We start from the raw sequence: 57140 nt of genomic DNA on the forward strand, positions 1-57140 counted from the left end.
AAAAGGTTTCTGCGCAGTGCCTCGTCCAAGGACTCCGCATCGCCCCCATCCAGCGCCGCTTGATAACTCAATGCACGTCCGTAGAAAGCCTCGCCCATCTTGCGGACGCGCTTGCCAACGCTCATATCGCCCACGCCCATTTCACGAAGATTGTGGTCCATATCGGCGAACATGTAATCAAACAGGGCTTGCGCGAAGTCGGCATCACGGCTGTCAGCGCCACTGTTCCGGGGCCCGCGCACATCTTCGGCTTTCTGTTCAGGTTCTGCCCGCCACTGCAACCGGTCGAGAAGCAGAAACACGTGCAGCACCACCAATTCGAACCGCCCGTCGATCGTATCCGGCACACCGGCCGTATCGTAAAAGCCGGGCTGCCTGGCGGCGTCGACGAGAGAGACGTATGCCTCCGCGGCCGGCCGTTTATCCATCGCCCGTGATGGCTGTCCGAGCAGCCGCTCAAGAATCACCGATCTGTCCCCTTCGTCGCAAAAGACACCGAGCGGCGAGCCCGCTTGGACGTCGCTCCATCTCGACCCTCTACAAATGGCCGTACATGGTGTAAACGTCAATCCGTGCCACCGCGCTCGTGCCCGCGCGCCCGCTGCATCGGTGCTGTCCATCATGTAGGGCGTCACGGCGGAGGGGCACGACGGAATCATTGCAGTCCAGGGATTTGCTCGATGGCGCTCAGAAGTTTTGTTAAGTTCCCTGCCGTGGCAGCCACGGCGCTCGTATTGCTCTCCTGCAGCCCGATCGTCGAAACGCGCGGTAACATGATCGACGACCGCCGCCTCAACCAGATCAATGTGGGGCAGACGACGCGCGACGATGCTGCATTCATCCTCGGCACGCCATCGGCCACAGCCCCATTTCAGGAGGATGAGGCCTGGTTCTATATCGGTCAGGTAGCGGAAACGCGGGCCTTCTTCGAGCCGCAGATCGTTGAACGGCAGGTGGTAGCGCTCACTTTCGACCAGCAGGGATTCGTTTCAGCGGTCGAGCGGCTCAACCTTGAGGATGGTGAGAACGTCGATCTCGTCAATCGGGAGACTCCGACGCGTGGTCGGGAAATGTCGATAATGGAACAGCTCTTGGGCAATCTGGGACAGCGCCTCGGCCAGAGTATGGACTAGGGATTTGCGGGGCAGCCCCGGCAGACCCGATTGGCAGAAACGCACCCAGGCAATAACCAACACCCGCGAACGGACAAGACCCGGAGCCGTGGCCCCGGGTCTTGTCCGTTCGAACTATATGCCGGATGCGTCAGACGTTTCTGAGCGGCCGCTCGGCGATCATTTGAACAAGAACGTCGCGGACGGCGTTCTCACCCATCACGGAAGCACTTACGGCCATGAGGCGCCGCTTCACATGATCGAGGTTGACGACACCGTTGCGCACGCCCCTTCCTTCGTGGAGGTCCCCATACATGTCGGCAAGGAACGCATCGTTCAATCGCGGCGCCTGATCTATCAGACTGTCGCCCACTTCGTTGCTGTCAACCTGAAGCATAATCTGCAACGTCACCAACCGCGTTACCTGACCGTTGGCGATGACAGGTATTCTTATCGGCTCAAATTCGACGAATATCGGATCCGGAGCGGCAGCCTCTGTCTCCGGCAGCATCGCTGCCAGTGCATCGCCGTGCTTCATGAATGCCCATCCGCCGACACCGACGGCGCCGACAAGGGCCAGCACCAGAACGGCTGCCATCAGCTTCTTCATTTACATCCCTTCCTGGAACGAATCATCGGTATTTCTTGCTTCACTCTAGCAAGTCAGCGATCAACAAATCCTTAAACCATGGATTTTACGGGCTTTTTTACTGACTTTCATGCTCTCGTCCGCTGCATCAACGTCGGAACGATCAAGTCTAGAAATGGGTCCAGCTGCCCTGGCTTTCGATTTCGCGGCCGCTTGCGTCAAGAAGACGAACGGCGTTACCGGAAACGACGGTTCCAATCTTCGTGATCGGGGTAGCCGCATTTCCGAGCAGGCGGTCGACCGCCACCTCATCGCGCGCCGTAAACAGGAGTTCGTAATCATCGCCGCCCGATGCCAGTTCCGCCATCGCGACACCGCCCATTTCAATGGCCTTTGCCGCATGCGAGGAAATGGGGATCGAAGAAAGAAAAATATCGATACCGACACCCGAACTGCGGGCGATATGGGCGGCGTCACCCACCAGACCATCGGAAACGTCGAGGCAAGCGCCGGGCGGAGTGACTTCAACCAAGCGCTTTCCAATGTCTAGACGCGGAGTCGGAAGTTCGAATCGGGCAGACAACTGAGCCCGGACATCATCCGGACATTTGTCCATCTCACCCTTCATGACTCTGAGGCCAAGATATGCATCGCCGAGCGTGCCGGTGACAAAGACGCTATCGCCGACCGTAGCACTGGAGCGCCGGAGCCCGTCAGCATCGGCCGGCAGCAAGCCGAAAGCCGTGATCGTCACCACGGCCGGCCCCGACGTCGAAACCGAGTCGCCGCCAGCCAGACCGATTCCGAAGTGATCCTGGTCGACCGACAGGCCCTGGGCAAACTGTTCGAGCCACCCGCTACCGGTTTCGGATCCGAGAGCGGTGTTGAGCGTATAGACCCAGGGTTCCGCCCCCATTGCGGCGAGATCCGAAAGATTGACCCGCAGCAGCTTGCGGGCGACGGTGGACGGCGATTGCACGGGCAGCCAATGCACCCCTTCGACCATTGTATCGGTCGTTACGACCAGCTTCTTTCCCGGTGGCGGAGACAGTACGGCCGCATCATCGTCTAACCCCAGGGCCCCTTCGACCCTGGCGGCCAACGGCTTCAAGAAACGATCTATGCGCGCGAATTCACCGACGGGCGCGCTGGCCTCGCCGCCTTCCGGATCATGAATGGACATGGATTAACCGCCTGGACATTGCGCTATCCGCCGCAAGAGTCCCGTCGGGACCGAAGTTGCGCCTAGATCGCTCGGTCGTTGAAGCTGTCGGGCGCATCGGATGAGGTTTCCTCCTGCTCGCCAGACGGGGCCTCGCCGACATCAGAACTGCCGGCCGGATTGGCGTGGGACTGTTGATTGTCGGGCGAAAATTCGGTTGCGAGATCAGCGCTGTTATCAAGCGGCGGTGGCAAGTCCGCCGCTGCATCGGCTTTTGCGCCCTCACCCGGCCGAATGGATCGGGACAAACGGTCGAGCACGGCATTGACCATTGCCGGCTCCTTCCCGCCGAAGAACGCCTGCGCCACATGTACATATTCAGTGATGATGATGCCGGGCGAAACCAGCGGGTTTTCAAGCAGTTCCCAGGTGCCGCTCTTGAGGATGACCTTGAGCAGAAGTTCAACGCGGTCCAGCGACCATGAATTGCTCATGGCATCGGCAACCATCGGCTCCAACTCACCCGATCGCTGGGCCGTTCCGCGAACGATGTCGGCGAAGAGCTGCGGGTCCGGCGATACGTATTCATCGCCATCGATCTGGGCGCCAAAGCGAAAGTGAACGAATTCTCCGATCACACGCTCAACATCCGAGTTGATCAGCATGACTTGGTAGAGTGCCTGGACCGCCGACAATCTGGCGGCCGAACGCCGGGCTTTGGCTGATGGCCGATGTTTAGACATGAATATTCGCTTGTCCAAAAAAGTTGCCGTCCAGAGACCGGCAATTGCGGGGTGTTCTACGGCCGGGTCATAAACCGAAATGCCGACGCAACGCAATCATATCAAGGCAAGCCCGAGCCACGGCTCCACCCTTGTTCTTTTGATCGACCGAGGCTCGTGTCCAGGCCTGCGCATGGTCTTCGCAGGTGAGTATGCCATTTGCGACAGCCAGTTTTTCCCGGACCGCGAGATCCTGAAGTCCGCGTGCGCTCTCGCCGCAGACATAATCATAGTGCGTGGTTTCACCGCGAATGACGCACCCAAGGGCGACAAACCCATCGAAGCCGGGCAGCAAGCGGCCCTGCCTGGCAGCATCGTGAGCGAAAGCGATTGCCGCCGGTATTTCCAGTGCGCCTGGAACGGCTATACGTTCATATGTGGCGCCGGAATGGTCGAGAACGGTTGTTGCACCGGCCATCAGGGCGTCGGCAATGTCCGTGTAGAATCGGCCCTCCACGATCAGGATCGTGGTGCTGGTAGCGGTCATGGCAATTCATCCCTGTCGCGATCCGGAAATCCGGTTGATCGGCACCGGCATTGGTGGCCCGGCGCTCGGTCTGCCGCCGTCATGATGGTCTCGGGATTGGCCGTCGCTCGACGATCTCGAGCCCGTATCCTTCAAGCCCGATGACGTTGCGCTGGGAATTGGATAACAACGCCATTGTCCGAACGCCAAGATCCAGGAGTATCTGTGCGCCCACGCCATAGTCACGCAGCTCGCGCCGGGTGTCGGTGCCGGTTTGACCGTCGAGGCGCGCCTTCAGGCGCTCTGTCAAACTGTCAGGACGCGGTTCGCGGATCAGTACGACGACTCCCCGGCCCTCCCGGCCGATAGCCGTCATCGCACGATGCAGGTCTCCCGCGCCGCTTCCGCCCTCGTCACCCAGGACATCATCCAGCACGTTCAGCTGATGCATCCTGACCGGCACCGGATCGGCATTGCCGGCAATGTCGCCTTTGACCAGGGCGATATGCTCGGCATAGGAAACTGTGTTGACGTAGATCACCATGTGCCAGTCGCCGCCGAACCGGCTTTGCAATTCCGTCTCCAGCTTGCGTTCAACCATGCGTTCATGGCGTCGGCGATAGGCGATCAGATCGGCGATCGTCCCGATACGCAGGCCGTGATACTGGGCAAACCGGACGAGATCAGGCAGACGGGCCATGGACCCGTCGTCATTCATGATCTCGCAGATGACGCCGGCCGGCGCCCATCCGCCAATGCGCGCCAGATCGACGGCCGCCTCCGTGTGGCCCGCACGCACCAAAGTTCCGCCATCCCGTGCCATGAGCGGAAATACGTGACCCGGCGTCGTCAGGTCGCCGCGCCCTTTTGTCGGGTCGACGGCAACGGCGACGCTGCGCGCGCGATCCGCAGCCGAAATCCCGGTGGTCACGCCTTCGCGGGCCTCGATGGAGACGGTAAAGGCCGTCGAATGACGCGAGACATTCGATTGCTCCATCAGCGGCAAGCCGAGTTGCTCGATCCGTTCGCGGGTCATCGCCAGGCAGATCAGGCCGCGCCCGTATTTGGCCATGAAGTTGACGGCATCGGCGTCCGCCTTTTCGGCCGGGATGACGAGATCGCCCTCGTTTTCGCGATCCTCATCGTCGACCAGGATGAACATGCGCCCCCGGCTCGCCTCTTCGATGATATCCTCGATCGGAGAGATGAACTCCCGATCGGCGGCACTCAGCGGTGAATCGCTCACGTCGCCCCCGTTTCAGTCAGCCGCGCCACATAGCGGGCAAGCATGTCGGCCTCGAAATTGACGCGGTGTCCGGGCGACAGATCCCCGAAGGTCGTCACCGCGAAGGTGTGCGGGATGATATTGACGCCGAACCGCGTCATCTCGCCGGTATCGTCGACCTCGTTGACTGTCAGGGACACCCCGTCCAGCGCCACCGACCCCTTTGACGCAACGAATCGCCCGAATCGGCCGGGTATATCGAAAGCCAGTCGCCAGCTGTCGCCATCGGCATACTTGTCCGATACCAATGCAACGCAATCGACATGCCCGTAAACCAGATGGCCGCCCAATTCGTCGCCGAGTTTGAGCGATCTTTCCAGGTTCAGCCGCGTATCTTCCTGCCAGTCACCGAGGGTTGTCCGCGCCATGGTTTCCGCCGAAACGTCGACGGCGTACCACCCGCTGCCCTTTTCGACGACGGTAAGGCAGCAACCGTTGTGGGCGATCGAAGCGCCCAGATCGATCGATGCCACGTCGAAGCTCGTCGCAACGTAAAAGCGCTTGCCCCCACGTTCGGCATCAACAGCCCCGATCCGCCCGACATCCGTAATTATTCCTGTGAACATCCCCAAATCCTAGTGTCGTATCTCGAATCGGTCCAGGCTATCCGGGTCCAGCACGCGGTGCTCGATCGGCGTCAGTCCAACCGCATCACTCGCATCCGAGAGAGCAAGCGCCCCGATAGCCGGCACGGCATCGCCACCCAGCAGGGACGGCGCCCGGTACCAATCGACGTGATCCACCAAGTGGCGTCTGATCAGCGCGGCGGCAAGCCGGCCACCGCTTTCGACCAGCAACCGCGTGATGCCACGCGCCGCCAGCATTCGCAGTATTCGGTCGAGATCACCATCCCCGCCATCGAGGCCGACCATAGTCAGGACATCGCGCGCTCGTTCTCCACCATCAGCCGACGCCGCCACGGACCGGATGATCAGCGTGGGGGCCGCATTGTCGACGCGCAGCCGCGCAGTGGCGGGGATTCGCCCGCGACGATCGATCGCAATCCTCAGCGGCGACCGCGCGGCCAACCCCGGCAAACGGCAAGTCAGGGCCGGATCGTCGGCAATAACGGTATCGGCGCCGACCATGATGGCGTCGTGCCGCGCGCGCTCGGCGTGAGCATGCGCCCGCGCCACCGGCCCGGTGATCCAGCGGCTATGACCGTTTGCCGTGGCGGAACGCCCATCGGCGGTCGTCGCCAGTTTCAGAGTCACGAGCGGGCGGCCGTGTTCGATCCGCGACAGAAAGCCGGCAGCGACCGTGCGCGCCTGTTCCTCCAGCACGCCGACCGACAGGTCAATACCGGCACGCTGGATGGTGTTCAGCCCGCCACCGGCCACGCGGGGATCGGGATCGCCGCATCCCACGACCACCCGGCCGACACCGGCCGCGACCAGCGCCTCGGCACAGGGGGGCGTTTTGCCGTGGTGACTGCATGGTTCCAGGGAAACGTAACAGGTTGCGCCGCGGGCAAGGGCGCCGGCCTGCGCAAGCGCGACGGCTTCGGCGTGGGGCCGGCCACCGGGCATGGTCCAGCCGCGCCCAACCACCAGCCCGTCACGGACGATGATGGCACCCACAGCGGGATTGGGTGACGTGACACCCAGCGTCCGGACCGCCAGCGCCAGGGCCGCCGCCATATAGCGTTCGTCAATAATTGCCTGAGCTGCTGCCATCCATTCCCACCCCTGGGTTCCGCCCGCCGAATGGTTGCCGAAAGGCTACGAATCGGTATCGGTCGGCGGCGTCGGCGACAGCGTACCGACGAACTCGTTGAATTCCTCCGGCGCCCGGAAGTCCTTGTAGACCGACGCGTAACGGACATAAGCAACCCCGTCCAGCGTCTTCAGGGCATTCATGACCATTTCGCCGATGGTCTTGGAGGGAATTTCGCTTTCGCCCGAGCTCTCCAGTTGCCGAACCATCGAGTTCACGACCCGCTCAACGGCGGATTCGTCGACGTCACGTTTCCGCAGCGAGATCTGGAGCGATCGAGCCAGCTTGTCGCGGTCGAAGGGCTCCTTCTTGCCATGCGTTTTGACAACTGTCAGATCGCGCAACTGAATTCGTTCGAACGTGGTGAACCGTGCACCGCAGGCCGGGCAAAAGCGGCGTCGCCGGATGGCGGATCCGTCGTCCGTCGGGCGGGAATCCTTTACCTGGGTGTCATCATGTCCACAGAACGGGCAGCGCATGGATCGGATTCCCGGTACAAAGGCGTCGACACCAGCCGAGCCGGCCAATGAAGGCCGACACAGCCGGTGCCGATACAAGCGTCGATCAACCCGGTCAATAGTCCATCAGTAAATCGGGAACCGCTTGCACAGGCTGACGACACGATCACGTACGGCCGATTCGACCGATTTGTTATCGTCAGCATTCTTTGCCACGCCGTCCAGCACTTCCAGGATCATCGATCCGACTTCGCGGAATTCTTCCTGTCCGAAGCCTCTGGTTGTTGCCGCCGGGCTGCCCAATCTTACGCCCGAAGTGACCATGGGCTTTTCCGGGTCGAACGGAATGCCGTTCTTGTTGCAGGTGATGCCGGCATTCTCCAGCGTCGCTTCCGCAACACGGCCCGTGACGCCCTTTGGACGCAGGTCGACAAGCACGACATGGCTGTCGGTGCCGCCGGAGACGATGTCCAGCCCGCCTTCAACAAGTGTCGATGCCAGTGTTCTGGCATTCTCGACGACGTTGCGCGCATAGACCTTGAATTCGGGTGTCAGCGCCTCGCCGAATGCGACCGCCTTTGCGGCAATCACATGCATGAGCGGCCCGCCCTGCAGGCCCGGGAACACCGCGGAGTTGATCTTCTTCCCAAGATCGAGGTCATCGGAAAGAACCATACCGCCACGCGGGCCGCGCAACGTCTTGTGCGTCGTCGTTGTCACCACATGGGCATGCTTGATCGGCGACGGGTAAACACCCGCGGCAACCAGCCCCGCAAAATGGGCCATATCGACCAGGAACCAGGCGCCGACCTTGTCGGCAATTGCCCGGAATCGCGCGAAATCGATTTCCCGCGGATAGGCCGACCCGCCGGCAATGATCAGCTTCGGCTTTTCCTTGACGGCGAGAGCCTCGACTTCGTCATAGTCGATACGCGCGTCTTCTTTGCGAACCCCGTACTGAACGGCGTTGAACCACTTTCCGGATTGGTTCGGCGGCGCGCCGTGTGTCAGATGCCCGCCAGCGGCAAGCGAAAGACCCAGAATGGTCTCGCCGGGTTTCAGCAATGCCATGAACACGGCCTGATTCGCCTGAGCGCCGGAATGTGGCTGCACATTGGCGAATGCACAGTCGAAAAGCTTGCAGGCCCGGTCGATGGCCAGACTTTCGGCGATATCGACGTACTCGCAGCCGCCATAGTACCGGCGGTTCGGGTAGCCTTCGGCATATTTGTTTGTCAGGACCGTGCCCTGAGCCTCAAGGACTGCGCGCGACACGATGTTCTCGCTGGCGATCAGTTCGATCTGTTCTTGCTGGCGTTTCAGCTCTTTCTGGACCGATCCGAAAATCTCCGGATCCGCTTCGGAGAGGTGGCGGCTGAAGAAACCGTTATCCGCACGGGTATCAATGGCAGGTGAAGTGGTCATGGGGCATCCCCATTCGTTTTGTTCAAATGAAAATCGCGACGGCGCTCCGCTGGCCGACCAAAGCCGGATCGGGCACGCCGACCGGGATCAGAGTTTGTCGAGTCTGCGCTGGTGGCGTCCGCCTTCGAACCCGGTATCCAGGAACGCCTCAAGGCATTCACGGGCGACAGCGGGCCCGATCACCCGAGCACCCAGCGCCAAGACATTGGCGTCATTGTGCTGACGGGACAGGCGGGCCGTTGTCACATCGTGGCAAAGAGCCGCACGGCAACCGGACAACCGATTGGCTGCAATGGATATCCCGATGCCCGTGCCGCACACGGCAACGCCGAAAGCGGCATCGCCTGAGGTGACCGCCTGCGCTACGGCCCGGCCGAAATCCGGGTAGTCGACGCTGTCGGCGTCGTTACCGGTGCCGAGATCAATGACAGTGTGCCCTTGCTCGGTCAGGAGCGTCACCAATTCGGATTTGAGACCGAATCCGGCATGGTCGGACGCGATTGCAACCTTATGTTGCGTCGGCATATGGCTTTGGCTCTTTCCAGCTTTATTGGCGGACGGCAGGACCGTCCGATCGTGAGCATGAAACTACGCGCTTGGTAGCGGCATGACAAGTGCGCCCCGCCAAGCGGCCCCAGTACCGTATCAGGCGCAGGGTCACGACCGGGATCTTCGAAGCTGTTCAGGGACTTGTAGCCTGATGTAAAACCGACGCTACGATAGCCGCCCCATTGAGCTGATGATTTCATACCTCATGAATCTACTCCCCCTAGAGGCCGTCCCACGCCGACCGGCGTGTCGGGCGGCCCCGTTTCATGACGAACGCCAACCTGGCAGTCGCAGCCGCTTCGAGCTGGGCCTGCGTGCAGGTCGCCGGACATTGAACGATGACCTCGGTCAGAGAGTCCGGATCGACCGCGGCCACCCGAATGATTGATCCGATGCGGGTAAACTCGAACAATATTTCTCTTGCCACCTCGTGAAATCCTTTCCGGCATCAGGTCGCCAATTGTAGCGGCGCAGAACCTGCAGATAGTGCCAAACTCTCAGACAATTGCTCTGCAAAAGCAGCCGCACTGCGTGCGTGTTTGCGCATCCATCCATAACAGGCGACGATGCTTTCCTACCCATACTGGCGTTAACGGACCCTTTCCGACATTCCACGACAGTCACGGCATTCACGAGGCAGCCCATGATCGGAATCATCACCCTGTTGCTGAGTTTTCAACTGATCGGCGAAGTGGTCGTCGTTGCCCTCGGTCTGGCATTGCCGGGCCCGGTCATGGGCATGGCGCTGCTATTCCTCGGCCTCTGCCTCTGGGGGGCGGCGGATCGCGTGCTGCCGCATTCGCTCGACGAAACGGTCGGCGTTCTGCTGGGAAACCTGTCCCTGCTCTTCGTGCCAGCGGGTGTCGGCGTCGTTCTCCACCTGTCTCTGGTTCGCGAGGAATGGCTGCCTATCGTTGCGGCGCTGCTGGGCTCCACGATCCTGACGGTGGGGCTGAGCGCGCTGGCGATGTCATGGTTGCTGCAGCTCAGCGGCAACGGGACAGAATCCGGCGAAGGATCTGGCGATGCAGAATCAGGAGGTGGCGCATGACCGCCGAGCAGCCCGACGATCTGTTCGCGCTGTGGATTTACCTTTCAGCGTCGCCGCTGCTGGGACTGACGGCAACGCTGGGTGCATACCTTGTCGGACAGCAAATTTATCTGCGCTTTGCCATGAACCCGTTGGCCAATCCGGTCTTGATCGCGGTCTGCCTGTTGGTCGGTCTGCTGATGGTATCAGACGTGGCATACGAGGATTATTTCGAGGGCGCCCAGTTCATTCATTTCCTGCTGGGTCCGGCGACCGTGGCACTGGCAATTCCCCTCTATCGCAATCTCGCCCTCATCCGAAGATCGGCGACACCTCTGGCCGTCGCGATTGTCGGCGGTTCCCTGACGGCTTCGTTGAGCGCCGTTGCGATCGCCTGGCTGCTCGGCGCAACGCGCGAGACGGTTCTGTCGCTCGCACCGAAATCGGTGACGACGCCCATTGCCATGGGCATATCGGAAAGCATAGGTGGCCTGCCGTCTCTGACGGCCGTCATCGTAATTCTGACTGGAATATCCGGGGCGATGCTGGCGACGAGCATACTGAATATGCTGCGCATTCGAGATTGGCGAGCCCGCGGCGTTGCCATCGGACTCGCGGCGCATGGCATCGGAACGGCCCGTGCCATTGGTGTCAACGACGTCGCAGGAGCCTTCGCCAGCCTCGCCATGGGGCTCAATGGACTGGCGACGGCGATCCTTCTGCCGCTGGTATTCAGGCTGCTGATGTGACGCCGGGGTAGCCCAGCCGGCCCGACCAGAATCGCTCCAGCTTCAGCAGCGACTGATTCAATTCGTTGAGCGCTTCCGTGTTCAGGTCGACATTCGACAGTTCCGCACTCTGGCGTTCGAACATCTCGCTTATCTTCTCCCTGAGCAGGAGGCCTTTTTCAGACAGTCTGACGCGAAGCGAGCGGCGATCATGGATCGATCGCTCCTGAACGAGATACCCGTTCTCGACCATCTTCTTGACGTTATAGGAAACGTTCGAGCCGAGATAATAGCCACGGGCAGTCAATTCGCCGACGGTCAGTTCGTCCTGCCCGATGTTGTAAAGAATCAGGCTTTGCACGTTATTGATGTCATGGATACTGCCACGGTCCAGCTCAGCCTTGATAAGTTCAAGGAAGTGACGGTGCAGCCGTTCGATCAGCAGGATGCTCTGATAGTACGGATGTTTCACCAAAATTCTCCTAAGATCCGGCAGACCACTGCGCGTTTTCGTGTGGTTTCAAACCACTTCGTTGATAATGACACCCTGATACCCGTTCGGAGCTCATGAACGGGCCAGGCCATCGACACATCGTTAACCGATCCGTAGCGCGTACAGTTCCACAGCGGCGCTGCAATCCGGCGAATCGAATGCCCGGTCGCAATAGCTCAATACACCAACAACTGCCAGCACCGTCTCCGAACCGACTACGACCGACGCTGGGCCCCACCGTCACCGTCGTGCCTCCCTCCCACAATGCAATTATCGTGATTGCCCGTCAATCATTTGGAAGATACCGGAAAAATCGGTGTCTCCTTCGCCGCTGTTGCAGAACATCGAATAGAGCATCGCCGCCTGCGCGCCCAGACTGGTCACAGCCCCGGTTCTGGCAGCGGCGTCCTGTGACAGCCGCAAATCCTTGAGCATCATTGCGGCCGTGAATCCTGGCTGATAGTCGCGGTTGGCCGGCGATGCAGGCACCGGGCCCGGCACGGGACAATACGTCGTCAGTGACCAGCACTGGCCCGAGGCGTTCGATGCGACGTCGAACAGCTTCTGCCGGTCGAGGCCAAGCCGATCCGCCAGCGCAAAGGCTTCGACGACCGACAGCATCTGTATGCCCAGCATCATGTTGTTGCACATCTTGGCCGCCTGACCGGTCCCGGGGCCGCCGGTGTGGACGACGTTGCGGCCCATCGCTTCGAGGATGGGGCGGGCCCGATCGACCGATTCCGGCGGGCCGCCGACCATGAAGGTCAGTGTTGCGGCCTGAGCGCCGCCAACGCCGCCGGATACCGGAGCCTCTACCATCGACAGCCCCTTGTCGGCCGCCGCCGCGGCGACGTTCCGTGACGTGTCCACGTCGATTGTGGAGCAATCGATCAGCAGTGCCTCATTCGGGGCATGCGCCAGGATGCCGTCATCGCCGGCCCCGTCCTCACCCAGGTAGACCGTGCGCACATGCTGACCGGCCGGCAGCATGGTGATGACGACCTCTGCATCCACGACGGCATCGGCCAGGCTGTTGCATTCGGTTACGCCGGTTTCCGCCGCCGCTTTGCGAAGCGGTTCGGACAGATCGTAGCCCTTCACTGTGTGACCCGCCTTGACGAGATTGGCAGCCATGGGCCCGCCCATGTTGCCAAGGCCGATAAAGCCAATGCGCGGCATTTCTGTCCTCCCCCAGTTTCCCCGTTTGTTGACGTCCGGCCCATTCGCCCCGTCAGATGCTCAAATCGTTGGCGCCGAGCGGCTTGAAGTGATCCTCGACGATCTCCTTTGTGACATCGGCAAGCCGGGCCGGTGCCCATCGTGGCGACTTGTCCTTGTCGACCAGCAGGGCGCGGATCCCCTCGTAGAAATCGTGGCCGCGCATGCACCCCTGGGAAAGCCGGTATTCGATTCGGACCATTTCGTCATAGTCCATCGCCCGGCCCATACGAAGCTGGGCCAGCGTGACCGCGAGGCTGGTAGGCGACATGCGACCCAACGTCTGCAGGGTCGCGCGCGTCCAGTCCGTGTCGTGAGCGGCCAGGGCATCGAAAATCTCCTGGACGGTATCACCGTCGAAGCAATCGTCGATTGCCGAGCGCCGTTCCGCGATCGGAGCGGGACCGGGATCCTGGCCGAACGTATCGAGCAGCGACACGACGGCCTCTTCGCCGGCATCCGCCGGAAGCGAGCCGAGCGCGGAGCGTAGGGCATCCAGGGATTCCGACGGAACATAATGGGTGCCGTAGCCCAGATACATTGCGTCCGCGGGGCCGCAACGATGACCGGTCAGCGCCAGATAGGTGCCGGTTTCCCCCGGCATCCGAGGCAGGAACCATCCACCGCCGACATCGGGAAACAAGCCGATGCCTGTTTCCGGCATCGCGAACAGCGTCCGTTCGGTGATGACGCGAATGAGGCCGTGGAACGACAGGCCCAGTCCGCCTCCCATGGATATGCCGTCGACGATCGCGATATAGGGTTTCGTGCAGTGATGGATCGCGCGGTTGAGGTTGTATTCTTCCCTGAAAAAATCCGCCGTCATCGTGCCGGGATCGCTCACCGACCCCTCGCCGCCCGCTTTGATGGCGATTCCGGCATCGTAGACTGCCCGGACATCGCCGCCGGCACAGAAGGCGCGATCGCCCTCACCGCTGACGACGATCGCCGCAACCTCCGGATCCTCCTGCTGTTTGCCCAGCCAGGGCCCGAGTTCGCGGATCATGTCGAGGCTCAGGGCATTCAGCGCCTTTGGCCGTGCGAGCACGGCTTCGCCGACGGCGCCGTACCGACCGAAATGGATTTCGCTGCTCATCGTTCCTTTTCCTAAAGATCGTCCAGCATCTTGCGGGCGATGATCAACCGCATGATCTCGTTGGTGCCTTCAAGAATGCGATGAACCCGCAGGTCCCGAAAATACCTTTCGATGGGATATTCGGACACATATCCGTAGCCACCGTGGATCTGCAACGCCTCGTCCGCTATGCGGAATCCGGCATCGCTGGCGAACCTTTTCGCCATGGCGCAGTGGCGGGTCCGGTCGGGGTCTTCCGTGTCAAGGGATCGGGCCGCGCGATGGACCAGCAGGCGGGCCGCATCGAGATCGGTGGCCATGTCGGCCAGTTTGAACTGAAGCGACTGGAACGACGCTATCGGCTGGCCGAACTGACGCCGCTCCAGCGCATATCGGCGCGCCGCATCCAGGCACGCCCGCGCGCCGCCGAGCGAACACGAAGCTATGTTGACCCGGCCGCCATCGAGCGCCTTCATTGCGAAGCGAAATCCGTCCCCATCGATCCCCAGTCGATTGCCCGCCGGGATCCGGCAGCCGTCGAAGATCACCGCCGTCGTCGGCTGACTGTTCCACCCCAGCTTGCGCTCTTTCTTGCCGAACGACAGTCCCGGCGTCCCCTTTTCGACCAGAAATGCCGAGATGCCGCCAGCGCCTTCGCCGCCGGTCCGGGCCATCACGACGTAGACGTCCGATCGCGATCCGCCGGAAATGAAAACCTTGGTGCCATCCAGCACATAGTCCGCGCCATCGGCGCGGGCAGTCGTCCGCAGCGAGGCGGCATCGGACCCGGCCCCCGGTTCGGTCAGACAGTAGCTGGCAAAACGATTCATCGTCAGAAGCGGGCCGAGGAACTCATCGTGCTGTGCCTCGCTTCCGAAACAGTCGATCATCCAGCAGACCATGTTGTGAATGGAGATATAGGCGGCCGTCGACACGCAGCCGGCGGAAAGCTCCTCGAAGATGATCGCCGCGTCGAGCCTGTCCAGCCCCGCGCCGCCGACTTTCTCCCGGCAATAGATACCGGCAAAGCCCAGGGTTGCCGCCTCGCGAAGGCATTCTTCGGGAAAGACCGACCGCCGGTCCCACTCCGCCGCGAAGGGAGCCATGCGATCCCGCGCAAATCCACGGGCCACGGTCTGAAACGCCAGTTGATCGTCGCTCGGCCGGAAATCCATGTCGGCTTTTCCCCCCATTCTGCCGTCCTGCCACGCCACACGCTGCTCCGCCCATCTTGGCGGAACGGGTTAGCCCATTGCGACGGCCCGTTCGCGGCCCTATGGTGGCAGTGTTTCGCCGCCATGGCGACATCAGTAATGGCTGAAAGTACGAAAGGCTTCGACCCCCACTCATGACTCGTTCTGTACCCGGTTCGTCATCCGCCCGTTCCACTGCCCATTCGTCGGTCGGCACCTTTCCGGCGACGCGTCTGCGCCGCAACCGTTCGAATGACTGGACCCGGCGTCTCGTTCGGGAGCACGAAGTCACGGCGTCCTGCCTCGTACTTCCGCTGTTCGTTGTCGAGGGCGAGAACGTGACCCAGCCAATCGATTCAATGCCCGGCGTCTTTCGCTACAGCATCGACCGCTTGACCGAAGTCGTCGACGAAGCGCGTGCGCTCGGGATTCCATCGGTTGCCCTGTTTCCCTCGGTCGACGACGCCCTGCGCACCGACGATGCCCGGGAATCATGGAACCCGGACAACCTCGTCTGTCGGGCGATCAAGCGTCTGAAATCCGCGGTACCCGGCATCGGGGTGATCACGGACGTCGCCCTGGACCCCTATACCACTCATGGCCACGATGGATTTCTTCGGGATGGCCGGATCGTCAATGACGAGACGGTCGAGGCCCTGACGCATCAGGCACTCGCACATGCCGCAGCGGGCGTCGACATCGTCGCGCCGTCGGACATGATGGATGGTCGGGTCGCCGCCATTCGTGACGCCCTGGACCGTGCGGGCCATGACGGTGTCGGCATCGTCTCATACGCGGCCAAATACGCGTCGGGCTTCTATGGGCCGTTTCGCGACGCCGTAGGCTCGGGCAAGCGGCTGTCGGGTGACAAGAACACCTATCAGATGGACCCGGCCAACAGCGACGAAGCGATGCGCGAGATCGAGATGGACCTCAAGGAAGGGGCCGACATGATCATCGTCAAGCCCGGTTTGCCATACCTGGATATCGTAAGGCGGGCCAAGGATACGTTTGGCGTGCCGATGATCGCATATCACGTCAGTGGCGAGTACGCGATGCTTCGCGCCGCCGCCGCCAATGGCTGGCTCGATTACGAGCAGTGCCTGATGGAAACCCTGATGGGGTTCAGGCGGGCCGGATGCGACGCCGTCATCACATATGGTGCGCTGGATGCCGCCCGGCTGATCAAGCGGCAAGGCCGAAAATAGCCCAGGCGAGCACTAGTCAGACGGTCACCATCCAACTATAAAAAAGCCCTATAAGCTACTGATATCGGATAGAAAACCGACAATCTTGCGGTCATGCCAGGACGGTGGGCCACTGCGGTCGTGAAAGCCCACATGCCCGCCGGACGGCAGAATCAGTGGCAACAGCATTTTGTTGCTGGCCCACGGAAATGCCAGATACGGCGCCACCGGGATCCAGGGGTCGTTTTCGGCGTGGATCAGTACGGTCGGGCGCCGGATCATGGGCAGATACTTAACCGCGCTGGCATCCTCGTAATAGGCTTCGGCGGTTTCATATCCCGCTTCCGGCGCGATTACATGGCTGTCGAAGTCCCGCACGGTCCGGACCAGGGCGGTACGGCGGCGGCGGCCGGCGTCCATGAATCCCTCGATAGAGGTCATATCGTTCAGCATTCGACGAAGAAACCAGTGATGGTACAGCCGGTTGCGCGGCGCCATCAGCCGGCGTTGCGTCCCGGCCAGATCGATGGGTGCGGAAATCGAGAAAGCGGCAGCGATGCGATGATCGTCGCCCAGCTCGCCCATAAGCTTGAGTACCATGCTGCCGCCCAGCGAGAAGCCGCACAGTGCGAGACCCCCGGCAGGCGGATCGATCGAGTCGATAACGTCTCTGAGGTCGTCGGTTCGGCCGGCGTGATAAAGGGTCGACGCATAGGCCCTGGAGGGTCCGGCGCCGCGCAGGTTCATCCTGAGCACCGCAAACCCGGATTGCAGCAGGTAGCGGGTCGAGGCGACCATGTAGTGGCTGGTCTCGCACCCGCTCAGCCCATGACACAGAATAACCAGCGGCCGCGACGACATGGCAGGGCGCAGCTTCGTCCAGTCGATACGCGACGCGTCGACAGCCCGTCCGAGGTCATAAGACAGATCGGGGACCGCTACCGTATCGGGCCAACCATACGTGTCTTCGAACTCTTTCATTTCGATTGCCGGCGGTGCGCCGTCGGCCGGCAGCGACAGGCACGCCACGAGCCGGTCACCCGAACCGTCCCGCAACGGAAACACAATGTGTTGATGGCGATAGCCGGGAAGTTTGCGCCTTCCGCCGCCGAATGGCTTCAGCAGTGTATTGCGCACCGTCTGCAGATCGCCGCCGAACCAGGGCATTCGCGGGTTGAAGGCCAGGGGCGGCGCCACGAGACCATGCGCCAGACGCCGGTCCCGATCGAGAAGGCGATCACGAGGCTGCAAGGGATCAAGGGTCTGAGACCTGGATATGGCGCCGGATTCGACCTCAGACTCCGCCGCTGCCGAAGAGCCAGTCATGAATGATGTCAACGTGATCATCGTCCATCAGTGACGGTGCATGGCCACATTCCGGAAACTCCACAACTTTTGCACATGGGCCGCGGGTTTGCATTTCTGCGGCCGTCTCACGATCCAGTATATCGCTTGATGCCCCTCTCAGTACAAGCACCGGACATTTTATCGCATCCCAGAGCGGCCAGATATCGACTTCCTTAAGCGGCTGATCTCGGAACGGTTTGGAAATTCTCGGATCATAGGCCAACGCGAGACGGCCATCGGGCAACTGACGCGCGGAATGTGTCGCCAGATGCCGCCACTGCCAGTCGTTCAGGATACCGAACGGGGCATGCACCCGGCGCATATAGGTTTCGAGCTGCGCAATGCTGTCGAAAACGGGATCTTCGCCCACAAAGGCGGCAACGCGTGCCAGCCCCTCCGTCGGAACGACCGGTCCGATATCGTTGAGGATCAGACGGCGTATCGGAGAATTGGGCCTGGCAGCCAGCATCATGCCGATAATGCCACCCATACTCGTACCGATCCAGTCGATCTGGTCGCGCTCCAGCCGGCCGATCAGAACAGCCATGTCGGTACAATACTGATCGTATTCGTAATCGACACCCTGCGGCAGCCAGTCACTGCGCCCGCGACCGACCACGTCCGGACACACGACGCGCGCGCTCTGGGCCAGATTTTTTGCCAGGACGTCGAAATCGCGCCCGTTGCGGGTCAACCCGTGGACACAGACAACGGTGTCGTCCGCCTTGGACAGCCCGAATTCCGTGTACACGACGTTGTGAAACCCATCCGGGTTTAAACTTTTGAGTGTTCTACGACGCATGGGAAATTCAGTCATCCGGTACGGTGTGAGGAAAGTCGACTAAGCCGTTCAGGCGACGCGGATGTTGGCTCGCTTCTGGATGTCGGGATCTCTGATATCGATCTCGCGCGCATGCGTATCGGCGGCATCGCTGCCGCACAGCCAGACGATCAGATCTGCGGGCGCTGTCACCGGCAGCAGAGAATCGCGCGGCAGGCCGCTGACCGGATTGATACCCGAGGCCCGTATGCTGACCTGCATGTCGGTATCGACGACGCCCGGACGAACGCCGACGCATCGGAGACCTGTACCTTCCGTCTCCATGGCGACGGACCGGGTGACCATGGCCAGACCGGCCTTGCCGGCGCAATATGCGCTCCATCCCTCATAGGGTTTGTCGGCGGCACCGCTGGAAACGTTCAACAGAATGCCGCCGCCGGCCGCGTGGGTACCGGACGCCTCAATCAGATGGGGCAGGCTAGCGTGAACCACGTTGAACGCGCCGACCAGATTGACGGAGATGTTGCGCGCCCACACCGTCGGATCGATATCGGTGATCAGGCCGATCGGCTCGATCACCCCGGCGTTATTGACGACGATATCCAGCGCCCCGAACCGGTCCACCACACCGGCGACCAGCGATGCTACCGAGCCATAGTCGGCGACATCGCATTCGAACGCCTCGGCTTCACCGCCGAAGTCGGCGATCTCAGTGGCGATTTCTCGACAGGCGACGGCGGAACGCGCCGCCACCGCAACGCGGGCCCCTGCCCGTGCGAGTGCATGAGCGGCAGCCGCACCAATACCCCGGCTGCCACCGGCGACCAGCGCGACCCGCCCCGAAAGATCAACGATCTGCGTCATTGTGAACCAGCTTTCCCCGTAGTGTCTTCGGAAGCATTTCCAATGTCGGCTCGAAACCTTCGTCTTCGGTAAACACGGAGGCGAAATCCCCGAATCCATTGAATCCGGTGTGCAGCACGTTGGTGTAAGCACCGGCCTGACCGATTTCCAGCCAATCGCCCTCGATGATATCATCGGGGAGCCAATAGGGGCCAGGGAGATGGTCAACGGAATCGCATGTCGGGCCGAAAAGATCATAACTGATCAGGTCGCCGGTCGCTTCGCCGCCAGGGCGCAGGATCCGGATAGGCAAGTCGATGCCGTCGAGCTTCATGTCCATGAGACTGCCGTAGCTGCCGTCGTTCAGATACAGCTGGTTGTCGCGCCGCAGCATGACGCGAACGACGATAGAGTATCCCTTGGCGACCATGGCGCGGCCCGGTTCGGCCATCAGCCGCGTCGTCGGCGGCAAGGCGATCTCCTGGACGCCCTCGGCGATAGCCGCCATGTATTCTGACAGATCAGGCGGAAAGGTTCCGACATACGCCACCGGAAAACCGCCCCCGATATCCAGAACCGCCAGATCGACACCCGACTGCTGCCAGACATCCGCCGCCCGCCGCATCATATTCAAATATGCTTTCGGGGAAAGGCACTGAGATCCAACGTGGAATGTCAGGCCCGGTTTTGCACCCAGGCGAACGACTTCGCGAAGCAGATCGGCGGCAAGATCATTGGGCGCGCCGAATTTGCCGCCAAGGTCGCATACCGCCTGGGCCCGGACCGCCTCCAGCCGCACCACGAGCGTGGTCTGGCTGAGATCGCCCAGCTCTTCGCGAAGTTTGCGCAGTTCGTCATGGTGGTCGAGGGAGAACGTTCGCATGCCGTAGCGGTGATAGGATTCGCGGATAGCGGTCCTGCTCTTGACCGGGTGCATATAATAGCAGTTCGGGTTCAGGAACTGATCGTGGATCTGTTCGATTTCCGCGATTGATGCGGTATCGAAATGCCTGACGCCGCCCTCGTAAAGGGCCCGCAGGACACGGCGATCATTGTTGCACTTGACCGCGTACATCGCGTTGCCGGGGAACGCCTGGACAAAGCGGCGGGCGGTTTCCCTGATTACGTGTGGCCGTAGACAATGAATCGGCACCTCCGGACGGAGTTCCTCGACCATGGCCTTGGGCGTGGAGAACGTTTGAGTCATTCGTGAGGACCTTCCATCTGACCGCTCCGCCATCGGCGTTCGCTGAATTCTAACTCTCGCGCAATCGCCGAACTCGAGAACAACCGCATTCATGGGCGATCCTTGCCACAAACATACGGCCGGGGCCAGCGTTCCCGGACTCCGCCCGACTTACTTGCGGACCAAACCCGCAAGGCCGATAGACTGCCTCGCTGTCGGGCGTTGTCCGACTGATTCCAGCCGCCGATATCCTTGTCCCATGCGCCGACGGGCGCGAACCGAAGAAGCCGAAGCATAGCTTGATGCTGCGGCACCCTTTCATATTAGGGACGATACAACCTAAAATTGTTTTAAGATACTGCCGTCGCTTGTCTGACCCAGAAGGCCGGGAACCAGTCCGGCCAGGCCGCGGTTGGCCGTTGGGTTGCAAAATCCGGGCGGCAAGCGCACTGTCGGGCACTTACGAACCGCGGTACAAACCGTTGGCGGCGCGAGCAAGAGCGACATTCCCGGGAATTCATTCGGAAAGAAAAAATGAAGTGGGTCTGGCGGGCGGTCATTGCAATGGTCTTGCTTATTCCGGCAGTCGGCGCCGGCCTTTTCTTCTGGCTGCGTACGGGCGTCCCGTCCTATGACGGCACCATCGCTGCCGATGCCTTGACGGCCCCGGTTCAGATCATGCGCGACGGAAATGCAGTCCCGCACATATTCGCATCCAATGAGCATGACGCCTATTTTGCACTGGGTTACGTTCATGCGCAGGATCGACTGTGGCAAATGGACATCCAGCGCCGGATCGGCGCCGGCCGGCTGTCTGAGATCGTCGGCGAGCGGGGGCTGGGATCGGACCGGTACATGCGGACGCTCGGCCTCTACAGGCACGCCGAGGCGGCATTCGACCATCTTTCCCGGGATGTGCAGCTCGCCCTGCTCGCGTATGCCGAGGGCGTCAATACCTGGATCGCCAATCGGCGGCGTTCGCTTCCCCCGGAATACTTGGTGCTGAGGACCCGTCCGGATCGCTGGAGCCCGGCCGACAGTATCGTCTGGGGCAAGATCATGGCGGTCCAGCTATCAGGCAACTATCGCGGTGAATTGCTGCGGACCCGAATCGCGGATGCGCTTGGGCCGGATGTTCTCGATGATCTGTTTCCCCACCGCTTGATCGAACAGGACCCGATCACGATGCCGGACGACGGAGAGTTGGCCTCGCAACTGCCTGATGATCACCCTCGGCACGCGACCGCAGGGGACCAAACGACACCGCGATTGCGACCGGCACGTCAGGATGGTCTCCCCCCTCACCTGACCGAACTGGCAGAGGCGGCTCTGCCTGCGCCGTTCCCCGAACCGTTCTCGGCATCAAACGCGTGGGTTGTATCCGGCGAACTGACGAACACCGGGTCGCCCATTCTGGCCAACGATCCCCATCTCGGGCTCCAATCGCCGATACTCTGGTATCTGGCCCGTCTTGAAACACCGGATTGGTCGATCACCGGGGCGACGGTCCCGGGCGTCCCCTTTCACCTGATCGGACACAACGGCTCGGCGGCGTGGGGCTTTACGACCACGAACAGCGATACCCAGGATGTTTTCCGCGAGCGTCTCGATCCGGAGGATTCGGAACGCTACCTGACGCCCGATGGAACGGCACCGTTCGAAGTTCGCCAGGAAACCATACCGGTCAAGGGCGGCGATTCGGTCACTCTGCGGATCCGATCGACCCGCCATGGTCCGGTCATCTCCGATATCGGTACCGAAACCGCTGCGGCGGCCGCCGAGGGCGAAGTGCTCGCCCTGGCATTTCCGGCGTTGACCGATCAGGATACGAGCGCCGAAGCACTCTATCGGCTGAATCGTGCCCGTAACTGGTCGGACTTCACCGGCGCAATGAGTCAATGGGTCGCCCCCCAGCAGAATGTCGTTTATGCCGACACGCACGGCACCACCGGCCTCTATGTTCCGGGACTCCTGCCGGTCCGCTCCGATACCGACGGGCGGCTTCCGGCCGAAGGGTGGCATGGCGAAGATGATTGGCAGGGCTACGTGCCGTTCGAGGATCTGCCGCATGTTCGCGATCCCGAACGTGGATGGCTTGTCAATGCGAACAACAGAGTGGTCAGGGACGATTACGCGTTCGACCTCGGCCACGACTATGACGCTCCGTACAGGGCCAGGCGCATCGAGGATCTGCTGTCGGGCACGATCGGAGAGCATGACGTCGAGGACAGCGTCGCCATTCAGATGGATACTGTCTCGCTGGCGGCGGAAGCGCTGCTCGACGTACTTCTCGATCTGTCCGGGGAGCGTTCCCGACATGCCGAGGCACTCAGCCTGCTGAGATCCTGGTCGTTCGAAATGGATCGAGAGCGGCCGGAACCGCTGATATTCAACCACTGGCTGCGAGAGATCAACCGGGCGCTATTCTCCGACTCGCTCGGCCCGGCCTTCTCCGACTATTGGGCACAGCGGGCGATGACAGTCCAACGCCTGCTTTCGAGCCGCCCGCGCTGGTGCGATCCAGACGCCCCGGCCGAAACGGACGACCGCGATCTGGCATTGACGCACTGCGCGCCGCTTGCTTTGGAAGCCCTGGACCGCGCACTGGAAAGACTCACGGCGGCTCACGGCGAAAACATGGAACAATGGCGCTGGGGCGACGAACATGTGGCGCCACTCGACAATCAGGTCATGGCGTTTCTTCCGATCGTGCGGTCGATCATCGACCTGTCCGTCGAGACAGATGGCGGCTTTTACACGATCAATCGCGGCGGCTATCGCGTATCCCGCACCGACCAGCCATTCGGCCACGTTCATGGGGCGGGACTTCGGGCGGTGTTCGACCTTCACGATCTCGACAACTCCCGTTTCATCATTGCGACGGGGCAATCGGGCAATCCATTGTCGGACAACTATGGCAACATGGTCCTGCGCTGGCGCGAGGGTGATACGATCACCATCCACGGCGATCCGGCCGACATTGCAGAGTCCGGTCTCGGGACACTGACATTGCGTCGCGGTGCCCTTGACGACGACTGATAATGTCCGCCGCGGCATGCGCTGAAACAGGGAACGCGGAAACCAGATGAGAAACAGTTCATGACCGTTCACCGCGACATGATATTGGCGGCCGGGAATCGGATGGCAGGTCGGCTCGTGGCGACGCCGACAGTCCATTCGCCCGCCCTTTCAAGCCGTTATGGCTGCCGGATCCTGCTGAAGCTCGAAACGCTCCAGGTGACCGGTTCGTTCAAGGCCCGGGGCGCCCTTAACCGGCTCATGACCTTGCCGCGGGATCGCAAGGAATCGGGTGTCATCGCCATGTCGGCCGGCAACCACGCACAGGGCGTGGCCTGCTTTGCCGCAGAACTCGGCATTGCAGCCACTATCGTCATGCCGCGGTTCACGCCGTTCGTAAAGGTGGCGCAGACAGCTGGCTATGGCGCGAGTGTTGTCCTGGAAGGCGATACGGTCGCCGAAAGCTACGAGCATGCCTGCAAGCTGGCCAATCGCGACGGACTGACCTTCATTCACCCTTACGATGACGCGGAGATAATCGCCGGTCAGGGCACGGTCGGATTGGAGATCCTTCGGGATGTCGACGAAAAGATCGATGATGTCGTCATCCCCATCGGCGGCGGCGGGCTGGCATCGGGAATAGCCGTAGCTTTTGGCGGCAGCAGCAATCTATCGGCCGAGAGCGGCACAGCGGCGAGACTGACCGGCGTTCAGACGTCCGCCTTTCCCTCAATGTATAAAGCCTTGTTCGACACACCGGAGCCGGAACGCGAAGGTATCGATCCGGCAATGCCGGCCACACCGCTCGGTGGAACGACACTGGCCGAGGGGATCGCCGTCAAGACGCCGGGCGTCCTGACCAGAGCCATCCTCAAGGCGCATCTGGACGCGATCGCCCTGGTCGATGAACCGCTGCTGGAGCGCGCGGTGCACGACCTCTGTGTGCATCAGAAGCTCGTGACCGAGGGCGCGGGGGCGGCGGGCCTTGCTGCCGTCATGGCGGCGCCCGAGCGCTATGAGGGCCGAACCGTCGTCATCGTGATCTGTGGCGGCAACATCGACCCGCGTATCCTTTCTTCGATATTGATCCGCGGTCTGGTCAAGGAAGGCCGGTTGACCCGCCTGCGAGTCCGGATCGAGGACAGCCCCGGCGCATTGGCCGAAACTTCCCGCCTGATCGGTGAGGCCGGCGCCAATATCGTGGAAGTCTTCCACTATCGATTGGGGCTGGATGTGCCCGTAAAGCGACTGGATGTCGGGTTCCTGATCGAATCACGCGACCGTCCGCATGTCGCGGACATCATGGAGCGTCTGCGGGCTGCAGGGCTGCATGCCTCGGTCGCGGATGATGCGGGATAAGACGGCGCGGTGACGCCACCGTTGGCCGCGATGCGTCGGCCTATTCGGGCAATTCTGCATATTGCCCGCCATGATACAGCAGGGCGGGCTGCCAATTCAGAACGCAGCATCGCTCGACGGCGCCGACAAGGATCTCGTGATCGCCACCGGGATAAACCGCGTCCAGCCGGCATTCCAGCGCGGCAAGCGATTCACTCAGAATCGGCGCTCCGGTCCGCCAAAAGGTGACAGGGATATCGTCCCATTGTTTGCCGCCGCTGGCGAATCGCGTCGACAATTCCTGCTGGCCGAGGGCGAGAATCGAGATCGCAAAGAACCCGCTGCGCCGGAAGGCCGGAAGACTGCGCGCCGTTCGATCGAGACAGAACAGCAACATCGGCGGCGAAAGCGAGACGCTGGTCAGCGAATTTACTGTTACCGCTACCGGCGCGCCGTCGGCCATCGTGGTGGCGACGGCGACCCCCGTGGTGAAACGCCCCATGCACGCTCTGAAAGCCCGCTCATCGGACGGCTGAGCGGTAGCGTTGGCGGCGCCATCGTCGATCGGCGTCGGCGGTTCCTGGCCCGTCATGCACATTCCTTTTGCAACTGGTCGCAATCGACCCTGCAAGAGATGTCCGTTCGTCGTCCTGTTGGCAAGCCCCCGCGCGCGTCATGCCGACGTCGAGCCCGGCGCCCTCCCGGCGGCTATATGCCGCGCCGCGGGCCGACACGCCGGAATATTGCCCGGGCTTAAACCCTTTGTTCAGAAAAACAGGACAAGGTTAACGCTCAGGATCAATCTTGACGACCGTGAGGGCCGGTATCGCTCTCCCTATGCCAGAAGGTTGAGGTCACAGGCCAATGCTTTTCATTGCCGGCTCCATAATCGTCATAATATGCACCCTCGGCGGCTATGCCGCCATGGGCGGTTATCTCAGTGTTCTATGGCAGCCATTCGAAGTAGTCATCATCTGTGGCGCGGCGCTTGGGGGGTATGTCATTGCCAACCAGCCTGCCGTGCTCAAGAAAACACTGGGTGCCGTCAAAGAGGCCAGCAAAGGGCAGAGATTCAGCAAAAAAGACTATGTCGAGCTGCTTAGTCTTCTGTATATGACCTTCAAGCTTTCCAAGACAAAAGGAATGCTGGCGCTTGAGCAGCACATCGAGAACCCCGAGGAGAGCTCGCTTTTTCAGCAATTCCCCGGTGTTGCGAACAACGAGCAGGCGCTCACTTTCTTGCGGGACTATCTCCGACTCATGTCCCTCGGGACTGAAGATCCCCATACGCTGGAGGATCTCATGGACGAGGAGATCGAGACCCATCACAAGGAACAGCATCGGCTGTCCCATGCAATGCAGGCTCTGGCAGACACGCTGCCGGCGCTGGGGATTGTCGCCGCCGTGCTCGGCATCATCAAGACGATGGGGTCGATCACCGAACCGCCAGAAGTGCTGGGTGGCCTTATCGGTGGCGCCCTTGTCGGCACCTTCCTCGGCGTCTGGCTTTCGTACGGCTTTGCGGCCCCCGTGGCCCGCGCGATGGCCGAACGATACGACGAGGAATCCCGTTATTATCAATGCATGAAGGCGGGACTCCTGGCGCATCTCCACGGCTATGCGCCGGCAGTATCCGTGGAATTCGCCCGCAAAGCCCTGTTCCACGATGACCGTCCGGACTTCTACGAGCTGGAAGAGGCCACGAACGCGCTGCCACCCGCCTGATCGAGACCACCTGACCCCGATCTCCTGCCCCCGGTCCCGTTGGGGTCATTAAGGCGCCCCGGCGCGCGAGCAAACAGAACGACGGAGAATTCACGGTGGCATCGACTGATCAGCCGGTCATCATCATCAGAAAGAAGAGACGAAAGGCCGCCGGCGGCGATGGTCACGGCGGTTCGGCGTGGAAGGTCGCCTATGCCGATTTCGTCACCGCCATGATGGCATTCTTTCTGCTGCTCTGGCTGCTGAATGTGACCACGGCCGAACAGAAGCAAGGAATCGCCGACTATTTCGACCCGATGGCGGTGTCACAGGGCCAGAGCGGCTCCGGCGGTGTTCTCGGCGGCCTGACCGTTTCAAGCCCGGGCAATCTGTCGTCACCGAGTTCGCCATTCTCCATGCACGAAAGCCTTCCGGGCCGGCCGGAACCGGCCGACGACAGCAATACCCTGGACAGTGGCGCGACGGATGTCGTGGACGAGGATTCCGGCGACCTTTCGTTTCCCGATCTCGCCGACTACGAAGACGAGGTTCGCCGGCTTGAGGGCCGCGAGCTTACCGAGCAGGAAGTGGCGGATTTCCTGGCCGCCCGTGAACAGGCGCAGTTCGAGCAGGCCGAGCAAATGCTTCGCGACGCCATCGAAGGCGTTCCGGAATTGGCGGAACTGGGTGAAAACCTTATGATCGATCAGACCCCTGAAGGGCTGCGAATTCAGATCGTGGACCAGGACCAGTATTCGATGTTCCCAAGTGGGAGTGCGGATCTGCTGCCCCGTTCGCGCCGACTGATGGAGATGGTCGGTCAGGCCATCCGGGGCCTGCCCAACGATGTTTCAGTCCGCGGCCATACCGACGGCACACCCTTCGCCGATGGATCACAGTACGACAACTGGGAGCTTTCTGCAGACCGCGCGAATGCCAGCCGACGGGCCCTGGTCGATTCGGGAATGGAAAGCCAGCGGGTCGCAAACGTCGTCGGGAAGGCCGACACCGATCACCTGTTTCCCGACGAACCCGAAGGAGCACAGAATCGCCGGATCTCGATCATACTTCTCCGCGAAGCGCCTCTCCTTCAGTCAAGCGTGTCGGCGGAGGAATGATGATTGCGGGTCCATGAGACCAGTTCGTCGGAGGCCGGTTCAGCGAGTGGCCGAGCGATGAACTTCCTGCCAAGGGTTGCCGAAGGTGTCATCACTGTCGTTAAATGATAGTGAAAGATGACATATCTCAGGTCCCTGCCTCAGGAGGCTCAGCAACGTGGCATCCAGTCAGTCCGGTTCCCCCGGCAGCGCCTACCCGTCAGACTCCCTGTTTCTCCGGTATGACGCCGGAGGCTTTTTCGACGAACTATTGAGCCATACCGAAGGCCGCACGCCGATTCCTGCGACAGTCAGAGAACGGCTCTGCCGCTTCACGATCGAGGATCTTCGCGTCAGGTCCGAGGAAGCGTCGCGGGAACTTTATAATCTCGGCATTACCTTTCTGGTATTTTCCGAGAGTGGCAGCGAAGACCGGATCCTGCCATTCGATGTCGTCCCGCGACTGATACCAAGCACGGAATGGACCGTCCTGGAGGCTGGCGTCAAACAGCGTGTCGCCGCCATCAACTGCTTTCTGAAGGACATCTATAACGATCAGAAGATTCTGAAGGACGGCGTCGTGCCTGCCGATCTGGTGCTCGGTCATAAGGCCTATCGAAAGGCAATGGTCGGCTTGTCGCTTCCGTTTGACACTTATGCCCACGTCGCAGGCGTTGACATCATCCGTGATCAGCAGGGCGAATTCCGCGTTCTTGAAGACAACGCGCGGGTACCGTCGGGCGTTTCCTACGTCGTTGAAAACCGCCAGATGATGCAACGGATCCTGCCGGAATTGATTGACCGGCTGCCCGTCCGGCCCGTCGACAGCTATGGCCTTCGTCTTCGCAGTGCTCTGTCGGAACTGGCGCCCGGCGGCGTGTCGGAGCCGAGCGTCGTTCTGCTATCGCCTGGCAGTTACAACTCGGCCTATTTCGAGCACGTATTCCTGGCGCGCGAAATGGGTGTACCGCTGGTGGAAGGCAACGACCTGTTTGTCGAAAACGATCACGTCTATATGCGCACGATCGAAGGCCCCGCCCGTGTCGACGCCATTTATCGACGTCTCGATGACGATTTTCTCGATCCGACCGTGTTCCGAAGCGACAGTCTGCTGGGGGTTCCAGGTCTGGTGGCGGCCTATGCCAAGGGCAACATCGCTATCGCCAATGCCATCGGCACCGGCGTCGCGGACGACAAGGCGGTTTATGCCTATATGCCGCGGATCATCAAATATTTCCTCGATGAAGAGCCGATCATCCAGAATGTCGAGACGAATATCTGCCGGGAAAAGGACGGCCTTGCCTATACGCTGGACAACCTGGAATCACTGGTCGTCAAACCGGTCGGCGAGGCCGGCGGCTACGGGATCACGATCGGACCGCAAGCCACACGCGCGCAGCTCGACGCCTGCCGCGACTCCATAAAGGCGAACCCGGCGAATTACATCAGTCAGCCGGTAATCGGCCTGTCCGTCTGTCCGACCCTGACACCGGATGGCATGGAGCCCCGCCATGTCGATTTCCGGCCCTTCGCCGTGACGGGTCGGGATACCTGGGTGCTGCCTGGCGGCCTCACGCGCGTGGCGCTGCAGAAAGGCCGACTGATCGTCAATTCGTCCCAAGGGGGCGGCTCCAAGGACACGTGGGTACTAGGGTAGGAATCAAAATGACACTGCTGCTATCCCGCTACGCCGACGCCGCCTTCTGGCTCGCCCGCTACATCGAGCGCGCCGAAAATGCGGCAAGGCTGATCGACGTGAACGAAACCTTCGCACAAGACGATTCAGGCAATCACAACTGGGCGTCGATCATCGAGATCAACGCGGACATGGAAAGGTTCAACGCCCTCCATGACGAGGTATCGAGCCAGTCGGTCCTGCACTTCACGATCCTGGAAGAGACCAACCCCGATTCGATCCTGAATGCTGTTCGCAACGCGCGCCGCAATGCCCGGACTCTCCGGCCGATGATCAGCACGGAAATGTGGTCGCATGTGAACATATTCCATGGCCGCGTCAACCGTCTGACGCATGCCGATCTGGAACTGGGTCGGCTCAATCGGCTCTGCTCTTTCGTCAAGGAAAGCTGCCAGGCTCATGCCGGTGTCGTCGAAGGCACCCTGCACCGGGACGAGGCCTGGTATTTCTATCAGATCGGGAGGCACCTGGAGCGTGCCGATCAGAGCACGCGCCTGCTCGACATCAAATTCCACCTCTTGACCAGCGGCGACCCTGCATCCGGCGATGCATCGGAAAGCCGGCAGTGGAACGCGGTGCTGCGCTCGGCGGCGGGTTACCACGCATTCCGCCGCATCCATATGCGCGGCATGAACCCGCTCGATGTCGCGACATTCCTCATCCACTCCCCGGACTTCCCGAGATCCGTGGCGCTGAATGTCACAGCCATGGCAGAGTTGCTAACACGTCTGCGGTCGCGGTTCAGATTGCGGCGCGGGACAGCTGCCATGGAGCGGCTGGACGAGATTCAGGCTGCGTTATTGGAGCGGACGACGAGCGAACGGATCGATTTCGGCCTGAACGATTTTCTCGACTGGCTTCAGCGGCAATTCTCTGCCTTGACGACCGATCTTGGCGAAGCCTATTTCGGATATGCGCCCGCTGCGGCGAATCAGAGCCAGGCCACGCAGCGATCAGCGTGATACGGGATACTTTCGGGTGGCACATCTGCCCGGTGAATCGCAAGGCCAAGAATGTCGAATATCCGCAATCTACAACGGTCGATACAGTTTTTCCACCGCTCCGGTCCGATGGGATGCCCGTATCTCGAAGGCCGGGTCGAACGGAAGCTGTTCACGCGGCTTCCCGCTGATCCCGTCGTAGCGCAACGGCTGAATGCCGACCTTTCGAAGGCCGGCTTCCGGCGCAGTCACGACATACTCTACAAACCGATCTGCGACCGATGCTCTGCCTGCGTTCCGGTTAGAATCCCCGTCCGCCGTTTTCAGGCGACCAGGTCAATTCGCCGGATCCAGCGGGCCAACGTCGATCTGGTGGTTTCCGCTTGCGCGCCCATTGCCGGCGAAGAAGATTTTTCACTCTTCCGCCGGTATCAGAAGGCGCGGCATCCCGATAGCGACATGGCGCATATGTCGGAGTCTGACTATCAGGCTATGGTCGAAGAAGGGAGCGCGGGCACGGTCGTCTTTCAGTTTCGACAGAAGGGCGGGGCAAAAGACGGCACTCTCGCTGGCGTGATGATCTCCGACCGTTTGGACGACGGATATTCCGCCGTCTACAGCTTCTTCGAAGCCGACGGAACGCGCGAGGGTCTGGGAACGATGATGATCGTAGCGTTGATCGAACAAGCCCGTGATGAAGGTCTGGACAATGTCTATCTTGGGTACTGGATCGAACAATCCCGGAAGATGGCCTACAAGGTGCGATTCAAACCGGTGGAATATCTGACGTCGGACGGCTGGCGCGAACAAAACTCATAGCGAACTATCAGTTTCGCTCGTGCCGTTGCCGTCCCAGTGACTCTTGAGCCCACTTTTTCCTATTGCTGCGCTTCTTCTTCCTCATCGGCAGCGGTAACATCGTTATCGTTTCCAGCCTCTGCTTCAGCGGCGGGCTCGTTTGTGTCTTCGATGGCCTCTTCAAGGTCGTCGCGCTGTGCGCGCAGTGCCTCAAGGTCCGCCTGGACGGTATCGATATTCTCCAGCAACTCCCGATATTCGTTGCCGGTTGACTCCATGGTCGTTTCGAGATTCTCCCGGTTCTCTATCATCGACTCGATCTCCGCCTGGAGACTGTCGCGGCCCGAGGTAAGTTCGGAGAGTTCGGATTGCAGCGCATCGAGGTCGGACCGTGTTTCCTCAAGCTCCGCTGCGGCGGCGTCGCGCTCGCTGGTAAGGGCTTCGACTTCTTCGGTTAAGTCGTCCCGCTCCTGGCGAAGACCAGCGAGGGTTTCTTCGAGTTCCTCGATCGAGGCAACACCCTCGGCGGCCTCGCTGAGATCGGCCTCGAGCCGGGCAATGGTATCGTCCCGCTCGCTCAGCGCTGATTCGAGTTCGGAGGCATTCTCCGTTGTAGCCGAAAGTTCGGCTTCCAGCGCCTCGACCTGCTCATCTCCGGCTGTGATTTCCGATTCCAGAGACGAAATCGTCTCCTGGGCAGCCGAAAGTTCGGCCTCGATAGCCTCTACGCGCTCATCGCGATCGGCGATCTCCGGCTCAAGCGATGCAACGGATTCTTGTGCCGCGGAAAGCTCGGATTCCAGTTCGGCGATGCGTTCATCGCGCGCTTCCAGATCCGTTGTTAGCGAGCCGACTTCTTCCTCCAGAGCGGCCGCTTCGGTCTGCAGTGCCTCCGCATCGACACCGGTCTCCTGGAGTTCAGCGAGTTCTGCGTTGGCGGCTTCGAGCTGTCCGCGCACATCAGCCAGTTGTGCCTGCGCGGACGTCGCTTCTTCCTCTGCGGTGCCGGCGGTATTGCCCATATAGATGGCCGTGATGATGGCAATCACCGCCACGCCGCCAAGCGCATAGGAAACCATTTTTGCCCGGCTCACTTTCGATTCGGCATCCGAAGCGGATGTCGCGTTCCGATCGCTCACAATATGTCTCCCTTAGTTGAACCCGTTTACCGACGAAAAGCCTTTGGGCCGCAATCGGCCGGCACCTGCACGGGCACCGCGATAGCCGAGCAAATCCTGCCCCGCCAGGGTGCGCCGCCCCCATTTCAAACCCTCTGCGTCATTGAATGTTTTCAAATCCAGCAGCTTGCCTTCTTTGTACTTCTGAAGAATCACGCCCCGCCCCTTGGCCATTTCGGGCACCTCGGACAGCGAAAACACGAGCAGTTTATGGTTCGTGCCCAAAAGCGCGATCATATCGCCGGACACGGGCTTACATACCATGGCGGTGGCACCTTTCCCCGGAGAAAGCACCTGCCGCCCAGCCTTGGTCTGCGCGAGGGTTTCGGACTGCGAGACGATGAATCCCCGGCCGTCATCCGCCGCGACGATCAGCTTCACTTCCGGATCGTATACGAAGACCGTGACGACTTCCGAGTCGTTCGGCATATCGACACTCAGGCGCAAGGGCTCGCCAAAGCCTCGGCCGCGCGGTAGCTTGTCGGCCGCTATCGAATAGAAGCGACCGGTCGACGCCATGATCTGCACCTTGTCGGTCGTCTGGCAGCGCAGAACGAATCGTTCGCTATCGCCTTCCTTGTACTTGACCTCGGTCGGGTCGGCCTGGTGCCCCTTTACCGACCGGATCCAGCCCTGCGTCGACAGGAATACCGTGATCGGTTCCCGCTCGATGAAGGCCTCGATCGGCACGGTCGTACCGGTCGGGGCCGAGCCGATGACCGTTCTGCGTCGCCCGAGCTCGGTCTCGGATCCGAAACGCGTTCGAATATCCGCCAACTCGTCGCGGATGCGCTGCCAGCGCAATGCTCCCTCGGCAAGGAGCGCCTCAAGTTCGGCGCGTTCAGCCGACAGTTTGTCGTGCTCGCGCCTGATCTCGATTTCCTCAAGCTTTCGCAATGCCCGCAGGCGCATGTTCAGGATCGCTTCGGCCTGCATATCCGTCAGTGCGAACGCGGCAATCAGCCCGGCCTTTGCGTCGTCTTCCTCCCGGATGATCCGGATGACCTCATCGAGATTGAGAAAGGCGATCAAATAGCCGTCCAGCACGGCAAGTCGGTCGAGGATCTTGGCCAACCGATGGCGGCTGCGTCGCACGAGGACGGTGTGGCGGTGAACCAGGAAAGCCTGCAGCGCCTCCTTGATGCCCATGATGCGGGGGACGCCATGCGCATCGAGAACGTTCAGGTTGACGCCGAATCGCGTCTCCAGATCTGTCTTGCGGTACAGATGTTCCATGAGCACGTCGGGGTCGACGTTTCGGCTTTTCGGTTCGAGCACCAGCCGAACGTCGTCGGCCGATTCGTCCCGGACGTCGTTGAGAAGCGGCAAGTGACGGCCGTTTATCAGGTCGGCGATCTTCTCGATCAGTTTGGCCTTGGGCACCTGATAGGGGATCTCGTAGACGACGATGATATAGGTGCCCTGCCCTGTCTTCTCGACGGACCATCGCGCCCGCAGCCGCAACGAGCCGCGCCCCGTCCGATAGGTCTCGGTTATGGTCTCGGCTGTCTCGACCAGTTCGCCGCCGGTCGGAAAATCGGGCCCCGGCATCAGGGCGGCCAACTCGCCCACGGTCACGGGATCCGCCGTCATGGGCAGGCCGGGATTGGCCGGCAGCGACGGCGGCGGGGCTCCAGGCTCCTCGCCCTCGCCTTCAGCCGGCACCGCCTCAGGATCGACGTTGGGATCGTCATTGTTCGCCGGCGGCTGCTCCGGACGTCCGGCTCCCGCTACGTCGGAACGGTCGATAAGCAGCGTCAGGGCCGCGCATAGCTCGCCGACATTGTGCGGGGGAATGTTCGTGGCCATGCCGACCGCAATTCCCTGCGCGCCGTTCGCCAGCAGATTGGGGACACTGGCCGGCAGAACGAGCGGCTCCCGGCCTTCCTCGTCGTATGTCGGTCGGAAGTCGACCGCGTCCTCGTCGATTCCATCGAGCAGCGCCTGCGCGAACGCGGTCAGCCGGGCCTCCGTATACCGCATGGCGGCGGCATTATCGCCGTCGATGTTGCCGAAATTGCCCTGGCCATCGACCAGCGGGTACCGGACCGAAAATGGCTGCGCCAGGCGGACAAGAGCTTCATAGACGGATTGATCGCCATGGGGATGGTATTGGCCGATCACGTCGCCGACGACGCGGGCGCATTTCTTGGGTGCCGTCGCCGGATCCAGCTTCAGCTGACGCATGGCATAAAGCAGTCGCCGATGCACCGGCTTGAGGCCGTCGCGCACATCCGGCAGCGACCTGGCGGTGATGGTCGACAGCGCGTAACTCAGATACCGGTCACCGAGGGCCTTGGCGAATCCGATCGGGACGATTCGTCCGTCGCCGGGATCGTCGCCGTCGCTTCCGGGTGCTCCGTCATTCATGCTGTCATTCCACTCGCTTCCAGTTCACTCGCTTCCAGTTCACTCGTGCGTTGGCCGGGATTCTTATAGCGCATGGGCCTTCCTGTATCGGGCCAAAAATCGCTCCCGCGCTGGAACAGGGCCGCCTCCGCCCTGCTGAGCCAGCATACGGGCAAGAAAGGTCCCGGTCAGCATCAGCCCCTGGTGGATTTCCTCCGGAGAGCCACCGAGGCCGGGGACCGCCAGAAATTGCGGCAAGGGCAGAAGCCGATCGGCATAGGCATGCCCGGCCTCGGCCGACACCGCGCGCCCCGTTCTGGGGCTGACATATTTCAGATCGGCCGTCACGCCGGTCGCCGCACAGCGGGACAGATCCAGGGGGTATCCGGCATGCTCCAGAAGTGCAAGTTCCCAACGCACATAGGCGATGTCCCAGGCCTCACCGCCCAGCAAGGCGATCAGGGATCTGAGGTCCTCGTAGATGTTCAGCGACGCGTCGCGTTCCGCCGTCAGCGATTCGACCAGAGCGCAGGCTGATGCCAGTGCGGAAAGCCGATTCCTGTCATCCATCAGGCTGACCGCTGCGGCGTCGGTGACCTCCAGCGTCCATGTGCCCAGATGATCGGCCAGCCGGGCCCGCCAGGCAGCCTGCACGATGGTTCCGGGCTGGCAGGCAGCCCGTGCCTGACGCCCGCGCACCAGTCCCGCATGGCGACCGTGAGCGCGGGTCATCAGGATCGCTCTCAAGCTGCTGTCGCCCAATGGATGGGCCGACAATATGATGCCCTCATCGACCCATTGCATGGCCTGGTGCCTCTTCGGTCTTTCGCTGCCGCTTGCTCCCGCTATCGCCCCGGGAACGTCCACGGGGCCCACTGGGGGCGCCGAATACGAGGATGCCGACAAGAAATACCGCGAGCACCAGCGCCAGCGCCACCAGCAGGCCCTGTTCGGGCCAAAGTGCCATGGCGGCACCGCTCGCCACCGGTCCCACGATCATGCCCACGGTGTAAGCCAGGATGAAAGCGGTGCTCGCCCCGGCCAGATCGCCGGCCGAATGGCGCTGCCCCAGCATTACCATGCCAACGGTATAGAGGCCGGCAATGGCGCCGCCGAACAGGATGACCGTCGGCCAAAGGAGGCCGGCGGTACCGAACCCCACCGGAATGATGGACAGACAGGCCAGGGCCATGATCACGATTCCCCCCAGCAGCCGTCGCCGTGAGAGCCGGTCGGCAAGCCATCCGATCGGCGCCTGAAGCGCGAAGTTGCCGAGGGCGAAAGCCGAGGCCAGCAGAACCGCACGTTCCGCCACCATGCCATGGGCGGTGGCGTGGATGGGGAACAATGAAAAGACGGACGCTTCGGCAAAACCGCACAGGATGCCGGTCGCAATCGGCAGTGGCGAAGCACTCAAAAAGCGAATGACCGAATGTGGGGACGACGTCGTTCGGCCGATCGACGGCGCGAGACGTCTCGCCGCAAGCACCGGCTGGAATGCAACGGCCAGCAGCGCCGCGCCGACCAGAAACGGCAAGGATCCGGCTGTCCCGGTAAGCCAGAGAATTGCCGGTCCGCCGGTCGTACCAGCCCCCCAGATCGTCGCGTAGATGGCCACAACCCTGCCTCTGCTGGCCTCGTCGGGCAGCGTATTGATCCAGGTCTCGCTGATGATCCAGTCGCAGGCGTTGCCAAGCCCCATCACGAATCGTAACAGGATGATCAGCGGCAACCCCGGTGCAAAGGGGAAAGCGATCAGGGCTCCGGCTGCCAGAACCGACCCGAGCGCCAGCGTGCGCACCGTGCCCATTCGGGCGACGATGGCTGGAACGAAGGGGCCGAACAGCAGTATGGCGGCACTGTAGGCGCCCGCCACGATGCCGATCGTCAGAGACGAATAGCCCCGCCCCTCAAGGTGCAGCGCAATCAGCGGCTGAGACATTCCGATGGTCAGGCCGACGCCGAACGCCGATGCCATAATTGCCGCGAGGCTTCTTCGGCGATCGCCTGCCCGCCTTTCATCGATAGCCAAAGACATCGCCGTACCGCTCAAGCCTTTCCAGCGTCCGCATCGAAATGAACCGGGGCGTCGACTGAATTCAGGCGTCAGGCATTGAAATCAAGGCCCCAGGTCTCGTAGCGCTCCGGGTCTTCGGGCCATTCCGACCGGACCTTGACGAACAACGAGACGTGAACGCGGTGCCCCAGAATCTCTTCCAATTCCAGCCGGGCCGCTTCGCCGACGGCTTTGATCATCGCACCGCCATGCCCAAGGACGATGGCTTTCTGGCTGTCGCGCCGAACATAGATGACCATGCCGATGCGTACACTGCCGTTATCGAACTGCTCCCAGCTTTCCGCCTCCACCGTCAGATCGTGGGGCAACTCCTGTCGCAGCCGGAGAAAGAGTTTCTCCCGCACAAGCTCGGCGGCGAGCTGGCGATCAGACATGTCGGACAGCTGGTCGTCCGGGTAGAGCCATGGTCCTTTTGGCGCCTCTTTGGTCAGAAATGCCGCGATGTCGGAAACCCGGTCGCCGTTCAGGGCGCTGACCATGAATGTCTGCTCGAAGTCTGCTTTCTGGTTCAGGCTGGCAGCCAGCGCCAGCAGCTTCTGCGGGCGAATGAGATCGACCTTGTTCAGCACGAGAATTCGCCGGATATCGGCTGTCGCAAGGCGCTCGATCAAGGCAATGGTCTCGGCACTCGGACGGGTCCTCGACACATCGACGACCGTAAGGGCAAAATCGGCGCCGGCCAGGCTGTCCCAGGCAGCGCTGGTCATGGCCCGTTCCAGCCGTCGTTGAGGCTTGAACAGCCCCGGCGTGTCGACGTAAACGATCTGGGTCACGCCTTCACCAGCGATCCCCATGACCCGGGTCCGGGTGGTTTGGGGCGTCGGCGACACGATCGAGACTTTCGTCCCGACAAGGGCATTGACCAGTGTCGATTTCCCGGCATTCGGGGCGCCGACGACGGCGACGACGGCACAATGCCGATCATCATCCTGTTTGAGTATGTTATCGGGGTCGTCGCTCATATCTGATCACCGTCACTCAGCTGCCGCATGATTGCGGCGGCCGCTTCTTTTTCCGCACTGCGTTTGGACTGCCCCTGCGCCACGACCGGGTCATAGCCCTGGACCGTTACCACGATCTCGAAGGTCGGGTCGTGATCCGGCCCGGTTCTGGAGACGATATCGTAGCGCGGAAGAGGCAGTCCCCGCGCCTGTGCCCATTCCTGAAGTGCCGTTTTCGCATCGATCGGTGGGGCCGCGCTGTCTTCCACGATCGGCAGAAACGCATTCCGGATGAATGCGCTCACTGCCTCCAGCCCGCCGTCGAGATAGATTGCCGCCATTACGGCCTCGCAGGCATCGGCAAGAATGGCCTGATTGTCGCGGCCGCCGGCACCCTCTTCCCCGAGAGACAGAATGATGAACGGACCAATATCGACAGCCGAGGCCACCCTTGCCAGCGCTTCCCGTCGGACGAGCGCCGTGTGACGTCGGGCCAGAGAACCCTCCGGTTCCTCGGGAAATTTTTCCAGTAGCCATTCGGCGATCACCAGCCCGACGACACGGTCGCCGAGGAACTCCAGACGCTCATACCCGAAACTCGCCGTCCCACGATCTTCGGGAGCGCTGCTGGGGTGGGTCAGTGCTTCACGAAGGAGCCGGCGATCGGCAAAGCGATAGCCCAGACGCGACTCCAGAACGTCGATGGACATGGTCGCCGGGCCTCCGGCCCGGCGCTCCCGATCCGGGCGTCCTGTCTTTCCGGGTTCAGTCACGGTTCGACTTCCTACTGGATCGCCGTGAACAATCGGTCGAAACGGATCGCGGTCGGCCAGCGCCAGATTTCCCAGAAGCGGGCGTCATCAAGACTGAACCACAGGAACTCCGCACGTCCGACCAGATTCTCCTCCGGGATGAAGCCAACTGCGTTGAGCACGCGGCTGTCCTGTGAGGAGTCCCGATTGTCGCCCATGGCAAAATAATGATCTTCAGGCACCTCGAACACCTGGGTATTATCCAGGAAATGATTCCGGGTACGCTCCAGCACGCTATAGGAGTGATCGCCGAGCTGCTCACTGTATTCCGTCACACTTTCGACCCGGCCGAAGCGGTCGCGCAGCTCGTATTGACCGACCTCGGTCCGCTCGATCAGTTCGTCGTTGATATACAGGCTGCCGTCGCGGACCTGCACCGTGTCTCCGGGAAGGCCGACAATTCTTTTGATGTAGTCAACCGACGGATCGGACGGCAATTTGAAGACGGCGACATCGCCACGCTCAGGGTCGCTGCCGAAAATCCGACCGTTGAACAGGGGGTAACCGAATGCAATGGTATGATAACTATATCCGTACGAAAATTTCGACACGAAAAGGTAATCTCCCTCCAGCAGTGTCGGGATCATCGATCCGGAAGGAATATTGAAGGGCTCATACGCCAATGTCCGCACCGCCAGGGCGATTAGGACGGCATAGACGACCGTCTTGATGACGTCGCCGATTCCGCCTTGTTTCTTGGATGACATAAATGATCTGCCTCAGAAGTCGGTAAACTGAATCGCCGGTACGACCCTGTCCTGTATCCACGCATGGCGATCCGAAATCAAGCACCGCACCTGCCGCCCCGACAATCGGCCGCCGCCGATCATTCGATCATCTGGTCATACGCCCCATAGCCGAACTTGCCAATGGGTCGGCCACCCGCTACCGGCCGTCGAATACAGCTTCAGTCGTCGGTTGAAATTATGGCAATTGCCTGGGCCCAAGGATGATCGTCGGTCAGTGTCAGGTGTATCCGTGCCGTCCTGCCTTCGGGCGTAAGCGCCTCCAGCCGGCTCCTGGCGCGGCCGGACAGCACCGCCGTCGGCTGTCCTCCGACAAGATTGACGACGCCGATGTCGCGCCAGCCGACACCCCTGGCAAGGCCGGTGCCAAGGGCCTTGGCACACGCCTCCTTTGCGGCGAACCGTTTGGCATAGCTGGCCGCCCGGTTATGGCGCCGATCGGATTTCTCGCGCTCGATTTCCGTGAATACACGAGCCGTGAACCGGTCGCCGAACCGCGCGAGTGTCCGCTCGACGCGGCGGATATCGATCATGTCGTTACCAATGCCGATGATCATTTGCGGTGCCTCCGAACCAGTTCCCGCGGATCGTGCTTTCCCTGCATGCCGATAACGTTATCCGCTGCGGGCGCGGTCGACCTGCGTAATGACGGGCGTTGCGCGAAGCGCTGCAATGATATGCGTCAGGTGTTTGACGTCGCTCACATCGACGTCGATCAGCATCTCGAAGAAATCAATCGAGCGGTGCGTGATCTTGAGATTGGTGATGTTGCCACCGTTCTTGCCGATGACGGTCGTCAGCGTACCGAGCGACCCGGGCTCGTTGGCGATGACGGCATGCAGGCGACCGACATGATCCTCGCCGTTGGAAGCGTCGGAATCCCAACTGACGTCGATCCATCGTTCCGGCGTTTCGTAGAAATTCTCCAGCGTTTCGCAGTCAATGGTGTGGATCGTGACGCCCTTGCCGGTGGTCACGATACCGACGATGCGATCGCCGGGAATCGGGTGGCAGCACCGCGCGTAGTGGACAGCCATGCCCGGAATCAGCCCGCGGATCGGCAGCGGCTGACCGTGTCCGCGCGGCTGGGTCTTGCGTGCCTTGCTGAGCGGTACGACGTTGGCGTCGTCGCCGGTCTGGCTCTTCTGGACAGCACTCTTGTGACCGGGAAAGATCTGCGCGAACACATCGCGAGCCGGCGTATTGCCCGCGCCGATCGAAGCATAGATGTCCTCGGTGGACATCGCCTTGAAGGCCTTGAGAGTCCCTTCGACGGCCTTTTCGGTAAAATCATACCCTTCGTTGCGGAAGACTTTCTGAAGCAGCGCCTTGCCGAGATTGGCGTATTGACTGCGTTGTTGCAGCCTGACGAAGCGCCGGATCCGCGCCCGTGCTTTCCCCGTCGCGACGAATCGCTCCCATTCCGGCGAAGGCGTTGACGTCCTGGATGTGATGATGTCGACCTGATCGCCGTTCTGCAATTGCTGGCGCAATGTGACCATCCGGCCATTGACGCGGGCGCCGATACAGGTATCCCCGATCTCGGAATGGACGGCATAGGCGAAGTCGACCGGCGTCGCATGTTGCGGCAGGGCGATGAGCATACCCTTGGGGGTGAAACAGAAAACCTGATCCTGGAACAGTTCGAGTTTGGTGTGCTCCAGAAATTCTTCCGGCTTCTGTGCCTGATCCAGGATGTCCAGAAGTTCCTGCAACCATCGATACCGCTGGGTCTCGACTTCTACCTCGGGCCCACCCTGCTTATAGGACCAATGCGCGGCGACGCCCAGTTCGGCGACCCGATGCATCAGTTCCGTCCGGATCTGTATTTCGATCCGGCGGCGCATCGGGCCTATTACGGCCGTATGAAGTGATTGATAGCCGTTGGGTTTGGGTGTCGATATGTAATCCTTGAACCGTCCGGGTATCGACGCATAGGTGGCGTGGATGATGCCGAGCGCCTGATAGCAGTCCGCAACGTCACTAACGACGATGCGAAATGCCATGATGTCCATAAGCTGTTCGAACGGGATCGACTTCCGCTGCATCTTGCGCCAGATCGAGTACGGCCGCTTTTCGCGGCCGGTCACCGATGCACTGATGCCGTTTTCTTCCAGAACAGCGCAGAGCTCTTCCAGAACGCCCGGTACCGATTCCCCGCCTTCCAGCCTCAGCTCCGACAGGCGCCTGACGATGGAGGCCCGTGCATCGGGGTTGAGATGAGAGAACGCCAGGTCTTCCAGCTCGTCCTTCATCTCGTTCATGCCGATACGTTCGGCCAGTGGGGCGTAAATCTCGATCGTTTCTCGCGCGATACGACGCCGCTTATCCTCGCTGGGAATGGCGTCGAGCGTGCGCATGTTGTGAAGCCGGTCGGCCAGCTTCACGAGAAGGACGCGGATGTCCTTGGACATCGCGAGTACCAGCTTGCGGAAATTCTCCGCCTGCTTGGCCTCGGCATCCTGAAGCTCCAGCTTGGAAAGTTTGGTGACGCCGTCGACCAGTTGGGCGATTTCGGCGCCGAACGCCTTGTGAATTTCTTCGTTGGTGGCAACCGTATCCTCGACCGTGTCGTGCAGCAGCGCCGTCACGATCGACCCGGTGTCCAGGCGCATATTCGCAAGAATGCCGGCGACTTCCAACGGGTGCAGGAAATACGGATCGCCCGATGCCCTGCGCTGCGATCCGTGAGCCTTCATCGAGAATACATAGGCGCGATTGATCAGGTCCTCGTCGGCCTCGGGATCATAGGCCTTGACCTTTTCAACCAGCTCATACTGCCTGATCATTCATCAACCCCGACGCCCGCCCCGATCCTCAATGGTCCGACTCCCATCGCAACAAAGCACGGCGATCGCAATCGCTTGCCGCCGCGCTATCCGCCCTGCGGTGTATCCCCGGTTCCGGAGAAACCGTCATCGCTGCCGACTAGGGACGCGCGCCGACGAACCGCCCGTCCATCTGATCGATCTAAATCAGCGGCGGGATGGATCAAGACTTGTCGTCGTCGAGGTCGGCAAACGGGTCGTCGGGCGAGACATCCGGCGCATTGGCTTCGTCGTCCACTACCAGCGACGCCGGATCGGGGAGGTCGTCATCCTGCAGTGACGCTTGACCGGCCTCAGCACCGGCGTCCGCGTTTGCGTCGGCCTTCGTATCACCAGACTGGTCCTCACCGAGGCTGTCGATGACTTCCATGTCGTCGGCGAGAGTATCCGCGCTGGCCTGTGCATAAAGTTCTTCTTCACCAGCCATCAATTCGATGACCTCGTCGTCGGGCTCTTCCTCCTGAGCGACGCGCTGGCGATCCCGAACGAGGGCGTCCTTCAGATGGCCGATCGTGATCGTTCCCTCGGCGATCTCGCGCAGCGCGACAACCGGGTTCTTGTCGTTATCGCGGTCGAGTGTCAGCGAGGCGCCGGCCCCGATGTCACGGGCCCTCTGAGCTGCCAGCATGACCAATTCGAAGCGATTCGGGATCTTAACAATACAATCTTCAACGGTAACGCGCGCCATAATCCATAACTCCAGGAACATCGTGCCGGATTTCCCTCCGGTGCGAACGCCGAACTATAGACATGGCGACGCTGCGGTGCAAGAAGACCATTCGCGGCAGCCGTTCTGCCGTGGCCGACCGGATTGCCGGGCCGGCCGTCTGGCTTAATCGGGCGTCAAGGCGGAAAACCGATGTTGGAGTTGAAACCGGCATTCAGAAGTAGACACATTGACAGAATTTTCCGGCCTGCGTCATGGCGTATCAGGTTTCGATTTTTGCAAATCGGACTTTCGATACTACATAAGGTGGGTGAACAGTGACGCGCCGGCCGGCGACGGCGCGCAGCCGATGGTAACGTCAACCTTTCATATTTTTGACATCAAGGGCTTGAGATGATTTTTTACAAGGAAGAGCGACTGGCTCTCTTTATTGACGGCGCAAACTTGTACGCGGCGGCTCGGTCTCTGGGTTTCGACATCGATTACAAGAGGCTTCTTGATCTTTTTGCTAAAAAAGGTCGACTCATCCGTGCATTTTATTATACGACGATGATCGAAGATCAAGAATACTCTCCGATGCGCCCGTTGATCGACTGGCTCGACTATAATGGCTATTGTATGGTCACAAAGCCTTTGCGCGAATATACAGACAATCAAGGACGTAGGAAGCAAAAAGGAAGCATCGACATCGACCTCGCTATCGATGCTCTGGAGATGGCCGACAAGGTCGATCATATACTTCTGTTTTCCGGCGACGGCGATTTCAGACGTCTTGTCGAAGCCATTCAGCGAAAGGGCGTCCGCGTCACGATCATCAGCACGATCAAGGCTCAGCCGCCGATGGTCGCGGACGAACTGCGCCGGCAGGCTGACAACTTCATCGAACTCCTGGACCTGGCGCCGCACGTCCAACGCTCGTCCCAGACCCGCTATTCCGTCGATCACGGCAATGTCGATCGGACCGATGCGCGACCCGATCAGGGGCCCGATCAAGGGGTGGAAGAGCCGGCCGATGACGATCCCGACCTGGCCATCGTCCGCTCTGGCAGCGATTGACCGATCGACGAGGTGCGCCAATGCCGCAAGCCGTGACGCCGGGGTTGCCGCCGCCGAATTGCCCACTGTGCCCTCGCCTGGCGGCGTTCCGTGACACCAACCGGGATCGCTATCCGCAATTCCACAACGGTCCGGTTCCGCCGTTCGGCCCGCCGACGGCGCGTCTGCTCGTCGTCGGACTCGCGCCCGGGCTGAAAGGCGCTAATCAGACCGGTCGCCCTTTCACCGGCGATTATGCGGGCGATCTGCTTTATTCCACCCTGGCGGCATTCGGTTTCAGCCGGGGCGACTACGGGGCGTCGCCGGATGACGGCCTGGCGCTGAATGACTGTCGAATTATCAATGCGGTTCGTTGCGTTCCGCCGGAGAACAAGCCGACGGGCGCCGAGGTGGCAACCTGCCGGCGGTTCCTTGCGGCAGAAATCGCGGCCATGCCCGATCTGACGGCGATCGTGGCCCTCGGCCAGGTGGCGCATCGCGCGGTTATCGCGACATTCGGCCTGCGGCAGGCAGCATACCCGTTCGGCCATGGCGCCCGTCACGACCTTGAGACAAGGCATATCCGCCTTACCGACAGCTACCATTGCTCGCGCTACAATACCAATACCGGCCGGCTGACGACGTCGATGTTTCACGACGTGTTCGCTGCCGTTCGGCGTGATCTGTCCGGAGTTCCCCCGGTCATCGATGCCCGTTGAACCTATCGGCCACACGATCCCCTGCCGAGATCAGTGGACAACAAATCCAGTGGAAGGTGCGATCCGAATGACAGCCAAACCGATCCATATCATCGGCGGCGGACTGGCCGGCAGTGAGGCTGCCTGGCAGATCGCCGGCGCCGGTGTTCCCGTCATCCTCCACGAGATGCGGCCGGAACGGATGACCGAGGCCCATCAGACGGAGGGGCTGGCCGAGCTCGTCTGCTCGAATTCGTTCCGGTCCGACGACGCGGAGCAGAATGCCGTTGGTCTGCTGCACGAGGAAATGCGCCGGGCCGGCAGTCTGATCATGCGCGCCGGCGATGCCAATCAGGTTCCGGCCGGTGGCGCTCTGGCCGTCGACAGGCACGGATTTTCCGCCGCCGTGACCGAGGCGATCCAGTCGCATCCGCTTATCACGGTCGATCGGGGCGAGGTCGCAGGCTTGCCCCCGGAGAGCTGGCAGTCGGTCATCATTGCAACCGGCCCTCTTACCTCGACGTCACTCGCCGAGGCTATATTCGAACTGACCGGCGAGGATTCGCTGGCATTCTTCGATGCGATCGCGCCGATCGTCTACAAGGAGTCGATCGATTTCTCCAAGGCATGGTTCCAATCGCGCTACGATAAGGTGGGGCCGGGCGGGTCCGGCAAGGATTACATCAATTGCCCGCTCGACCGGGAGACATACGAGCGGTTCATCAGTGAACTGCTGGCTGCGCCCAAAACGGAATTCAAGGATTGGGAAGTCGACACCCCCTATTTCGAAGGCTGTCTGCCGATCGAAGTCATGGCCGAACGGGGACCGGAAACCCTGCGATACGGGCCGCTAAAGCCGGTCGGGTTGACGAATCCGAATTCCGAAGAGAAACCCTATGCCGTCGTCCAGCTTCGCCAAGACAATGCCTTGGGCACGCTTTACAACATGGTCGGCTTTCAGACGAAACTGAAATACGGCGAGCAAAGCCGCGTCCTGAAGATGATACCGGGCCTGGAGAACGCGGAATTCGCGCGGCTCGGCGGTATTCATCGGAACACCTTTCTCAACAGCCCGCGACTGCTCGACCCGACCCTGCGTCTGAAGGCGGCGCCTCGTCTGCGGTTCGCCGGGCAGATCACCGGCGTCGAGGGATATGTCGAGTCAGCAGCCATCGGCCTGCTTGCCGGTCGGTTGGCGGCCAGCGAATGCCTGGGCACCACTTCGGCACCTCCGCCCCGGACGACCGCAATGGGCGCCCTCCTGCGGCATATTACGCTTGATGCCGACCAACGCGGGTTCCAGCCGATGAACGTCAATTTCGGACTGTTTCCCGAGGTCGAACCACCGCCGGGGGTGCGAAAGCTGCGCGGCGGCGATCGCAAACGCGCCTACACCAGCAGGGCACTGGCCGACTTCGACGCATGGCTGCAAGGGGCTCCGGCCGGTGAACTTGCGCCCACCGCCGGTCAGTAACGGTCCCTTCAGTAGCGATTCAGCCAGCTCCGGACCGCCATGGGAACGATGCGTAACGGCGGCGGATGCGCGAGCCGCGGATCGAATGGATTCCAGCGTGCCTGTTGAAGCCGTTTCAGATGCGCATCCACCAGACAGCATCCGGCCAGCAGCCGGATGCTGTCTTTGCCAATGTCCCGGCGTAATCTCCTCGCGCGGTTCAGATGATCGGCGGCCCTGTCGGCGATTTCATGCACCACCTCGGCAAGCCCTGCAGAGGCGCGTCCTTCGATGACGTCGCCGCGATCCACCCCTTTGGCCGCCAGCAAGTCCGCCGGCATGCGGCATTGCCGACGACGGGCAAGATGCGGCACGGCCCGGATCGTACCGGCGAGACCCCACGCGGTCCCCATATGCCGCACGGCCTCCATCTCGGCTTCTGGCGGCTGACGGGGATGCTCCGGGCTGTGTTTCAGGATCGACAACGCGATCGCAAACGGCGTCGCCGCCGTGCCCTCGGCATAAGCTTCCAGACCGGATAGCGTCGCCGGCTGCGGGTCCTGGGCCAGATCGTGATCTTCGCGGACGGTGAGAATCTGCTCGAACGGTTCGCGATGCAGGCCGAATCGCCGGATTGTCTCGCCAAGCGGTGTGGCGACCTCGTGCATCCTGACGGGAGCGTCTTGCTCAACGGCTTCAGCGATCGCGTCCCACCACCATTGGAACCGCATCTGGCCAGCAATGGGTTCGGATACCGCGTCGGCGATCTTGGCGACTTCGTGGTTGAACGCGTAGACGGTCAGAATCGCCTCGCGCCGATCATGCGGCACGACAAGGGTGGCCATGAACCGATCGCGATCATGGGATCTGACGATGCGTCCGCTGGCCGACAGCCGCGCGTCATGCCCAACCGCATTTGCTTCAGCTGCCATCTCATTGTCGATCATACGTCGTGTCACGGGCAAATATCGCTCATTGTTGGTGATTTCCCACCTGTAGGCGGTGGCCGATTCCGGCCCCAAAGCCGATTGGCTGTGAAAACTGATGGCAGTCCCTTCACATTCAGTGAGGCAATCGTTATCTCTCCACGAGAGCGCATGGCTCAACCACTAAAAGTCGAGGGATAATCAATGGCTTTCCAACTGCCCGATCTGCCCTACTCCTACGATGCCCTGGCTCCGTACATGTCACGGGAAACGCTCGAATTTCACCATGACAAGCACCACGCCAAGTACATCTCCACGATGAACGACATGATCAAGGGCACGCCCCTTGAGAATGCCGATCTCGACACCGTCATGAAGGAGAGCTTCAACGATCCGTCCAAACGGGGATTGTTCAATCAGGCTGGCCAAACCTGGAACCACAACCATTTCTGGCAGATGATGAAACCCAGCGGCGGAGGTTCGATCCCCGGCGAACTGGAGAAGAAAATTGCCGCCGACTTCGGCAGCGTCGATGCGTTCAAGGACGAGTTCAAGAAGGCCGGCGCCACGTTGTTCGGAAGCGGCTGGGCCTGGCTTGCGCTCGATGGCGGCAAGCTTACCGTCATGCAGACGCCGAACGGCGAGAACCCGAACGCACACGGGAAGACGGCGCTTCTCGGCGTCGATGTGTGGGAACATGCGTTCTACATTGACTACCGGAACGACAAGCCGAAATATCTTGAGGCGTTCCTCAACAACCTGGTCAACTGGGACTATGTTGCCGAGTTGTACTCGAAGGCCTCGTAGCGACAACCGTGCGGCCCTGAAAGCCGTAATGTCTGCCTCAGCCGGGGCCGTCTCGATCCAATCGGGACGGCCCTTTGTATTTGTCGACAGCAACGCAAAATGCGTCGCGGACAATTTCAGCGACTCTACCGGTCACCATCGAACGTCAGATAGCAATCAGGGCAGCGCCAACACTGCGACCTTCGGCGAGAAGCACGTTGTAGGTTCGACAGGCAGCGCCGGTCTCCATCACATCGACCGATATGCCTCTGTCGATAACCGCGTCCCTCACAGTCCGGGGAACCAACGTCATCTTGCCGCCGCTGCCGAGCAGTAATATCTCCAAATGCTCCGGCGACTGGGACACGGCATCCACAATGTTCTGCGCGGTCAGATCCTCGACAGCGCCCACGGACCACGAGGCCACGCCGGTGGGGAACACGAGCATCGAACCGTGATAGACCTCGCCGGAAATCCGGAACTGATTGGGACCGTAGCCATTGATAACCCAGCGATTGCCGGGGATCATCGGTGTGACATCCATCAGCCGCCTCCAATCGTCCCTGCTCGCCGTCCGCTGTCACACAAGAGGCACTGGAAAAACGGCGGATGTTCTGTTCCGGACATCTAGGACGCTGTGCCGGTCACCCGGGCCGCCGTATCCTTATCCGATTCTTCCCCGGATCTCGAAGTACGCGTGAGACCCATATACAGAAGAAGCGGAACAGCCAGCAGAATGGAACTGTAGGTACCGATCAGAATGCCCCAGATCAGCGCAAAAGCAAAATTCTGGATCACGGCACCACCAAAAACATAGATGGCTGCAAGTGCCAACAACGTCGTCACACTGGTCAAGATCGTCCGTGACAGAACGTCGTTAATTGATCGGTTAAGAACCTCGACCAGGGACGCCTTCTTGTACCGGCGGAGATTCTCGCGGACGCGGTCGAAAACGACGACCGTGTCATTGATCGAGTATCCGGCGATCGTCAGCAATGCCGCAATCGTCGAAAGGTTGAACTCGAACTGAATCAACGCGAAGAGCCCGATTGTCGTAATGACATCATGGGCCAATGCAATGACGGCACACAGCCCGAACTGCCATTCGAACCGAAGCCAGATATAGATCAATATGCCGGCCAACGACAGCAATACAGCCATGGTGCCGGCTTCGACCAGTTCGTCGCCCACCGTCGGCCCGACAAACTCGGTACGCCGGTATTCGACGTTGTCGCCCAGTGCATCCTGAACAACGCCAATGGCCTCGATCTGCTCTTCCTCGGTGCCGGATTGCCGCTGTATCCGGATCAAAACGTCCCGATCCGTTCCGAAAAGCTGAAGCGACGTCTCTCCCAGGCCGAGACCTTCAAGAGAGTTACGCATCTGTTCCAGGTCCGCCGGTTCCTCTGTGCGGACTTCCAGCAACGTGCCACCGCGGAAATCGATTCCGAAATTCAATCCCTGTATGGCAGTCGTTACAATCGCCAGCAGAACCAGAACGGCAGAGAACGCAAATGCGATACGCCTCAATCCGATGAAGTTGACCGACAGACTGTCCGGTACGATGCGAAGTGGTTTCATGACCGGGACTTTCCTCAGATCGGAATCGATTTCGGACGCTGGCGACGAAGCCATGTCACGACGAACAGGCGGGTAACCATAATGGCAGTGAACATCGAACACAGGATGCCAAAGGACAATGTAACCGCAAATCCGCGGATCGGCCCCGTCCCCAGCGCGAATAGCAGCGCCGCGGCGATCAGGGTCGTGACATTGGAGTCGATGATGGTCGTCAAGGCGCGGCTGTAACCGGCGTCGACGGCTGAGATCGGCGTTCTTCCTGCCGCCTGTTCTTCGCGTATGCGCTCGAAGATCAGGACATTGGCATCGACTGCCATGCCGACGGTGAGGACGATTCCGGCGATCCCCGGCAGCGTCAACGTCGCCTGCAGGGCCGACAATACCGCGATGAGAAGCGCCAGATTGATAATCAGCGCAGCCGAAGCCATCAGACCCAACAGACCATAAGTCACGGACATGAAGACGATGACCAGGAGAAATCCGATTGCCGAAGCGATCTGACCGGCCGCGATGCTGTCTTCTCCCAGGCCGGGCCCAACCGTCCGTTCCTCAAGCACCGTGAGCGGTGCCGGAAGTGCGCCGGCCCGCAAAAGAATCGCCAGGTCGTTCGCGCTATCGACGCTGAACTGTCCGGTGATAATTCCACGGCCACCAAGAATGGGCGAATTGATCCGCGGCGCGGAAACGACCTTGTCGTCGAGTACGATCGCGAGGAAGCGGCCGACATTCTCCTGCGTCACCTCGCCAAAACGTCGCGCTCCGACACTGTCGAAACTGAAAGAGACGACCGGTTGTCCGTCCTGAAACGTCGGCTGCGCGTCGACCAGAGTCTCACCGCTCACCATCACCCGGCGGCGAACGACATAGTCCTGAACCGGCTCGCCGTCAGGCCCCGTCTCGTCACTGGGAACAAGCATCGATCCGGCGGGAAGATTGCCTTCCCTAGCCTGCTGCACTGACGTGCCCTCATCAAGCATATGAAAAGTCAGTCGAGCCGTTTGGCCCAGCAGATCCTTGATCCGTTCCGGATCTTCGATACCCGGCAACTGGACGATGATGCGATCTTCGCCCTGCCGCTGGATGTTGGGTTCCACGGTTCCGAATTCATTTACCCGCCGCCGAACGATCTCGATCGCCTGATCGACGGCGCCAGCCCGCAATTCCTGCAGTCCCAGGTCACTGAATCCCGCCGTGACCGAGGTGCCGTCGGCGCTGACCTCAAGGCTCTGATCGTATTCCGTGACCATGCTGCGGACAGCGCTCACGTCGTCGGCATCGCGAAGCTCCAAGGTCAGGCTGTCGCCGTCGAGTCCCAGACCGGTATATCCGATATCGTCGGCGCGGAGCTGCGTGCGAAGCTGTTCGACCGCGGCTTCGAGCCGTTCGCCGATCAGCACCTGGTATTCAACCTCCAGAAGCAGATGCGAGCCGCCCTGAAGGTCGAGGCCGAGCACGATCTGACGGCCGGGAACCCAGGCTGGCAGCGATTCGGACCATTCCTGCACGGTGTTCCGGTCGAATGCGTTCGGCGCGGCATAGAGCCCGCCCAACAGGCACACCAGAAGCACAAGGATGATCTTCCATCGCGGATAGTGAATCATGTGCGCTCTCTACGGCTACGATCTGCCGTTTACGATTCCCGTCGGCAATGACGGCTCGCAGTCAGCAATCAGGTCGAGCCGGCTAACACGTCGCGCGGCAAAAGCCAAACTCAACGTACATTCCGGCTTACGGTTTGCCCGGCTTACGGTCAGCGTATGGCTATCGCCCGAGGAAACGGCCGAATCCCTTTTTCGCGTCCGCAGCTGGGGGTTCGGCCGCTGTGTCGCCATCCGCGGCATCGCTCTCGCCGTCCTGATCATCCCCGCCCTTGCCCCTGGCGGGCTTCGTTTTTGCCAGCACGTCCGCGACCATGTGCTGCATCGCCTTGACCCTGACGCCGTCGGCGATTTCCAGCGTCAGCATGTTGTCCGAACCGACCTTGACGACCTGGCCGACGATGCCGCCATTGGTCACGATGCGATCGCCGCGCCGTATGCCGTCCAGCATCTCGCGATGCTGCTTCTGCCGTTTCTGCTGAGGGCGGATCAGCAGGAAGTAGAAGACGACGAAAATGAGAATCAGGGGCAACAGATTGATCAGAAGGTTGCCGCCACCGGCCCCGCCCGATTGAGCGTACGCCTGCGAAATGAACATATAGAGCTCCTATTGAAACCGGGTTCCGCCGCGGAAATCGCGACTATAACGATCCGTCGTGCTGTTGCAATCGAAAGCGCTCCTCCGATGGACGCTACGGTCGTCGATCCCGGCGCTCGCCGTTGTTGACGTGGGCGACGCCAACGTGCCTCACGCTTGCCGGATCGGCGGCCGAAATCGCCGTGTCCGTCTTTGGTTTGCGCTGACGCGCCGGACGGTTTAATACCGAACGGCTTTGTCGGAAACCCCGAATGCAAAGACTGGCATCCGCACCGAACAGCCGGCGTTCGATGTCGACACCCGGGACCAATGCAACGAGGAGAATCAACCCCGTGACGGATCTGAGCGACCTTCCGGCAGCGCTGGAAAGAATCGAACAAGCCCTATCGCGTATTGCCGATGGTGTCGACCGCAATTCCCCACCGGCGCCGTCCGCGCCGTTCGACCCGCGTGCCGCCGATGCCTTCGTCTGGGTCTCGGATGCTGCCCGGTTACAGCCCGTTGTGACGGTGAATAAGACGGATATCGACCTGCTGGCGGGCATCGACCAACAAAAGAGCATCCTGCTGGAGAACACCGCAAGATTCGCCCGCGGGCTTCCGGCCAACAACGCCTTGCTCTGGGGGTCGCGCGGCATGGGGAAAAGTTCGCTGGTCAAGGCCGTCCATGCCCGGATCAACGAAGAGACGCCGGGTGCGATGGCGTTGGTCGAGGTCCATCGCGAGGACCTTCCGACGCTGCCAAAGCTGATGGCCGAACTCAGATCGGTCGACCGCCCTTGCCTCCTCTTTTGCGACGATCTCAGCTTCGACCAATCCGACCAAAGCTATAAATCGCTGAAGGCGGTCCTCGAAGGGGGCATCGAAGGACGACCGAGCAACGTTCTTCTCTATGCAACTTCGAACAGACGTCACCTGATGCCACGCGACATGATCGAGAACGAGCAGTCATCCGCCATCATGCCGGAAGAAGCCGTCGAGGAAAAAGTATCGCTCAGCGACCGCTTCGGGCTCTGGCTGGGCTTTCACGCCTGCCGCCAGGACCTCTTTTTCGAGATGGTTGAGAACTATGCCCGGTCATATGATCTCCCCATCGAGCGCGAGGAACTGCATGCCCGTGCCCGCGAGTGGCAAGTGACGCGCGGCAGCCGATCCGGTCGCGTTGCCTGGCAGTTCATCCAGGATCTTGCAGGATCACTTGGCCGTCGGCTGGACCGGCGTTAGGCAACCGGACTCGCGATGTCGGCTCAGCCACGGGGCGTCAGATGGTCCATCGGATCGACCGGCGTCGATTGCCGCCGTATCTCGAAATGCAGTTGCGGCGAACTGACAGCCCCGGTCGAGCCGACCTCACCCAGCGTATCGCCCACGGAAACGGACTGGCCGCGCTGGACCGAAATCGTATCGGCATGGCCATAAGCCGTAACCCAGCCGTCCGCATGACGGACAATGATCAGATTGCCATATCCCCGCAACTCGCTTCCGGCATAGGCGACAACGCCATTATCTGCCGCCCTGATCGGGGTGCCGCGGGGTGCGTCGATATTAATGCCATCGTTATGCTGCCCGTCGTCTTTCGGGCCGAACGTCGAAATCACCGAACCATCGATCGGCCATGAAAAACGATCGCCGCTGCGCGCTGCCGGCGCGGACACAGCCGGCAGATTCGCCTGCTCTTCATTGACGGCAGCACTTTCCTGCGTCGGCTGGTCCTGTGGTTCCGGGCGCGGTGCCTCTGCCTCCTGTCCTTCATCGGACGACTCATCAGCAACCGGCTGTGCGGTGATATCCGCCTCCGCCGGCACGGATCCGTCGGTGCCTGATGGGGGCGAAACGGACCGGGCAGAGTCGGGCGGCACTGCCGAGCCATCTGTTTGATCGTCGTTGTCGGCTTGGGCCTCGCGGGTTTGGGACGTACCGGACGGCGACTCCGACAGGGGCTCTGCCGTCACCGTGCGGTCATTGCTGGAACGCGCTGGTGTCAGCGCCCGGGGCCGGCCATCGGCGGCACGTCCGGCATCCTGATCCTGCCGTGGCTCGCTCCAGGCGGTCGTTGCGCCGCCGTCTTGTCCAGCGTCGCCGCGCTCGGCCACAGTCGTCTGGCCGACAGAAGTCTGGCGCCCCTGGCCCGGACCCTCGGGGATTCGCAGCGACTGACCGACGAAAATCGTATAGGGCGTGTCCAACCGATTGGCCTGAGCGACGGCATCGACGTCGACATCGTAGTTCTGAGCAATCCGATAGAGGGTATCGCCGTTGCTGACGTGGTGAAACTGCGCCTGCGGCAGCGATAACTGTTGGCCGGGATAGACGGTGTACGGCTCTCGCAGGTCGTTCTCCGCAATGATGGCGCGCACGGGAATCCCGGTGCGTTCGGCCACGATCGAGACATTCTCACCCGGCTGAACCACAGCGTATCTGGGTGACTGTTCTTCTGCGGTAACATCCCCGGATTGCCCCGGCAACGGCGGTGGCAAGGTGCAGCCGGCAGCAAGCGCCGATACCAGTAGAGAGACGGCCATGGATCCACGCCTTGTGAAAAGGCGCTTCCTGAAGTCGCTTGGTACCTGTCCAATCGTTCCCTGGAGGGCCGCCTGAGAGGGTCCCGGACCGCTTTGCTGCGTCATGATGATGCCTTCATCCGTTGAGCGCCGTCCTGAGTATCGGGCAGCAGAGGTACGAAGCGAACTGGCCACAAATCCTCCCGCTCGAGCCCATCATCCATGCGCCGGTAACGAACGACCCGTTGCTTGCGCTTCTCGTCGCCCATTGGAATCACCAGCAGTCCACCGACGGCAAGCTGGTCGGTCAGGGCCTTGGGCGGCTCATCGCCGCCATGAGCTGCCGTAACCAGTATTCGCTCGAATGGTGCCTGTTCCGGCCACCCCTTCGTCCCGTCGCCCGCCAATGCCGTCACATTGCGCACACGCAAGGTTTCCAGCCTCTCTACGGCGATGTCCAGCAATTCTTTGTGTCGCTCGATCGTATAGAGGCGCCGGCACAATTTGGCGAGAACCGCAGCCTGGTACCCGGACCCGGTTCCGATTTCGAGGACCTTGTGCCGGTCCGTGACTTCCAACGCCTGCGTCATGCGCGCGACCACCATCGGCTGACTGATCGTTTGGCCCATACCGATTGGCAGAGCCATATCTTCGTAAGCCTGATCGTGAAATGTGGCGGGAATGAACACTTCCCGAGGCACGCGCTCAATCGCGCCCAACACCTGCGTGTCCGTAATCCCGGATCGCCGCAGCGTCATCAGCAGGCGGATCTTGCGTGCTTCCATGATCAGCCAAGTGCCCCTTTCAGGGTTGCCAGCGTCGCATGGTGGGTGAGATCCAGGTGCAGGGGCGTCACCGTGATTTGGCCGCGCGACAGCGCCTTGATGTCGGTATCGTCTGGTGCCTCTTGGTCGCTGCGACTGGAGCCGATCCAGAAATAGGATCGGCCGCGCGGGTCGGTCCGCTCGTCCAGAACATCACCAATTTTGCGCACGCCGTGCGGAACGACGGCGACGCCCGCGACCTCGTCCGCGAGAACAGCCGGAAAGTTGACGTTCATCAGCACGCCCTGCGGCCATCCCGCATCAAGCAGCCGAGCCGCGATCTGCGGGCCCCATTTTTCGGCTACGGACCAATCGGCATCGCTTCCCTGTGGCAGAGACTGGCTGAACGCGATCGCCGGTATACCGAGCAGCGTCGCTTCCATGGCGGCAGCGATGGTGCCGGAATAGGTTACGTCTTCGGCAATGTTGCGACCGTGATTGACGCCCGACAGCACCAGATCTGGCGGCTGGTCGGCCATGATGTGATTGACGGCAAGCAGAACGCAATCCGTGGGGGTACCGTCAACCGTATAGCGTTTTTCATCAACCCGCCCGAGACGCACCGGACGATGGATTGTCAGGGAATGGCTGGCGGCGGACTGCTCGGCAGACGGCGCGCATACCCAGACATCGTCGGACAGGGACCGCGCAATTCGTTCAAGAACCGAAAAGCCGTGTGCATGAATTCCATCGTCATTTGACAGGAGTATGCGAGGATTCTTTTTCAATTCGATTCAGCCTCGTTGTTTATGCCGGTCTCAGGACATCCATGCCGCGCATATAGGGTCGCAGCGGCTCAGGCACGACGATAGAGCCATCGGGTTGCTGAAATGTTTCCATGACCGCAATAAGGGCGCGGCCGACGGCAACGCCTGAGCCATTTAAAGTATGAACGAACTGCGTCGCCTTCTCGCCCGCTTTTCGCATCCGCGCATTCATCCGCCGTGCCTGAAAATCTCCGGTTGTCGATACCGACGAAATCTCCCGATACCGTGCCTGACCGGGCAGCCACACTTCAATGTCGAAAGTCCGCCGGGCGCTGAATCCGATATCGCCCGAACACAGGTTGACAACACGATACGCAAGCCCGAGCCGCTGCAGGACCGTTTCGGCGCAGGTCAGCATGCGCTGCTGTTCGGCGTCGGAGTTCTCCGGCGTCGTAATGCAGACCATTTCAACCTTGTTGAACTGATGCATGCGGATCATGCCGCGCGTATCGCGCCCTGCCGCGCCGGCCTCGGAGCGAAAGCAGGGCGTCAGCGCCGTCAGCCGCATGGGCAGATCGTCGGCAGAAAGTATCCGGTCCGCGACCATATTCGTCAGGGGTACTTCTGATGTCGGGATCAGCCACCGATCGTCCGTCGTCCTGAACAGATCCTCACCGAATTTTGGAAGCTGCCCGGTCCCGAACAGGGCCTCGGACCCGACGAGAAACGGCGGCTGCACCTCTTCGAAGCCATGCTCGGCAATGTGTATGTCGAGCATGAACTGCCCGAGCGCCCGTTCCAGCCGCGCCAGCCCGCCGCGCAACAACACGAAACGCGAACCGGCCATATCTGTCGCCGACTTGAAATCGAGCATCCCGAGCCCTTCGCCCAGGGCGACGTGATCCCTGGCGTCGGAAATTTCCCTCGGCTCGCCAACGCGCCGGCATTCGACGTTGTCGCCTTCATCCGCACCGTCGGGAACATCGTCGGCCATGACATTGGGCAGCCGGGCCAGCCATTGTGACAATTCGTCACTCAACTCGCGCTCGCGTTCCTCCAGACCTGCCATCCGCTCCTTGATGCTCGCCACTTCGCGCATCAGGGCATCGGCATCGCCGCCGGCCTTCTTCGCGGCTCCGATCTCCTTCGAAACGGTGTTTCGATGTTGCTGAAGGGATTGCAGTTCCGTCTGCAGTGAACGCTTCTTCTCATCGAGAGCCAGCAGCTCTGCTGAGACCGCGGCTTCGCCGCGCCGGGCCATTGCCCGATCGAAAGCCTCGGGGTTGTCGCGTATCCAGCGAAGGTCGTGCATTTGGGCTCCGATTGGCATGGGCCGTCGTCGAATTCGTCCGGGCGTTATAAACGGGGTCCGAGAGAAAAATCCAGAAAAGGCCACAGTAACATCACGATTGCGCAAGGCACGGAAGCAGCGGGCGACCATTCGATCGCCCGCCGCAGTCCGAACCGTGCCCAGCATAAGCGAGGATCAGATCTCGCTGTCCTGCTCGCTTTCGGCTTCACGTTTCGCCCGCTTCTTTTCACCCATGCGCGCAAGAATGATTGATATCTCGTAGAGGATAATGATGGGTATCCCGAGCCCGATCTGGCTGATGATATCG

56 protein-coding genes and 1 pseudogene (2 of these 57 running past the window's edge) are annotated in these 57140 nt (G+C 61.1%); 16 read left to right on the plus strand and 41 right to left on the minus strand.

Annotated features, from left to right (window positions below):
* On the minus strand, positions 1 to 347 hold the 5' portion of the coding sequence (locus tag ABZ728_RS11895; RefSeq protein ID WP_366656351.1) for a ubiquinol-cytochrome C chaperone family protein. The gene continues 151 nt to the left of window position 1, outside the view; the window shows 347 of its 498 coding nt (coding positions 1-347); it begins with the start codon at positions 345 to 347; its stop codon lies beyond the left edge, outside the window.
* Positions 348 to 680: 333 nt separating this feature from the next.
* On the opposite strand from ABZ728_RS11895, the gene ABZ728_RS11900 reads away from it, so the two are divergent.
* Positions 681 to 1133, plus strand: coding sequence for an outer membrane protein assembly factor BamE (locus ABZ728_RS11900; protein ID WP_366656352.1), 453 nt, complete (start codon positions 681 to 683; stop codon positions 1131 to 1133).
* Positions 1134 to 1263: 130 nt separating this feature from the next.
* Here ABZ728_RS11900 and ABZ728_RS11905 read toward each other — a convergent pair whose 3' ends face one another.
* From ABZ728_RS11905 to ABZ728_RS11955, 11 genes are all read right to left on the minus strand, one after another.
* Entirely contained in the window at positions 1264 to 1722 is a 459-nt protein-coding gene (locus tag ABZ728_RS11905; protein ID WP_366656353.1) for a hypothetical protein, read from the minus strand.
* A gap of 148 nt (positions 1723 to 1870) precedes the next feature.
* Positions 1871 to 2884, minus strand: coding sequence for a thiamine-phosphate kinase (gene thiL / locus ABZ728_RS11910; protein WP_366656354.1), 1014 nt, complete (start codon positions 2882 to 2884; stop codon positions 1871 to 1873).
* Between the two features lie 62 nt (positions 2885 to 2946).
* Positions 2947 to 3606, minus strand: a complete 660-nt coding sequence (gene nusB / locus ABZ728_RS11915) for a transcription antitermination factor NusB (protein WP_366656355.1) — start codon at positions 3604 to 3606, stop codon at positions 2947 to 2949.
* Between the two features lie 67 nt (positions 3607 to 3673).
* The gene (ribH, locus tag ABZ728_RS11920) at positions 3674 to 4132 is read right to left on the minus strand and encodes a 6,7-dimethyl-8-ribityllumazine synthase (RefSeq protein ID WP_366656356.1); all 459 of its coding nucleotides are present in this window, start codon (positions 4130 to 4132) and stop codon (positions 3674 to 3676) included.
* Between the two features lie 79 nt (positions 4133 to 4211).
* Positions 4212 to 5357: a 3,4-dihydroxy-2-butanone-4-phosphate synthase gene (gene ribB / locus ABZ728_RS11925; RefSeq protein WP_366656357.1), complete on the minus strand. Its 1146-nt coding sequence runs from the start codon at positions 5355 to 5357 to the stop codon at positions 4212 to 4214.
* The gene (locus ABZ728_RS11930; protein WP_366656359.1) at positions 5354 to 5962 is read right to left on the minus strand and encodes a riboflavin synthase; all 609 of its coding nucleotides are present in this window, start codon (positions 5960 to 5962) and stop codon (positions 5354 to 5356) included. Before ABZ728_RS11930 ends, ribB begins: the two co-directional genes overlap by 4 nt.
* 9 nt (positions 5963 to 5971) lie before the next feature.
* The gene (gene ribD / locus ABZ728_RS11935) at positions 5972 to 7072 is read right to left on the minus strand and encodes a bifunctional diaminohydroxyphosphoribosylaminopyrimidine deaminase/5-amino-6-(5-phosphoribosylamino)uracil reductase RibD (RefSeq protein ID WP_366656361.1); all 1101 of its coding nucleotides are present in this window, start codon (positions 7070 to 7072) and stop codon (positions 5972 to 5974) included.
* Positions 7073 to 7117: 45 nt separating this feature from the next.
* A complete protein-coding gene (gene nrdR / locus ABZ728_RS11940; RefSeq protein ID WP_366656363.1) occupies positions 7118 to 7591 on the minus strand; it encodes a transcriptional regulator NrdR in 474 nt (157 codons plus the stop codon).
* Positions 7592 to 7696: 105 nt separating this feature from the next.
* Positions 7697 to 8995, minus strand: coding sequence for a serine hydroxymethyltransferase (glyA, locus tag ABZ728_RS11945; protein ID WP_366656365.1), 1299 nt, complete (start codon positions 8993 to 8995; stop codon positions 7697 to 7699).
* Positions 8996 to 9082: 87 nt separating this feature from the next.
* A complete protein-coding gene (gene rpiB, locus ABZ728_RS11950; RefSeq protein ID WP_366656367.1) occupies positions 9083 to 9520 on the minus strand; it encodes a ribose 5-phosphate isomerase B in 438 nt (145 codons plus the stop codon).
* A gap of 244 nt (positions 9521 to 9764) precedes the next feature.
* The gene (locus ABZ728_RS11955) at positions 9765 to 9971 is read right to left on the minus strand and encodes a hypothetical protein (protein WP_366656369.1); all 207 of its coding nucleotides are present in this window, start codon (positions 9969 to 9971) and stop codon (positions 9765 to 9767) included.
* 216 nt (positions 9972 to 10187) lie between these two features.
* Between ABZ728_RS11955 and ABZ728_RS11960 the strand changes: the two genes are divergently transcribed.
* Together ABZ728_RS11960 and ABZ728_RS11965 are read left to right on the plus strand one after the other, a co-directional pair.
* Positions 10188 to 10595 carry a CidA/LrgA family protein gene (locus ABZ728_RS11960; RefSeq protein ID WP_366656370.1) on the plus strand — a complete coding sequence of 136 codons (408 nt, stop codon included), beginning with the start codon at positions 10188 to 10190 and terminating at the stop codon, positions 10593 to 10595.
* Positions 10592 to 11323, plus strand: a complete 732-nt coding sequence (locus ABZ728_RS11965; RefSeq protein ID WP_366656371.1) for an LrgB family protein — start codon at positions 10592 to 10594, stop codon at positions 11321 to 11323. The genes ABZ728_RS11960 and ABZ728_RS11965 overlap by 4 nt, the downstream gene beginning before the upstream one ends.
* On the opposite strand, the gene ABZ728_RS11970 is transcribed toward ABZ728_RS11965, so the two are convergent.
* The 4 genes from ABZ728_RS11970 to ABZ728_RS11985 all read right to left on the minus strand — a co-directional run bounded on the left by ABZ728_RS11970 (position 11307) and on the right by ABZ728_RS11985 (position 15263).
* A complete protein-coding gene (locus ABZ728_RS11970) occupies positions 11307 to 11774 on the minus strand; it encodes a MarR family winged helix-turn-helix transcriptional regulator (protein ID WP_366656372.1) in 468 nt (155 codons plus the stop codon). The genes ABZ728_RS11965 and ABZ728_RS11970 overlap by 17 nt on opposite strands.
* 291 nt (positions 11775 to 12065) lie before the next feature.
* Positions 12066 to 12974, minus strand: coding sequence for a 3-hydroxyisobutyrate dehydrogenase (mmsB, locus tag ABZ728_RS11975; RefSeq protein WP_366656373.1), 909 nt, complete (start codon positions 12972 to 12974; stop codon positions 12066 to 12068).
* A gap of 52 nt (positions 12975 to 13026) precedes the next feature.
* Positions 13027 to 14109: an enoyl-CoA hydratase/isomerase family protein gene (locus ABZ728_RS11980; RefSeq protein WP_366656374.1), complete on the minus strand. Its 1083-nt coding sequence runs from the start codon at positions 14107 to 14109 to the stop codon at positions 13027 to 13029.
* 11 nt (positions 14110 to 14120) lie between these two features.
* A complete protein-coding gene (locus tag ABZ728_RS11985) occupies positions 14121 to 15263 on the minus strand; it encodes an acyl-CoA dehydrogenase family protein (protein ID WP_366656375.1) in 1143 nt (380 codons plus the stop codon).
* 173 nt (positions 15264 to 15436) lie between these two features.
* Between ABZ728_RS11985 and hemB the strand changes: the two genes are divergently transcribed.
* Positions 15437 to 16489 (plus strand): porphobilinogen synthase, encoded by a 1053-nt coding sequence (gene hemB / locus ABZ728_RS11990; RefSeq protein ID WP_366656377.1) that lies wholly within the window; start codon positions 15437 to 15439, stop codon positions 16487 to 16489.
* A 48-nt stretch (positions 16490 to 16537) separates the two neighbouring features.
* On the opposite strand, the gene ABZ728_RS11995 is transcribed toward hemB, so the two are convergent.
* From ABZ728_RS11995 to ABZ728_RS12010, 4 genes are all read right to left on the minus strand, one after another.
* Entirely contained in the window at positions 16538 to 17794 is a 1257-nt protein-coding gene (locus ABZ728_RS11995) for an alpha/beta fold hydrolase (RefSeq protein ID WP_366656378.1), read from the minus strand.
* On the minus strand, positions 17763 to 18566 hold the full coding sequence (locus tag ABZ728_RS12000; RefSeq protein WP_366656380.1) for an alpha/beta hydrolase: 804 nt from the start codon (positions 18564 to 18566) through the stop codon (positions 17763 to 17765). Before ABZ728_RS12000 ends, ABZ728_RS11995 begins: the two co-directional genes overlap by 32 nt.
* 99 nt (positions 18567 to 18665) lie before the next feature.
* The gene (locus tag ABZ728_RS12005; RefSeq protein ID WP_366656381.1) at positions 18666 to 19460 is read right to left on the minus strand and encodes an SDR family NAD(P)-dependent oxidoreductase; all 795 of its coding nucleotides are present in this window, start codon (positions 19458 to 19460) and stop codon (positions 18666 to 18668) included.
* The gene (locus ABZ728_RS12010) at positions 19444 to 20646 is read right to left on the minus strand and encodes a type III PLP-dependent enzyme (protein WP_366656382.1); all 1203 of its coding nucleotides are present in this window, start codon (positions 20644 to 20646) and stop codon (positions 19444 to 19446) included. The genes ABZ728_RS12005 and ABZ728_RS12010 overlap by 17 nt, the downstream gene beginning before the upstream one ends.
* A 513-nt stretch (positions 20647 to 21159) precedes the next feature.
* On the opposite strand from ABZ728_RS12010, the gene ABZ728_RS12015 reads away from it, so the two are divergent.
* Together ABZ728_RS12015 and ABZ728_RS12020 are read left to right on the plus strand one after the other, a co-directional pair.
* Positions 21160 to 23664 (plus strand): penicillin acylase family protein, encoded by a 2505-nt coding sequence (locus tag ABZ728_RS12015; RefSeq protein WP_366656383.1) that lies wholly within the window; start codon positions 21160 to 21162, stop codon positions 23662 to 23664.
* A gap of 60 nt (positions 23665 to 23724) precedes the next feature.
* Positions 23725 to 25002: a threonine ammonia-lyase gene (locus ABZ728_RS12020; RefSeq protein WP_366656384.1), complete on the plus strand. Its 1278-nt coding sequence runs from the start codon at positions 23725 to 23727 to the stop codon at positions 25000 to 25002.
* Positions 25003 to 25042: 40 nt separating this feature from the next.
* Here the strand turns inward: ABZ728_RS12020 and ABZ728_RS12025 are convergent, their stop codons facing one another.
* The gene (locus tag ABZ728_RS12025; RefSeq protein ID WP_366656385.1) at positions 25043 to 25573 is read right to left on the minus strand and encodes a flavin reductase family protein; all 531 of its coding nucleotides are present in this window, start codon (positions 25571 to 25573) and stop codon (positions 25043 to 25045) included.
* 272 nt (positions 25574 to 25845) lie between these two features.
* On the opposite strand from ABZ728_RS12025, the gene motA reads away from it, so the two are divergent.
* The 5 genes from motA to ABZ728_RS12050 all read left to right on the plus strand — a co-directional run bounded on the left by motA (position 25846) and on the right by ABZ728_RS12050 (position 31238).
* Complete coding sequence (motA, locus tag ABZ728_RS12030) at positions 25846 to 26706, plus strand: flagellar motor stator protein MotA (protein ID WP_366656386.1); 861 nt, start codon at positions 25846 to 25848, stop codon at positions 26704 to 26706.
* A gap of 95 nt (positions 26707 to 26801) precedes the next feature.
* Positions 26802 to 27803, plus strand: a complete 1002-nt coding sequence (locus ABZ728_RS12035) for a flagellar motor protein MotB (RefSeq protein WP_366656387.1) — start codon at positions 26802 to 26804, stop codon at positions 27801 to 27803.
* Positions 27804 to 28053: 250 nt separating this feature from the next.
* Positions 28054 to 29439: a circularly permuted type 2 ATP-grasp protein gene (locus ABZ728_RS12040; RefSeq protein WP_366656761.1), complete on the plus strand. Its 1386-nt coding sequence runs from the start codon at positions 28054 to 28056 to the stop codon at positions 29437 to 29439.
* An 8-nt stretch (positions 29440 to 29447) separates the two neighbouring features.
* Positions 29448 to 30440, plus strand: a complete 993-nt coding sequence (locus ABZ728_RS12045; protein ID WP_366656388.1) for an alpha-E domain-containing protein — start codon at positions 29448 to 29450, stop codon at positions 30438 to 30440.
* Between the two features lie 51 nt (positions 30441 to 30491).
* Entirely contained in the window at positions 30492 to 31238 is a 747-nt protein-coding gene (locus tag ABZ728_RS12050) for an arginyltransferase (protein ID WP_366656389.1), read from the plus strand.
* A gap of 59 nt (positions 31239 to 31297) precedes the next feature.
* On the opposite strand, the gene ABZ728_RS12055 is transcribed toward ABZ728_RS12050, so the two are convergent.
* The 10 genes and pseudogenes from ABZ728_RS12055 to rpoZ form a co-directional block, all read right to left on the minus strand.
* Complete coding sequence (locus ABZ728_RS12055; RefSeq protein WP_366656390.1) at positions 31298 to 32356, minus strand: hypothetical protein; 1059 nt, start codon at positions 32354 to 32356, stop codon at positions 31298 to 31300.
* A 12-nt stretch (positions 32357 to 32368) separates the two neighbouring features.
* Positions 32369 to 34765 carry a DNA topoisomerase IV subunit A gene (locus ABZ728_RS12060; RefSeq protein WP_366656392.1) on the minus strand — a complete coding sequence of 799 codons (2397 nt, stop codon included), beginning with the start codon at positions 34763 to 34765 and terminating at the stop codon, positions 32369 to 32371.
* Positions 34766 to 34828: 63 nt separating this feature from the next.
* Positions 34829 to 35548, minus strand: a complete 720-nt coding sequence (gene recO / locus ABZ728_RS12065; RefSeq protein ID WP_366656393.1) for a DNA repair protein RecO — start codon at positions 35546 to 35548, stop codon at positions 34829 to 34831.
* Positions 35532 to 36722, minus strand: a complete 1191-nt coding sequence (locus ABZ728_RS12070) for an MFS transporter (RefSeq protein WP_366656394.1) — start codon at positions 36720 to 36722, stop codon at positions 35532 to 35534. The genes recO and ABZ728_RS12070 overlap by 17 nt, the downstream gene beginning before the upstream one ends.
* Before the next feature lie 128 nt (positions 36723 to 36850).
* A complete protein-coding gene (era, locus tag ABZ728_RS12075; protein WP_366656395.1) occupies positions 36851 to 37783 on the minus strand; it encodes a GTPase Era in 933 nt (310 codons plus the stop codon).
* Entirely contained in the window at positions 37780 to 38535 is a 756-nt protein-coding gene (gene rnc, locus ABZ728_RS12080; RefSeq protein ID WP_366656396.1) for a ribonuclease III, read from the minus strand. Before rnc ends, era begins: the two co-directional genes overlap by 4 nt.
* 11 nt (positions 38536 to 38546) lie before the next feature.
* Complete coding sequence (gene lepB / locus ABZ728_RS12085) at positions 38547 to 39281, minus strand: signal peptidase I (protein WP_366656397.1); 735 nt, start codon at positions 39279 to 39281, stop codon at positions 38547 to 38549.
* Between the two features lie 200 nt (positions 39282 to 39481).
* A complete protein-coding gene (gene acpS, locus ABZ728_RS12090; RefSeq protein ID WP_366656398.1) occupies positions 39482 to 39877 on the minus strand; it encodes a holo-ACP synthase in 396 nt (131 codons plus the stop codon).
* A gap of 57 nt (positions 39878 to 39934) precedes the next feature.
* Positions 39935 to 42109 (minus strand): bifunctional (p)ppGpp synthetase/guanosine-3',5'-bis(diphosphate) 3'-pyrophosphohydrolase, encoded by a 2175-nt coding sequence (locus ABZ728_RS12095; RefSeq protein ID WP_366656399.1) that lies wholly within the window; start codon positions 42107 to 42109, stop codon positions 39935 to 39937.
* 394 nt (positions 42110 to 42503) lie between these two features.
* Positions 42504 to 42836: pseudogene (gene rpoZ / locus ABZ728_RS12100) on the minus strand (DNA-directed RNA polymerase subunit omega); the annotation flags it as partial.
* A 372-nt stretch (positions 42837 to 43208) separates the two neighbouring features.
* On the opposite strand from rpoZ, the gene ABZ728_RS12105 reads away from it, so the two are divergent.
* The 3 genes from ABZ728_RS12105 to trmFO all read left to right on the plus strand — a co-directional run bounded on the left by ABZ728_RS12105 (position 43209) and on the right by trmFO (position 46022).
* A complete protein-coding gene (locus ABZ728_RS12105; RefSeq protein WP_366656400.1) occupies positions 43209 to 43871 on the plus strand; it encodes an NYN domain-containing protein in 663 nt (220 codons plus the stop codon).
* 20 nt (positions 43872 to 43891) lie between these two features.
* On the plus strand, positions 43892 to 44569 hold the full coding sequence (locus ABZ728_RS12110) for a uracil-DNA glycosylase (protein ID WP_366656402.1): 678 nt from the start codon (positions 43892 to 43894) through the stop codon (positions 44567 to 44569).
* Positions 44570 to 44636: 67 nt separating this feature from the next.
* Positions 44637 to 46022, plus strand: coding sequence for a methylenetetrahydrofolate--tRNA-(uracil(54)-C(5))-methyltransferase (FADH(2)-oxidizing) TrmFO (gene trmFO / locus ABZ728_RS12115; protein ID WP_366656403.1), 1386 nt, complete (start codon positions 44637 to 44639; stop codon positions 46020 to 46022).
* A gap of 8 nt (positions 46023 to 46030) precedes the next feature.
* Here the strand turns inward: trmFO and ABZ728_RS12120 are convergent, their stop codons facing one another.
* Positions 46031 to 46933, minus strand: a complete 903-nt coding sequence (locus ABZ728_RS12120) for a phytoene/squalene synthase family protein (protein WP_366656404.1) — start codon at positions 46931 to 46933, stop codon at positions 46031 to 46033.
* A gap of 198 nt (positions 46934 to 47131) precedes the next feature.
* Here ABZ728_RS12120 and ABZ728_RS12125 point away from each other — a divergent pair, with 198 nt between their 5' ends.
* Positions 47132 to 47734 carry a superoxide dismutase gene (locus ABZ728_RS12125; RefSeq protein ID WP_366656405.1) on the plus strand — a complete coding sequence of 201 codons (603 nt, stop codon included), beginning with the start codon at positions 47132 to 47134 and terminating at the stop codon, positions 47732 to 47734.
* A gap of 145 nt (positions 47735 to 47879) precedes the next feature.
* Here ABZ728_RS12125 and ABZ728_RS12130 read toward each other — a convergent pair whose 3' ends face one another.
* The 4 genes from ABZ728_RS12130 to yajC form a co-directional block, all read right to left on the minus strand.
* Complete coding sequence (locus ABZ728_RS12130) at positions 47880 to 48257, minus strand: Mth938-like domain-containing protein (RefSeq protein ID WP_366656407.1); 378 nt, start codon at positions 48255 to 48257, stop codon at positions 47880 to 47882.
* An 83-nt stretch (positions 48258 to 48340) separates the two neighbouring features.
* Positions 48341 to 49294 (minus strand): protein translocase subunit SecF, encoded by a 954-nt coding sequence (gene secF, locus ABZ728_RS12135; RefSeq protein WP_366656408.1) that lies wholly within the window; start codon positions 49292 to 49294, stop codon positions 48341 to 48343.
* A 14-nt stretch (positions 49295 to 49308) separates the two neighbouring features.
* Positions 49309 to 50895, minus strand: coding sequence for a protein translocase subunit SecD (secD, locus tag ABZ728_RS12140; protein ID WP_366656409.1), 1587 nt, complete (start codon positions 50893 to 50895; stop codon positions 49309 to 49311).
* Between the two features lie 160 nt (positions 50896 to 51055).
* Entirely contained in the window at positions 51056 to 51490 is a 435-nt protein-coding gene (yajC, locus tag ABZ728_RS12145) for a preprotein translocase subunit YajC (protein WP_366656411.1), read from the minus strand.
* Between the two features lie 341 nt (positions 51491 to 51831).
* Here yajC and ABZ728_RS12150 point away from each other — a divergent pair, with 341 nt between their 5' ends.
* Positions 51832 to 52713, plus strand: coding sequence for an ATP-binding protein (locus ABZ728_RS12150; protein ID WP_366656762.1), 882 nt, complete (start codon positions 51832 to 51834; stop codon positions 52711 to 52713).
* A gap of 23 nt (positions 52714 to 52736) precedes the next feature.
* Here ABZ728_RS12150 and ABZ728_RS12155 read toward each other — a convergent pair whose 3' ends face one another.
* The 5 genes from ABZ728_RS12155 to tatC form a co-directional block, all read right to left on the minus strand.
* Positions 52737 to 54011, minus strand: a complete 1275-nt coding sequence (locus tag ABZ728_RS12155; RefSeq protein WP_366656412.1) for a LysM peptidoglycan-binding domain-containing M23 family metallopeptidase — start codon at positions 54009 to 54011, stop codon at positions 52737 to 52739.
* Between the two features lie 101 nt (positions 54012 to 54112).
* The gene (locus tag ABZ728_RS12160; RefSeq protein ID WP_366656763.1) at positions 54113 to 54781 is read right to left on the minus strand and encodes a protein-L-isoaspartate(D-aspartate) O-methyltransferase; all 669 of its coding nucleotides are present in this window, start codon (positions 54779 to 54781) and stop codon (positions 54113 to 54115) included.
* Positions 54778 to 55542: a 5'/3'-nucleotidase SurE gene (gene surE / locus ABZ728_RS12165; protein ID WP_366656413.1), complete on the minus strand. Its 765-nt coding sequence runs from the start codon at positions 55540 to 55542 to the stop codon at positions 54778 to 54780. The genes ABZ728_RS12160 and surE overlap by 4 nt, the downstream gene beginning before the upstream one ends.
* A gap of 19 nt (positions 55543 to 55561) precedes the next feature.
* Complete coding sequence (serS, locus tag ABZ728_RS12170) at positions 55562 to 56833, minus strand: serine--tRNA ligase (protein WP_366656414.1); 1272 nt, start codon at positions 56831 to 56833, stop codon at positions 55562 to 55564.
* 174 nt (positions 56834 to 57007) lie between these two features.
* On the minus strand, positions 57008 to 57140 hold the final stretch of the coding sequence (gene tatC, locus ABZ728_RS12175; RefSeq protein WP_366656415.1) for a twin-arginine translocase subunit TatC. The gene runs 671 nt beyond the window's last position; 133 of the gene's 804 nt are visible here — the last part of the coding sequence; the start codon falls outside the window, past its right edge — the gene reads right to left on this strand; its stop codon occupies positions 57008 to 57010.

This window comes from Fodinicurvata sp. EGI_FJ10296, from assembly GCF_040712075.1.
Taxonomy (GTDB): domain Bacteria; phylum Pseudomonadota; class Alphaproteobacteria; order DSM-16000; family Inquilinaceae; genus JBFCVL01.

Excerpts from the sequence above, each read along its gene's own strand:
- ABZ728_RS12010 (WP_366656382.1), bottom strand. The coding sequence starts at position 20,646 with ATGACTCAAACGTTCTCCACGCCCAAGGCCATGGTCGAGGAACTCCGT.
- ABZ728_RS12110 (WP_366656402.1), top strand. The coding sequence starts at position 43,892 with ATGCCGCAAGCCGTGACGCCGGGGTTGCCGCCGCCGAATTGCCCACTG.
- ABZ728_RS12025 (WP_366656385.1), bottom strand. The coding sequence starts at position 25,573 with ATGACGGGCCAGGAACCGCCGACGCCGATCGACGATGGCGCCGCCAAC.
- glyA (WP_366656365.1), bottom strand. The coding sequence starts at position 8,995 with ATGACCACTTCACCTGCCATTGATACCCGTGCGGATAACGGTTTCTTC.
- thiL (WP_366656354.1), bottom strand. The coding sequence starts at position 2,884 with ATGTCCATTCATGATCCGGAAGGCGGCGAGGCCAGCGCGCCCGTCGGT.
- ABZ728_RS12070 (WP_366656394.1), bottom strand. The coding sequence starts at position 36,722 with ATGGCATCGGCGTTCGGCGTCGGCCTGACCATCGGAATGTCTCAGCCG.
- rpiB (WP_366656367.1), bottom strand. The coding sequence starts at position 9,520 with ATGCCGACGCAACATAAGGTTGCAATCGCGTCCGACCATGCCGGATTC.
- ABZ728_RS12050 (WP_366656389.1), top strand. The coding sequence starts at position 30,492 with ATGTCGAATATCCGCAATCTACAACGGTCGATACAGTTTTTCCACCGC.
- mmsB (WP_366656373.1), bottom strand. The coding sequence starts at position 12,974 with ATGCCGCGCATTGGCTTTATCGGCCTTGGCAACATGGGCGGGCCCATG.
- secF (WP_366656408.1), bottom strand. The coding sequence starts at position 49,294 with ATGAAACCACTTCGCATCGTACCGGACAGTCTGTCGGTCAACTTCATC.
- ABZ728_RS12155 (WP_366656412.1), bottom strand. The coding sequence starts at position 54,011 with ATGGCCGTCTCTCTACTGGTATCGGCGCTTGCTGCCGGCTGCACCTTG.
- ribD (WP_366656361.1), bottom strand. The coding sequence starts at position 7,072 with ATGGCAGCAGCTCAGGCAATTATTGACGAACGCTATATGGCGGCGGCC.
- hemB (WP_366656377.1), top strand. The coding sequence starts at position 15,437 with ATGACTCGTTCTGTACCCGGTTCGTCATCCGCCCGTTCCACTGCCCAT.
- ABZ728_RS11905 (WP_366656353.1), bottom strand. The coding sequence starts at position 1,722 with ATGAAGAAGCTGATGGCAGCCGTTCTGGTGCTGGCCCTTGTCGGCGCC.
- ABZ728_RS11980 (WP_366656374.1), bottom strand. The coding sequence starts at position 14,109 with ATGAGCAGCGAAATCCATTTCGGTCGGTACGGCGCCGTCGGCGAAGCC.
- ABZ728_RS12130 (WP_366656407.1), bottom strand. The coding sequence starts at position 48,257 with ATGGATGTCACACCGATGATCCCCGGCAATCGCTGGGTTATCAATGGC.
- ABZ728_RS11900 (WP_366656352.1), top strand. The coding sequence starts at position 681 with ATGGCGCTCAGAAGTTTTGTTAAGTTCCCTGCCGTGGCAGCCACGGCG.
- ABZ728_RS12095 (WP_366656399.1), bottom strand. The coding sequence starts at position 42,109 with ATGATCAGGCAGTATGAGCTGGTTGAAAAGGTCAAGGCCTATGATCCC.
- ABZ728_RS11985 (WP_366656375.1), bottom strand. The coding sequence starts at position 15,263 with ATGGATTTCCGGCCGAGCGACGATCAACTGGCGTTTCAGACCGTGGCC.
- lepB (WP_366656397.1), bottom strand. The coding sequence starts at position 39,281 with ATGTCATCCAAGAAACAAGGCGGAATCGGCGACGTCATCAAGACGGTC.
- ABZ728_RS12045 (WP_366656388.1), top strand. The coding sequence starts at position 29,448 with ATGACACTGCTGCTATCCCGCTACGCCGACGCCGCCTTCTGGCTCGCC.
- nrdR (WP_366656363.1), bottom strand. The coding sequence starts at position 7,591 with ATGCGCTGCCCGTTCTGTGGACATGATGACACCCAGGTAAAGGATTCC.
- ABZ728_RS12125 (WP_366656405.1), top strand. The coding sequence starts at position 47,132 with ATGGCTTTCCAACTGCCCGATCTGCCCTACTCCTACGATGCCCTGGCT.
- yajC (WP_366656411.1), bottom strand. The coding sequence starts at position 51,490 with ATGTTCATTTCGCAGGCGTACGCTCAATCGGGCGGGGCCGGTGGCGGC.
- nusB (WP_366656355.1), bottom strand. The coding sequence starts at position 3,606 with ATGTCTAAACATCGGCCATCAGCCAAAGCCCGGCGTTCGGCCGCCAGA.
- secD (WP_366656409.1), bottom strand. The coding sequence starts at position 50,895 with ATGATTCACTATCCGCGATGGAAGATCATCCTTGTGCTTCTGGTGTGC.
- acpS (WP_366656398.1), bottom strand. The coding sequence starts at position 39,877 with ATGATCATCGGCATTGGTAACGACATGATCGATATCCGCCGCGTCGAG.
- ABZ728_RS12015 (WP_366656383.1), top strand. The coding sequence starts at position 21,160 with ATGAAGTGGGTCTGGCGGGCGGTCATTGCAATGGTCTTGCTTATTCCG.
- ABZ728_RS12120 (WP_366656404.1), bottom strand. The coding sequence starts at position 46,933 with ATGGCAGCTGAAGCAAATGCGGTTGGGCATGACGCGCGGCTGTCGGCC.
- trmFO (WP_366656403.1), top strand. The coding sequence starts at position 44,637 with ATGACAGCCAAACCGATCCATATCATCGGCGGCGGACTGGCCGGCAGT.
- ABZ728_RS11965 (WP_366656371.1), top strand. The coding sequence starts at position 10,592 with ATGACCGCCGAGCAGCCCGACGATCTGTTCGCGCTGTGGATTTACCTT.
- ABZ728_RS11995 (WP_366656378.1), bottom strand. The coding sequence starts at position 17,794 with ATGACTGGCTCTTCGGCAGCGGCGGAGTCTGAGGTCGAATCCGGCGCC.
- ABZ728_RS12005 (WP_366656381.1), bottom strand. The coding sequence starts at position 19,460 with ATGACGCAGATCGTTGATCTTTCGGGGCGGGTCGCGCTGGTCGCCGGT.
- ABZ728_RS11960 (WP_366656370.1), top strand. The coding sequence starts at position 10,188 with ATGATCGGAATCATCACCCTGTTGCTGAGTTTTCAACTGATCGGCGAA.
- ABZ728_RS12020 (WP_366656384.1), top strand. The coding sequence starts at position 23,725 with ATGACCGTTCACCGCGACATGATATTGGCGGCCGGGAATCGGATGGCA.
- ribH (WP_366656356.1), bottom strand. The coding sequence starts at position 4,132 with ATGACCGCTACCAGCACCACGATCCTGATCGTGGAGGGCCGATTCTAC.
- motA (WP_366656386.1), top strand. The coding sequence starts at position 25,846 with ATGCTTTTCATTGCCGGCTCCATAATCGTCATAATATGCACCCTCGGC.
- serS (WP_366656414.1), bottom strand. The coding sequence starts at position 56,833 with ATGCACGACCTTCGCTGGATACGCGACAACCCCGAGGCTTTCGATCGG.
- era (WP_366656395.1), bottom strand. The coding sequence starts at position 37,783 with ATGAGCGACGACCCCGATAACATACTCAAACAGGATGATGATCGGCAT.
- ABZ728_RS11930 (WP_366656359.1), bottom strand. The coding sequence starts at position 5,962 with ATGTTCACAGGAATAATTACGGATGTCGGGCGGATCGGGGCTGTTGAT.
- ABZ728_RS12060 (WP_366656392.1), bottom strand. The coding sequence starts at position 34,765 with ATGAATGACGGAGCACCCGGAAGCGACGGCGACGATCCCGGCGACGGA.
- ABZ728_RS12105 (WP_366656400.1), top strand. The coding sequence starts at position 43,209 with ATGATTTTTTACAAGGAAGAGCGACTGGCTCTCTTTATTGACGGCGCA.
- recO (WP_366656393.1), bottom strand. The coding sequence starts at position 35,548 with ATGCAATGGGTCGATGAGGGCATCATATTGTCGGCCCATCCATTGGGC.